This window comes from Paraburkholderia sp. EG287B, from assembly GCF_040965595.1.
Taxonomy (GTDB): Bacteria; Pseudomonadota; Gammaproteobacteria; order Burkholderiales; family Burkholderiaceae; genus Paraburkholderia.
This window is the reverse complement of record NZ_JBFRCG010000014.1, coordinates 115344-172144: the sequence shown is the minus strand read 5'-3', so window position 1 is coordinate 172144 and position 56801 is coordinate 115344. Positions and strand designations below refer to the sequence as shown.

Below are 56801 nucleotides of genomic sequence, written 5' to 3'. Positions count from 1 at the left end.
TCGCCGTCCTGCGCCGACCCCACGCCATGCCCCTGCCTCTTCTCGCCCTTGCCGTCGCCGCTTTTGGTATCGGTACCACCGAATTCGTCATCATGGGCCTGCTGCCCGACGTCGCGCGCGACCTGAGCGTCTCGATCCCGGCGGCGGGCATGCTCGTCTCGGCCTACGCGCTCGGCGTGACGATCGGCGCGCCCATCGTCGCCATCGCCATTGCCAATGTGCCGCGCAAGCAGGCGCTCATGCGCCTGATCGGCATCTTCATCGTCGGCAACCTGTTGTGTGCGCTCGCCCCGAACTACTCGATCCTGATGGCCGCGCGCATCGTCACCGCGTTCTGCCACGGCGCGTTCTTCGGCATCGGTTCGGTGGTCGCGGCCGGCCTCGTCGCGCCGAACCGCCGTGCCCAGGCCATCGCGCTGATGTTCACGGGCCTGACGCTCGCCAACGTGCTGGGCGTGCCGCTCGGCACGGCGCTCGGCCAGATCGCCGGCTGGCGCACGACGTTCTGGGCCGTGACGGCCATCGGCATCCTCGCGGCGGCGGCGCTGCAGGTGTGCCTGCCCGCGAAGATCGAAATGCAGAAGGCGAGCCTCGTGCATGAGTTCGGCGTGCTGAAGAACCCGCAGGTGCTGATGGTGCTCGGCATGAGCGTGCTGGCCTCGGCCAGCCTCTTTGCGGTGTTCACCTACATCACGCCGATTCTCGAAGACGTGACCGGTTTCTCGCCGCATGAAGTCACGTTCGTGCTGCTGCTGTTCGGCCTCGGGCTCACGGTAGGCAGCACGCTGGGCGGCAAGCTCGCCGACTGGAAGCTCATGCGCTCGCTGCTCACGTTCCTCGCCATGATTGCCGTGGTGCTCGCCGCGTTCTCGCTGACGATGCACGACCCGATCGCGGCGATGGCGACGATCTTCGTGTGGGGCATTCTCGCGTTCGCGATCGTGCCGCCGCTGCAGATACTGATCGTCAACCGCGCGAGCGACGCGCCGAACCTCGCCTCCACGCTCAACCAGGGCGCGTTCAATCTCGGCAATGCGGGCGGCGCGTGGATCGGGGGCGTGGCGATCAGCGCGGGCGCGCCGCTCACGGCGCTGCCGTGGGTGGGCGTGGTCACCGCGTTCGCGGCGCTCGCGCTCACGCTGGTTTCGGCGCAAATCGACCGGCGCGCGCGCCGTCGCGTAGCGGTTTCCGGGCCGACTTCCTGCGTTTGATGCTTTTCTCGCTGCGGGCATCATCGGGTACGTGTTGCACTGAGGCGCGCGCGCTCAACTGAGGCACGCCTGCGCCACGATTTTCACGCGCACGTAGTAGCATCTCGCCCGATGAAAACCGTCCTCACCCGCGACTTTCTCGCGCTGATCCTGAGCGTGGCCGTGGTCGGTCTCGGCTCCGGCGCGACGCTTCCGCTCACCGCCCTCGCCCTCACCGATGCCGGCTACGGCACCGCCATCGTCGGCCTGCTCACCGCCGCCCAGGCGCTGGGGGGCCTCGCCGTCGTGCCGTTCACGGCATGGATCTCGACACGCTTCGGCTCGCGCGAGGTGATCGTCGGCTCGGTGCTGACCGTGGCCGTCGCGACTGCGCTGATGCAGGCAAGCGCCAACCTGTGGCTCTGGGCGCTCCTGCGCATGCTCTGCGGCGCGGCGCTCATGCTGCTCTTCACCATCGGCGAAGCCTGGGTCAACGAACTCGCCGACGACTCGAACCGCGGCCGCGTGGTGGGCATCTACGCGACCACGTTCACGCTGTTCCAGATGTCGGGCCCGGTACTCGTGAGCCAGATCGCGGGCTATACGGCGTGGCGCTTCGCGATCTGCGGCGCGATCTTTCTCATCGCCCTGCCGATGCTCGCGGCGATCCGCTCGAATCCGCAGCAAACCGACATGCACGAGCCGCACGGAAGCTGGCGCCACGTGATGCCGAAGATGCCCGCGCTCATCGTCGCCACCGGGTTTTTCGCGCTGTTCGATACGCTCGCGCTCTCGCTGTTGCCGCTCTTCGCGATGGGTCACGGCATCGACACCGAGGTGGCCGTGCTGTTCGCCTCGGTCGTGCTGCTCGGCGACACGACCATGCAATTCCCCATCGGCTGGCTCGCCGACCGGCTCGGCCGCGAGCGCGTGCATGCGCTCATGGGCGTGATCGTCGCGCTGCTGCTGCCGCTGTTGCCCTTCGTCGTCGCTACGCCGTGGCTGCGCTGGCCGCTCCTCTTCGTGCTGGGCGCGGCGGCGGGCTCCATTTATACGCTCGCCATCGTGGCCTGCGGCGAGCGTTTCGAGGGCGTCGCGCTGGTTTCCGCGAGCGCGCTCGTGAGCGCGGCGTGGAGCGCGGCGAGCTTCGGCGGCCCGATCGTCACCGGGGCGCTGATGGAGCATGCGGGCCGCGATGCGATGCTGTGGGTGCTGTTTGCGGGGGCGCTGGTGTTTCTCGGTGCGCTGCGGTGGGAGCGCTTGCGCGGGCTGGCGGGGGTGCGTGCATAGGCGGGTGGGTTACTTGTTATCGTGTCGGTATGCCAGCGTTGCCCCTGTGCGGGGCGGCACCTACTTTTCTTTGCAGCGGAAAGAAAAGTAGGCAAAAGAAAGCCGCTCAAACCGCTAATGCCTGCCACAGTTCACATCTCGACGTACACGGTGAATGGCTCCGGAGCGTCTGTCGCCCCGCACCACCCAAGTGAGTGACAAGGCGCTCATACTTCCGGCGGCGCTACGCGCGCCGAAGGGCATAACCCAACACCGTTGAGGCGCGTGCACTATCGCGAAGCCTGAAATGCCTTTTGGTTTCCCATGCAGACCCAACCGCAGCGCGCGTAGCGAGCAGCGGGATGAATGACGGCCTTGTCACTAACCTGGGTGGTGCAAGGTGACAGACGCTCCGGAGCCATTCACCGTGTACGTCGAGATGTGAACTGTGGCAGGCGCTAGCGGTTTGAGCGGCTTTCTTTGCCTACTTTCTTTGCCGCCGCAAAGAAAGTAGGTGCCGCCCCGCACAGGGGCAACCCAGGCATACCGACGCGAAAACAAGGAAAGGCCAACGCCGCACGCAGCCCCAAAAAAATCACTTCAGCGCAGGCAAAATCTTGCCGACGCAGGCACCAAACCCCACACGATAACCATCGCCCTGGCACCAGCCCGCGAGCGTGAGTTCGTCGCCGTCTTCGATGAAGCCGCGCGTGCCGCCGCTCTTCAGTTCGAGCGGATTCTTCGCGTTCCATGTGAGTTCGAGCAGGCTGCCGAACGAGTCCGGCGTCGGGCCCGAGATGGTGCCCGAACCCATCAGGTCGCCCACACGCGTGTTGCACCCGGCCACGGTGTGATGTGCGAGCTGCTGCGCCATCGACCAGTACATGTGGCGGAAATTCGCGCGTGCGATGGTCGTCGCCTCGGCCGCGCCTTCGGGCTGCATCCGCACTTCGAGCGCAATGTCGAACGCGTGGTCGCCCTCGTGCCGCAGGTATTCGAGCGGCTGCGGCTCCTGCACCGGCTGCGCGACGCGGAACGGTTCCAGCGCGTCGAGCGTGACGATCCACGGCGAGATCGTGGAAGCGAAGGTCTTCGCGTTGAACGGCCCGAGCGGCACGTACTCCCATTGCTGGATGTCGCGCGCGCTCCAGTCGTTGAGCAGCACCATGCCGAAGATGTGGTCCTCGGCGTCCTCGCACGCAATCGGCTCGCCGAGCGCGTTGCCGCGCCCGACGATGAAGCCCGTTTCCAGCTCGATATCGAGCTTACGGCACGCGCCGAACACCGGACGCTCCTGATCGGGCAGCTTCAACTGGCCGTTCGGGCGGCGCACCGGCGTGCCGCTCACCACCACCGATGACGCGCGGCCGTTATAGCCGATCGGCATCTCGGACCAGTTCGGCAGCAGCGCATTCTTCGGATCGCGAAACATCGAGCCGACGTTCGTCGCGTGTTCCTTCGACGAGTAGAAGTCCGTGTAGCCCGGAATCTGCACGGGCAAATGCAGCTTCGCATCGGCGAGCTTCACGAAGGCGCGCTGGCGCAACGCCGCGTCGTCGCGCAGCGTGGCCGTGTCGCGCGCGAGCAGCGACGAGAGCTGCACACGCACGCTGCGCCACGTCTCGCGGCCAAGCGCGATGAAGTCGTTCAGCGCGGCACGCGCGAAGACGTCTTGCTGCGCATTCGCAGGCAGACGCAGCAGCCCGGCTTCGTGCAGCGCCGCCAGGTCGGCCACGAGGTCGCCGATCGCCACGCCCACGCGCGCCGTTGCGTTCTTGGCGTCGCTGAACACGCCGAACGGCAGGTTCTGGATCGGGAAATCGCACTGGGCGTCGTTCGCGCTCTCGACCCAGCTCTTGCGCCTCGCGTCGAGCGTCGCCTTGAGTTCGTCCGTCATGGTGCTGTTCATTGCTGCTCCGGATTGAAGTGTTTCGCGAGGCCTTGCCAGCACTCGTAGTAATGCGCCTGCAGCTGGCTCGTTTCGAGCGCGTAGCGCGTCGGGCGGATCAGCGTGCGGGTCTCGAACATGAAGGCCATCGTGTCGCCGACCTTGTGCGGTTTCGTCGTGTCGGAGTTCGATGCCTTCTCGAAGGTCTCGGCGTCGGGCCCGTGGCCCGACATGCAGTTGTGCAGGCTCGCGCCGCCCGGCACGAAGCCTTCGGCCTTGGCGTCGTACACGCCGTGCACGAGGCCCATGAACTCGCTCGCCACGTTGCGGTGATACCAGGGCGGACGGAACGTGTTCTCGGCCGCGAGCCAGCGCGGCGGGAAGATCACGAAGTCGATCGAGTCGACGCCCGGCGTGTCCGTGGGCGCATGCAGCACGAGGAAGATCGACGGATCGGGGTGGTCGTAGCTGATCGAGCCGATGGTGTTGAAGCGGCGCAGATCGTACTTGTAGGGTGCGTAGTTGCCGTGCCACGCCACCACGTCGAGCGGCGAGTGGCCGATATCGGCGCGCCAGAGCTGGCCGTTCAGCTTCGTGACGAGTTCGAACTCGCCTTCGCGGTCTTCATACGCAGCGACGGGCGTGAGGAAGTCGCGCGGATTCGCAAGGCCGTTCGAGCCGATCACGCCGAGATCCGGCAGACGCAGGAGCGCGCCGAAGTTCTCGCAGATATAGCCGCGGGCTTCGCCATCGGGCAGATCCACCGTGAAGCGCACCCCGCGCGGGATCACGACGATCTCGAACGGCTCGACGTCGAGCCGGCCCATCTCCGTACGGATCGCGAGACGCCCTTGCTGCGGGACGATCAGCAGTTCGCCGTCGGTGTTGTAGAAAAAGCGATCCATCATCGGCCGGTTCGCCGCGTACAGGTGGATCGCGCAGCCGCTCATCGAGGCCGCCGAGCCGTTGCCCGACATCGTCACCCAGCCGTCGATGAAATCGGTCGGCTCCGCAGGCATGGGCAGCGCGTCCCAGCGCAGCTGGTTGGGCGGCGTGGGCGGCACATCGCCGAAATCGGCGACGAGGCGCGGCGCGCCGTTCACATCGAGACGCGAGGCGACCGGCGCAAACGGCTGATGCACGGCGCCCGGGCGGATCCGGTAGAACCACGTGCGGCGGTTGTGCGAGCGCGGCGCGGTGAATGCGGTGCCCGAGAGCTGCTCGGCGTACAGCCCATAGGCGCAGCGCTGCGGCGAGTTCTGGCCCGCGGGCAGCGCGCCCGCCAGCGCCTCGGTCGCGAACTCGTTGGCAAAGCCGCTCATGTAGCCGTGCTGGACTTCGGTTGGGTGCCGCAAAGGTGCGTTCATTGCTGTCTCTCCACGTTCTCGGGTCATGACATGACGTCACGCGATTTACGGATGGTAAAACCAATTACGATTAGTGAAATTAGGCGTATACCCTGGCGAGCGGCCGGTCGCCTCCAGAACTGGCGCGAATGGTCGATAACGTTATGACCAAACAGTCCATCCGGCGCGGCTGCGGGCTGCTACCATCGGGTCATGCGACCCCGTGTGGGGCTCGCACTTTTCATCCGCTTCCCGCTACATCACCATGATCGCTCCCACCATTCCCGAGCTCGTTGCCCGCGCCGCCGACCATCCGTTTCTCGGCGAGCACCTGGCGATGGGCACTGGCGCGCACGCCAAAGAGGCCGTGGCGCGGCGGCGCGGCGTGGAGCTTTTGAGCGCCTACGAGCCGATTTACGACATCAGCGTGCACAGCGGGGCGCAGTCGCTCACCGCCGATCTCGCAATGGCCTCGCGTTTTGGCGACGAACTCGGCTACCAGGCGGTCACGCTGCGCGAGCAGGACGGCCAGCTCGCGCCCTGCGACGCGTTCAGCGACACGCTCGACGATCCCGACCTCGTCGCGGTCGATCGCATGGTGCGCGCGCTGCACGCCATCAATTTTCTGGGTGGCCAGCAGCACGGGCTACTCTTCCTGCGCGTGCACGAGCGGCTCCTGAAGAGCGTGAAGTACGACCATGGACGGCATTTCTCGAACGTGCTGGTGTCGTTCGGGCTCAATCCCGGACGCATCGTGATCGAGCTGCCGGCGGCGGCGGTCGCGCACCGCACATTCCTCGGCTATCTCACGAAGAGCTATCAGCGGTACGGGTTCAAGGTGGCGGGCAATCTGCCCAATGCCGGGCAGATTCTTTCGGTGTCGGACGTACCTCGGCCCGACTTCGTGAAGATGGATGCGGCGTCCGCGCTGCGCGATTCGATGGTGAAGCCGCTCGTGAGCTATGCGGCGCGGCTGCGCATTCCGCTGATTTTCAACCGCGTGACCGATGCGGCCCAGTTCGAGCAGTTGCAGCAGTACGACGTGCGGTTCGTGCAGGGGCCGGTGTTCGCGGCCCAGGACAAGGTGATTTGACGATGTGATGCAAGCGAGGCGCCGGGCGGCGCCTGAGCGGCCTTAGAGGCTGACGGGTTCCTGCTCCAGCTCCACGCCGAAGCGCGCTTGGACGTCACGCTGGATCGCCTGGGCGAGTTCGAGAATGTCCGCGCCGGTCGCCCCGCCGCGATTGACGAGCACGAGCGCCTGACGCTCATGCACTGCCGCCGCGCGCAGCGCACGGCCCTTCCAGCCGCACCGGTCGATCATCCAGCCCGCCGCGAGCTTCACGCGCCCGTCACCCTGGTGGTACGACACGATCTGCGGCTCGCGCACGACGAGCGTATCGAACTGCTGCGCGTCGATCACGGGATTCTTGAAGAAGCTGCCCGCATTGCCGAGTTCGAGCGGGTCGGGCAGCTTCGCGCGCCGCACCGCGACCACGGCGTCGAACACGGCGCGCGCATGCGGCGCGTCGCCGGCGTTGTGTTGCGCCAGCTCGCGCGCGAGGTCGGCATAGCCCGCGTTGGCTTGCCAGACCTTCGGCAGACGGAACGTGACCGAGGTAATGACGAAGCGATCGCGCCCTTCGCGCTTGAAGAAGCTGTCGCGATAGCCGAAGCGGCAGGCGGCTGCATCGAACTCCACGGCTTTGCCGGTCGCGATCTCGATAGCCCGCACCGCCACGCAGCGCTCGGCCATCTCGAGCCCGTAGGCGCCGATGTTCTGAATGGGCGCCGCGCCCACTGTGCCCGGAATCAGCGCCAGATTCTCGAGACCCGGCATGCCCGCTGCGAGCGTCCACGACACAAAATCGTGCCAGTTCTCGCCCGCAGCCGCTTCCACGTACCAGGCGTGGCCGTCTTCATACGCAACGCGCTTGCCGGTCAGCGCCATCAGCAGCACGAGGCCGTCGAAGTCGCGCGTGAGCACGACGTTGCTGCCGCCACCCAGCACGAGCGTGCGCAAGCCCTGGGCGCGCGGATCGCGCACCGCGGCGACGAGATCGGCCTCGCTTTCGACCCGGCACGCGTAGCGCGCGCGCACGTCGAAGCCGAACGTGTTGTGCGCGCGCAGCGCAAAGCCGGCAGCGAACCACGTAGTGACGGGCGTTTGGGTGACGGACATCGAGGAAGAACGGAACATGGACAGCAGACGAAAAATCGCCGGAAAGGCCGCCGGCGGGCACCTGCGCACCGTGGACTCGCCTCCGGGCGGCGGCAAGCCGCCTTGGGCAAACGCAACGGCGCCGGTAGAATGGCGTCGGTCCGTGATTATAGCGAGTGCGCGAACCGCTGCCTGAAAATGCGTCAGTGGACTGCGAAATACGGCTGCGACCCGCGGGCACCTGGCTTGCATAGCTTTTGCACCGCCGTTTGCGCACCTCGTACTTTTGGGAGAAAGCAATGCCATCGTTTGACGTCGTCAGCGAAGCCAACATGATCGAAGTAAAGAACGCAGTGGAGCAATCCAACAAGGAGATCTCCACACGCTTCGACTTCAAGGGCTCGGATTCGCGCGTCGAGCAGAAAGAGCGCGAGCTGACCGCGTTCGCCGACGACGACTTCAAGCTCGGCCAGGTGAAGGACGTGCTCGTGTCGAAAATGGCCAAGCGCAATGTGGACGTGCGCTTCCTCGACTACGGCAAGATCGAGAAGATCGGCGGCGACAAGGTCAAGCAGGTCATCACCGTGAAGAAGGGTGTGTCGGGCGACCTCGCGAAGAAGATCGTGAGGCTCGTGAAGGACAGCAAGATCAAGGTCCAGGCGAGCATCCAGGGCGACGCCGTGCGAGTGACGGGCGCCAAGCGCGACGACCTGCAAAGCGTGATCGCCATGCTGCGCAAGGACGTGACCGACACGCCGCTCGACTTCAACAACTTCCGCGATTAACGCGGCAAGTCCAGCGTATTGCGGGGCGGCTCAGGCCGCCCCGTTTCGTTTCACACGTCCCCGCGCGCGCTCGCTTTCTCGCGCTCAGTCCGCCGTCACCACGAGCGGCATGAGCACCTCGCCGGTTTCCAGCAGTGTCTTGAGATTCGAGAGGATGCGCGGCCAGCCGCCCGACACCTTCTCGATGAAGATCGATCCCGGCCGCGCCATGTGGTGCGTAATCGTGAGCTTGACCGCGTGCTCCACGGGTTCGATGTCGATCGTGCAGAGCGAATCGCCCTCCGCATGAAGTTCGGCCAGGAACATGTTGCGCCAGCGCAGCACGAGCCGGCGCGGGGGATCGGCTTCGACCACCGCGCCCGAGTCGGCGATGCGGCCGTCGGCGAAGCGCAGCGACCAGGACGAGCCCGTTTGCCAGTCGCATTCGTGATGCATGCCGAACCAGTAGCGCTCGGTGAACTCGCGGCTCGTGAGCGCCGTCCACAACGCTTCCGGCGCGGTGCGGATGAACGTGACGTAGACGAACGTCGAATTGCCGGGGGCGCTGCCTTGCGTGTGCTTGTCGCTACTCATGGCTGTCTCCTTCGAGTGATCGCTTGAGGTCGACGAGCGCGCCCACGCGCTCGTGCTCGAACTTGCCGATCCAGCGCGCGGCAATCTCGCCGATGGGCACCGGATTGATGAAATGGCGCTTCTCGCGCCCATGCCGCTGCGTCGCGACGAGATTCGCCTCTTCCAGCACCGTGAGATGCTTCGTGACCGCCTGGCGCGAGATGGCCAGCCCCTCGCATAAATCGGTCAGCGTCTGACCGTTTTTCGCATGGAGGCGGTCGAGCAGTTGACGGCGGCTCGCGTCCGCCAGCGCGCGGAATACGGCGTCGTCGTTCATGCATTGATTATGCAACCATACGGTTGCATGTCAAGGTGAAAAAACGGCACCGCAGCGCCGCCCTCTCACTTCAGCGTTACTGCGCCTCAATCGAGCCTGAACTGGCCGACCGCATCCGCGAGATTGGCCGCCTGGCCGCGCAGCGCCGCCGCGGCAGCCGTCGACTGCTCGACGAGCGCCGCGTTCTGCTGAACCATCTCGTCGAGCTGGCTGACCGCCCGGTTCACCTCCTGGATGCCGCGCGTCTGCTCACCGGCGGCATTAGTGACTTCGGAGATGATGGTCGTCACGTTCGCGACATTCGACACGATCTCATCCATCGTCGAGCCCGCGCGGCGCACGAGCTGCGAGCCCGACGTCACGCTGGATACGGTCGACTCGATCAGCGCCTTGATTTCGCGCGCGGCCTGCGCGCTGCGCTGGGCGAGGCTGCGCACCTCGCCCGCCACCACCGCGAAGCCGCGGCCCTGCTCCCCCGCGCGCGCCGCTTCCACGGCCGCGTTCAACGCCAGAATGTTGGTCTGGAACGCGATGCCGTCGATCACGCCGATGATGTCCGCGATCTTCACGGACGCCTTCTCGATGTCGCCCATCGTGTGCACGACGTCGCCGATCACCGAACCGCCGCGCGAGGCCGCCTGCGAAGCCGTCGCCGCCGTCACGTCGGCCTGCTGCGCCGCGTTCGCCGACTGCGCGACCGTCGCCGTGATCTCCTCCATCGAGGCCGCCGTCTCTTCGAGGCTCGCCGCCGCCGATTCGGTGCGGCCCGAAAGATCGACGTTGCCCGCTGCGATCTCGTCGCTCGCGGTACGCACCGATTCGCTCGCGTCGCGGATGTGGCGCATCACGTCGCGCAGCTTGTCCATGAACGCGTTGAACGAGCGCGCGATCTGCGCGACCTCATCGTTGCCCACGGCGGGCAGGCGCTTCGTCAGATCGCCCTCGCCGGCGCTGATCGCGTCCATCGCGTCGCGCACGCGCGAGAGGCGCTGGAACGACACGGCAGTCGCGGCAGCCACGATCGCCGCGGCCGCCACCGCGATCACCACGAGCGCAATGAGCGACGCCGTGAGCAGCGAACGCATCGCCGCCGTCGCATCGGCGCGGTCGAAAGCGACCACCACGCGCCAGTCGGTGCCCGGAATCGTTTGCGCACGCATGAGCTTGACGTCGCCCTTCACGTCCACCTTCAACGGCTCGCTCGCCGCGAACAGCGCGTTGAGGCGATCGCCGGCCAGCTCGGGCGCGAGTTCCGCGACGGGTTTGAGCGTGAGTTGCGCGTCGGGGTGCGCGACGATCGCCCCGCTCGCGTCGACGAGCATGCCGAAGCTCGCCGGCGTGGGGTGAATCGAGCGGACGTTGGCGATCACGCTGTCCATCGCCACGTCGCCGGAGATCACGCCCTTCACGGCGCCGTCGCGAATCACCGGCTCCGCGAACGCCACCACGAGCTTGCCCGTGCCCACGTCCACATAGGGCGGCGTGACGACCGCCTTGCCCGCCGCGACGGCCTGCTTGTACCAAGGGCGCCCGGTCGGGTCGTAGTCGGGCGGGATGCCGGTGGCGTCGGAGAACTTCGCCGTGCGGTCGGCATAACCCACGTAGACGTTCGTGAAGCCGCCCGCTGCCGCGATCTGCTTGAGCGCCGGCACGGGATCCGGCCCGAGCACGGCGTCCTGGAGCGAGTCGATCATCCGTACATGCGCCGCGACCCAGTCGCCAATGCCTTGGGCGTGGCTCTCTTCGAGCGCCGTGAGCGTGCTGTCGATCGAATCCTTGTTGTGCGAGTTGGCGACGAAATAATTGAGCGCCGTATTCGCGGCAAGCGCGCTCACGACGATGACGACGCATAGCGCGACGATGCGCGCGCGGATGGTGGAAAACATTGCGGGGAATGCCGTGTGGAAAATGAAGGAGCGAAGCCGTCAAACCTGGTCTGGAACTATCAGGGATTACGGCACGCCACACGGCGTTCTTGAGGGCGCACCCATAGAAGATGTGCCATGAATCGCTTACTTACCGGAAGATGACAGACGATAAGCGAAATTGTCAGACTATTCGAATGCAGTGGCGAAGCCCTTTTTGCGGCCTACTTGCCCGCGCCGGCCGCCTTCTTCTCGCCGATGCGGCTTTCCTTGCCCGCGATGAGCTTGGAGATGTTCGCGCGATGGCGCCAGAACAGCAGCACGCTCATGGCGAGGATGGCGAGCGCGACGACGCGCGGGCCGAACATGAACACGTAGTAGAGCGGCGCAAACACGGCGGCCGCCAGCGCCGCGAGCGACGAGTAGCGTGTGAAGAACGCGACGATGAGCCAGGTGGCGAGCGTGGCGACACCGAGAATCGGATTCACGGCAAGGAGGACGCCGGCCGCGGTCGCGACGCCCTTGCCGCCCTTGAAGCGGAAGAACACCGGATACAGGTGACCGAGGAACACGGCGATCGCGGCGAGCGCGACCGCGGCGTCGCCCAGACCGTAAAGCGGGCCGAAATGCGCGACGAGCCAGACTGCGAGCCAGCCCTTGAACGCGTCGCCGATCAGCGTGAGGATCGCGGCCTTCTTGTTGCCGCTGCGCAGCACATTGGTCGCGCCGGGATTGCCGGAGCCGTAGGAGCGCGGATCGTCGAGGCCCATGAAGGCGCTCACGATCACGGCGAACGAAACCGAGCCGATCAGATAGGCGAGAACGGCGACGAACAGGTTGTACATGCACGAAACCCGGAGGAAGTGGAACGATGCGCGCCGGGCGCTGGCGATGGCGATCGCCGCCCGGCAACGCGCGACGGCGCTCATTCTACCGAAGCGCGGGCGCGCCCTGCCCGCGCAGTCGGCACAAGCACGCACGAACCAGGGTAAATCAGGGAAGCAACGGGAACGGGCGGGACGCTTCGCTCAGCCGGGGGTCGCGCCTTGTTTGACCGTTACTCGACGCTCGCGCACTGCACCGGCTTCGCGTTCAGGAGCGTCGTGAGCACCGCGGGGGCGAGGCTCACGAGATAGCCGCGCCGGCCGCCGTTGAGCCAGATCTCGTCGAGTTCGAGTATGGTCGACTCGACGTAGACGGGCATGGCTTTCTTCGTGCCGAAGGGCGACGTGCCGCCCACCAGGTAGCCCGAATGACGGTTCGCGACCTCGGGCTTGCACGGCTCGATGCGCTTCGCGCCGATCTGCCGCGCGAGATTTTTCGTCGACACCTTGCGGTCGCCATGCATGAGGACGATGAGCGGCTTCGAGTGCTCGTCCTCCATCACGAGCGTCTTGACGACGCGATGCTCGTCCACACCGAGCTGGCGCGCGGACTCTTCCGTGCCGCCATGCTCGACGTACTCGTAGGGATGCTCGCCGAAGGCGACGCCCGCGCGGCGCAGCATCTGCGTGGCGGGCGTTTCGGACACGTGTTTCGTTTTGCTCATCGGCGCATTGTAATCGCACGGTCCGCAACGACTGCGTCAGACGCGTTGGCAGGCTCAGCCGCGCGGATGATGCTTCTCGTGCAACAGTCGCAGCCGCTCGCGCGCGACGTGCGTATAGATCTGCGTGGTGGAGATGTCGCTGTGGCCGAGCAGGAGCTGCACGACCCGCAGGTCCGCGCCGTGATTGAGCAGGTGCGTGGCGAACGCGTGGCGCATCGTGTGCGGCGAGAGCGGCGCATGCACACCGGCCGCCGCCGCGTGGCGCTTGATGATGTGCCAGAACTGCTGGCGCGTCATGCCTTCGGCGCGCGCGGTCACGAACAGCGCGTCGGTCGTGCGTGCGCCGAGCAGCGCCGGGCGCGACTCGCGCAGATAGCGCTCGATCCACGCGTGCGCCTCCTCGCCGAACGGAATGAGCCGCTCCTTCGAGCCCTTGCCGAGCACGCGCACGACGCCTTCGTTCAGGCCCACCTCGACGGTCTTGAGCGTGACGAGTTCGGTCACGCGCAGGCCGCTCGCGTACATCAGTTCCAGCATCGTGCGATCGCGCAGGCCGAGCGGCGTCTCGACATCGGGCGCGCCCAGCAGCGCCTCGACCTGCGCCTCGCTCAAGGTGGACGGAAAACGCGGCGCCTGCTTCGCCGAGCGGATGCGCACGGTCGGGTCCGAATGCACGCGCTGCTCGCGCAGCGCCCAGCCGTAATAGCGGCGAAACACCGAAAGGCGCCGGTTCGCCGAGGTGGATTTATCGTCCTTGCGGCGCGCGCTGTAGGCGAGCAAATCGTCTTCGTGGGTCGTGTCGAGTGCATTGGAGCGCTCGCACGCGAGCCATTGCGCAAAGAGGCGCAAATCGCGCCGGTAGGCGTCGAGCGTGTTGCGCGAGAGGCCGTGCTCGAGCCACATGGCGTCGCAGAACGTGTCGATGGCGGTCAGGCTCGACGCCAGCGCTTCGGCCGCGGCGGGGTCGAGCGCCTGCTGCGCCTCGTCGGCGGCTTCGCTTGCGGCAAGCGGCGGCGGATTCGTCGTCATCGTCATCGTGTCAGCGCAGTTGAAATCGGTTCGACGTGCATTCGTGGGCGAGCAGCCAGCGCTTCACGTCGCGAAAGAAGCCTTCGCCGCCGTGATGCGCGAAGCCGCCGAGGCCGCTCGCCGACACCACGCGATGACACGGAATCACGAGCGGAAAGGGATTGTCGCCGCACGCCTGGCCCACGGCGCGCGGGCTCACGCCGCCGATTCGCTTCGCGAGTTCGCCGTAGGTGAGGACTTCTCCCGCTTCGATTGCGCAGATGCCGTCCCACACGCGCCGCTGGAATTCGGTGCCGAGCGGTGCGAGCGGCAGGTCGAAGCCGGCGTCGGCGTCCTCGAAATACTGACCGATCTGCTCAGCCGCGCGCGCGGCGAGTTCGCAATCCGGCTCGACGCTCGCCGCCTGTCCCGGCAGATAGACGATCTCGCGCAGCGCGGGCCCGACGGTGCGGATGCCGACCTTGCCGAACGGCGCCTCGATCACTGCGTTGAACATCGTCGACTCCCTGGTGCGCGAACGTTGCACGCCATGGTGCCGCGTTGTGCGCGCGATTTCCAGTGCGCCGTCGTTCAGTTTCAGGTCCATGCCAGCCTCTACCGTGTTCATCCGCATCAAGCCGCTTCGAGCGCCCACAGCACGTGCTCGCGCACGACCGCCGACTCGTCGTGCTCGCGCTCGCGCAACGCCTGCACGATCGCGGCGCGCGCGGCGTTGCGAGCCTCATCCGCACCTTCACGCGTGGCGCGCAGCGCATTGCCCATCGCCACCGCGATATTGCGCGACCAGCTCTCGTAGCCGATGCGCCGTATTGCGCTGCCCTGCATGCGCTCGTCGAACTGCGCCGCGCTCCAGCCGAACAGGTCGACGAGACTCGCGCGATCGAGCCCATGACGCACGTCGAAATCCGCGACGGGCGCGGCCTTCGCGAACTTGTTCCAGGGGCAGACGAGCTGGCAGTCGTCGCAGCCATACACACGATTGCCGATCAGCTCGCGCAGTTCCAGGGGAATACTGCCCTTGAGTTCGATCGTGAGATAGGAGATGCAGCGGCGCGCATCCACGCGATACGGGCCGGTGATCGCCCCCGTCGGACACGCGTCGATGCAGCGCGTGCAGCTGCCGCAATGTGCGCCCGGCGTTTCGGGCGCGGCGCTGGCCGGCTCGTCGGCGTCAGTGGGCAGCGGCACGTCCACGTAGATCTCGCCGAGGAAGAAGAGCGAGCCCGCGTCGCGCTGCAGGAGCAGCGTGTGCTTGCCGCGCCAGCCCACGCCTGCCTTCTGCGCAAGCTCGACTTCGAGCACCGGCGCGGAGTCGGTGAACACGCGAAAGCCGAACCGGCCGATCTCGGCCTCGATACGCTCGGCAAGCTGCTGCAGCCGCGCGCGCAAGACCTTGTGATAGTCGCGGCCGCGCGCGTAAATCGACACGACGGCGGCATGCGGGTCGGCGAGACGCGCGTGCTCGCGCAGACGCCAGTCGGCGTGAACGCTCTCGTGGGCAACGTCCGTGCCAACGTCGGTGCCAGCGCGCTCACCGCGATCTGGGCTGCCTTGCGAAGCACTTTCGTGCGTCTTTCCCGCTGCATTCGGCGCGAGCGTATCAATGGGCAAATAGGCCATGCGTGCGGTAATCACGCGTCGCGTGCCGGCCACAAGCTCGGCGGGCCGCGCGCGTTTCATCCCATGTTTGGCCATATAATCCATCTCGCCGTGGCAGCCCGCTTCGAGCCACGCGGCGAGGCCCGCCTCGGCATGGGAAAGGTCGGTGTCACTGATACCGATCGCACCGAACCCCAGCTCGCGCCCCCACGTCCGGATGCGCGCCGCGAGCGCGGCGAGCGCCGCCTCATCGAGCCGCGTGGCCTGCTCGACGGACGGCGCAGACGAATCGCGCGGCGCGTTAGCTCGAGCCTGCGCTCGAGCACCCGCATGTGCGGACGTTGGGTCGAGCGCCTCCGAAGACGCGCGCGCATCCTGCGCGGGGTTGGAAGGGGAATGCGTGGGGTTCATTACGTCATTTTACGAGAATGCCCGACACGCCCGGTCACGACCACGCGCCGCTTTCGCTTGATCCATCCGCCGCCGTTCTCCTCGAGCGCCGTTTCGATCTCGCAGACGCCGACGCCACCGACGCCTTCGGCGCACGCTTTGCGCACGCGCTCGATTCGCTGCGCGAAAATGTTGCACAAAAGAGCGCGCAGCATCACGATGCACTGCCTTTTCACGGCCTGCACGTGCAGCTGCACGGCGACCTCGGCGCGGGCAAGACCTCGCTCGTGCGCGCCACGTTGCGCGCGCTCGGCCATACGGGCCGCGTGCGCAGCCCTACCTACACGCTCGTCGAACCGTACGCGGTTACAACGCCCTGTGGGGAACTCCAGCTTTATCACTTCGATCTGTACCGTTTCAGCGATCCGGCCGAATGGGCCGACTCGGGCTTTCGCGAATATTTCGCGCAAGATGCGGTATGCCTCGTCGAATGGCCGCAACGCGCGGGCGGCCTGCTTGGCATACCCGATCTCGTGTTCTCGCTGGAGCCGGATGCAAGCGGCGAAGGCCGCGTGCTCACCGCATACGCATACAGCGCATCAGGAAAGGCATGTCTAGAAAGATGTTAATCAAACCGTTCCGCTCGATCGAATCGGCCGCCACCGCCACGCACAACTGGCGTCGCCGGCAGATTCTGAAGGCGGGCGCCTCCACGCTCGTGCTCGGTCTTGCCGTGCCGCGCCTCGCGTGGGCCACTTCGGTCGTCGGCGTGCGGGTGTGGCCCGCGCGCGACTACACCCGCGTCACCATCGAATCGGACCAGCCGCTGCAGAACACCCAGCAATTGCTGCAGGGCCCCGATCGTCTCGTCGTCGATCTCACCGGACTCGATCTCGACGACGCGCTGAAGAACCTCGTCTCCAAGATCACGCCGAACGACCCGCAGATCCAGGCCGTGCGCGTGGGCCAGTACCAGCCGCACGTGGTGCGCATGGTGTTCGACCTCAAGGGCGGTGTGAAGCCCCAGGTGTTCACGCTCGCCCCGATCGGCTCGTACAAGTACCGGCTCGTGTTCGACCTCTATCCGGCGGTTGCGCCCGACCCGCTCATGGACCTGCTCGCGCAAACCGAGCACAAGCAGCAGCAGCTCGACGCGCACGAAGCGATGAAGGACAGTTCGCCGCCTTCTACGCCGCCCACGCTCGCGGGTCCGAACACGCCGCCCGCGCACGACAACAGCGACGCGTTCTTCGAGCGCTACGCGCAGAACGACGCGGGCGCCGCGCCGGGCACGCCGCGTCCGGCGCCCCCCGTGGTTGCGCCGCGTGCGCCGAAGCCTGCCGCGCCGAAGCCGCCCGTCGTCGCCCAGCGCAACAACGATGACGACAGCGCCAGCGCCGACGACAACTATGGCTTCACCACGCCGAAGTCCACCAGCGGCGGCACCACGCGCCTGCTGACGGTCGCGATCGATCCCGGCCACGGCGGCGAGGACCCGGGCGCGATCGGCAGCGCGGGCACCTACGAGAAGCACGTCGCGCTCGACATCGCGAAGAAGCTGCGCGCGAAGATCGACGCCCAGCCCAACATGCGCGCGATGATGACGCGCGACGCCGACTTCTTCGTGCCGCTGAACGTGCGCGTGCAGAAGGCGCGCCGCGTGGGCGCAGACCTGTTCGTCTCGATTCACGCCGATGCGTTCACCACGCCCGAGGCGCGCGGCTCGTCGGTGTTCGCGCTTTCCGAGCACGGCGCGACCAGCGCCGCGGCGCGCTGGATGGCGAACAAGGAGAACTCGTCGGACCAGATCGGCGGCATCAGCGTGCAGACGGCCGACGCCGCCGTGAACCGCGCGCTCTTCGACATGTCGACCACGGCGCAGATCCGCGACTCGCTGCGTTATGGCGGCTTCGTGCTCAACGAGGTCGGCGAGATCAACAAGCTGCACAAGGGCTCGGTCGAGCAGGCGGGCTTTGCGGTGCTCAAGGCACCCGACATTCCGTCGATCCTCGTGGAGACGGCCTTCATCAGCAATCCCGAGGAAGAGACCCGGCTCAACGACGACGCCTATCGCGAGAAGATGGCCAACGCGATTCTCAAGGGCATCAAGCGCTATTTCGCGGCCAATCCGCCGCTTGCGAAGAGCCGCATGACCTGAGCGCCACGTAAGGCATCCAGCGCCTTCAGGACCGCCGCGCAAGCCTTCGGGCTCGCGCGGCGTTTTGCATTCGGAGCAGGATAATTACGAGCGCACGGCCCCGCGGCGCTGTTTGACCCAGCCCCCGAACACGTTGACGGCGAGGCCGCCCATCACGAGCACGGCGCCGCCGATCTCGGTCGCGCTCAACTGTTCGCCGAGCAGCAGCGACGCCGAGGCGAGCCCGACGATCGGCACCAGCAGCGAGAACGGCGCCACCTGGCTGGCGGGATACTTCGAGAGCAGACGGCTCCAGAGGCTATAGCCGATGAGCGTCGCCACGAACGCGAGATAGACGATCGCGCCCACGGAAGTCATGCCGATGCCCGAGAGCGCGGCCATCATGTGCTGCGGACCTTCCATCCAGTACGAGAGCGCGAGAAACGGCAACGGCGGCACGAGGCTCGCCCACACCACGAGGCCGACGAGATCCACCTTGCCTACCTTCTTCGTGACGATATTGCCGAGCGCCCACATGCAGGCCGCACACAGCGTGAGCACGAAACCGGCGATGGTCATGCCTTGCGGATTGTTACCCGCAGCACCGCTGATCGACTGCACGCCGATCAGCGCGAGACCGCCCGCGGCGATCAGCAGGCCGATGACGTTCTGCGCGTGAAAGCGCTCACGCAGAAACACCGCCGCAAAGCCGAGCGTGAAGAACGCCTGCGCCTGCAGCACGACCGAAGCGAGGCCCGCGGGCATGCCCACGTACATGGCCGTGAAGAGGAACGCGAACTGGCCGAGCGAGATGGTCGCGCCGTAGGCCAGCAGCCAGCGCAGCGGCAATTGCGGGCGCTTCACGAACAGCACCGCGGGAAACGCCGCCAGCATGAAGCGCAGCGCGCCGAGCAGGAGCGGCGGCACGCCATGCAGCCCCACCTTGATCACGACGAAATTCACGCCCCACGCGAGCACCACCACCAGCGCGAGCAACAAGTCCTTCGGCGACATCCCCTTTCTCCCCTTTTTTGCGTCATACCTGTTCTTCGAAGCGGCGATCTTACCGCCTCGCGCCGCGGCTCGCCGTGCCGCCCACGCCGGGCCGTTGCCTTGGCCGCACGCCGGGAAAGCCGGCGTTAGAATGAGCGCCAGCCTCGCGCACGGCGTGCCCGCGCGCCGGTTTCGACGATAACCCGCGCCGTACGACTCATCCAGGAAGCATCATGTCCTCATCGATCAAAGCGGTTCTCAAGCCTCATCAACGCGACATCGGCAATCTCTATGTGCGGCGCGTGCTGCCCGCGCTCGCCGCCCGCCTCGTCGGCCCGTTCATCTTCTTCGACCACATGGGCCCCGCCACGCTCGCCCCGGGCTCGGGCGTGGACGTGCGTCCGCACCCGCATATCGGGCTCGCGACGGTCACCTATCTCTTCGACGGCGCGCTGATGCATCGCGACAGCATCGGTTCCAGCCAGAAGATCGTGCCCGGCGACGTGAACTGGATGACGGCCGGGCGCGGCATCGTCCACTCCGAGCGCACGCCCGACGAGGACCGCGCCACCGGCCTCACCATGCACGGCATCCAGACCTGGGTGGCGCTGCCGCTCGATCACGAGGATGCGGAGCCGTCGTTCTTCCATCACGCCGCCGCCACGCTGCCCGAAATCGAGCGCAACGGCGTCACCATGCGCGTGATCGCGGGCACGGCGTTCGGCGCCACCTCGCCGGTCGAGACCTTTTCCGCCACGCTCTACGTCGCCGCAGATTTTGCGCCGGGCAGCGCGTTCGCGCTCGACACGGAGCACGAAGAGCGCGGCGTCTATCTCGTGGAAGGCGACCTCGCGATCGACGGCACACCGCTCGAACAGCACACCATGGCCGTGCTGGTGCCGGGCGAAACCGCCACGCTCTCGAGCACGAACGGGGCACGCGTGATGCTGCTCGGCGGGGAAAAACTCGAAGGCGAGCGCTTCATCGAATGGAACTTCGTGGCCAGCTCGCGCGAGAAGATCGAGGCCGCGAAGGAGGCCTGGACGCGCCAGGAAATGGGGCATGTTCCCGGCGAAACGGAATGGATTCCGCTGCCGGAAAAGAAGCCGCGCTAAAGGCTCGCTAAAGGCTCACTACCGGCTCGCCGCTTTCCGCGGGATGATTGAAACCTGGGCGTTTCGTCCCCAACTAGCGACATAACGGTTATCTCAACGAGGACGCAATGGACACCACTCTCGCCACTTTCGAAAAAGACGTGATCGAGGCGTCGGCGCTCGCGCCGGTGCTGGTCGACTTCTGGGCGCCCTGGTGCGGCCCTTGCAAGAGCCTCGGCCCGATGCTCGAAAAGCTCGAGGCCGACTATGCGGGCAAATGGAAGCTCGTGAAGGTGAACGTCGACGAGAACCAGGAGCTCGCCGCGCACTTCGGCGTGCGCAGCATTCCCCACGTCGTGGCGTTCGCGGACCGTCAGGCGGTCGATCAGTTCGTGGGCGTGCTGCCCGAAGGCCAGTTGCGCCAGTTCCTCGACGGCCTGATCCCCGACGGCGCGGACGCCGCGCGCCAGGCCGCGCAGGAAGCGCTGGCCGAAGGCCGCCGCGACGAAGCCTATGAGGCGCTGCAGGCCGCGCTCGCGTTCGATCCGGGCAACGACGAAGTGCGCATGGACCTGATCGAGATGCTGCTCGCCGACAACCGCGCCGACGACGCGCAGAAGGAAGTCGAGCTGCTCTCGCCGAAGACCACGCAGGGCATCGATGCGCGCTTCAACGCGCTCAAGACCCGTCTCGACGCGCTCGACGCTGCCGCCGACCTGCCGCCCACCGACGCGCTCGAAGCCCAGGTCGCCGCCAACCCCGGCGACCTCGAAGCACGCTTCGATCTGGCGAACGCGCTGATCGCGCGCCGCAAGTACGCGGGCGCGCTCGAGCATCTGCTGGAGATCGTGAAGCGCGACCGCGCCTTCCGCGACGATGTGGGCCGCAAGACCATGCTTTCCGTGTTCGATCTCGCGGCGCATCAGCCGCAGCTCGTGAGCGAGTGGCGGCGCAAGCTCAGTGCAACGCTGAACTGATATCGAACGGCCGAGGACGCCGCGTGCGTCCTCGCCGTGCGTTCAGTTGGCTACGCCTGCTGAACCCGACCGTACTGGTCGTCGAAGCGCACGATGTCGTCTTCGCCGAGATAACAGCCCGACTGCACCTCGATGATCTCGAGCGCCGTCTTGCCCGGATTCTCGAGCCGGTGCGTCATGCCGAGCGGGATATAGGTCGATTCGTTTTCGGAAAGCAGGAGCACCTCGTCGCCACGCGTGACGCGCGCCGTGCCGCGCACCACGGTCCAGTGCTCCGCGCGATGGTGATGCATCTGCAACGAAAGCCGGCCACCCGGCTTTACGACGATGCGCTTGACCTGAAAGCGCTCGCCCTGATCGACCGAGTCGTACCAGCCCCACGGGCGCTCCACGCGCCGGTGCTGCCGTGCCACCTCACTGTGCTGCGCCTTGAGCCTCGTGACCACCGCCTTGACGTCCTGAACGCGCTCCTTCGCGACGACGAGCACGGCGTCCGCAGTCTCCACCACCACCATGCCCCGCACGCCCACGCAGGCAACGAGCCGGCCGTCCGAATGCACGAAGGTATCCGTCGCATCCTCGAACAGCACGCGCCCGCGCGCGACGTTGCCCTTCTCGTCCTTCTCCGAGACCTGCCACAGGGCATCCCAAGCCCCGACGTCCGACCAGCCCGAACGAAGCGGTACGACCACACCCGCGAGCCGCGCGTTCACGCCGACCGACTCCATCACCGCGTAGTCGATCGAATCGGACGGACAGGCGGCGAGCGCATCGCGGTTCAAGTGGACGGTGCCGTCAGCGTCGACGGCGGCATTTTCGAAGGCCGCCGCGCACTGCGCCGCGATGAGCGGCCGGCTGTGCGCGATCGCCGAGAGCCAGACCGATGCGCGCACAACGAAAATCCCGCTGTTCCAAAGATAGTTCCCCGAAGCAACATAGCTTGCAGCGCGCTCGGCATCGGGCTTCTCCACAAACTGCTCGATGCTGCGCGCGCCGCTGCGGCCAAGCGGCAAACCCGCGCCGATGTAGCCGTAGCCCGTTTCGGCACGCTGCGGCGGCACGCCAAGTGTGACGATGGCGCCGCGCGCCGCGTGCGCCACGGCTTCTTCGAGCGCAGCAGCAAACGCGGCGCCATCGGCGATCAGATGGTCCGCGGGCATGGCAACGAGCACCGGATCGCCATCGCCGATTGCGGCAAGCGCCACCGCCGTCAGCGCGGGCGCCGTGTTGCGCGCGAGCGGTTCAAGCACGAAGCGAGCGGCCATGCCGCTGCGGCCAAGACGGTCGGCGGTCAGATGGCGCAAGTCCTCGCTGCTCACGACGAATGGCGCAGCCTTGCGAACCGCTCGGTGCGCTTCTGGCAGCGAGGCGCCGGCGTGCTGAAACACGCCATCGAGGCGCCGTACAGTCGCCTCGAGCAGCGACTCGCCATCGAGCAGATCGATCAGCTGCTTGGGACAGTGTTCGCGCGAAAGCGGCCATAGCCGCGTGCCGGAACCACCCGCCAGCACAACGGGCTGAACGACGAGTTCGGCGTCACCTTCGCTGATCGCGGCTATCAGGCCGGCAGATGTCACATCGTTGTTCATTCGCGTCACTCCCCCCGAAGTCATGCACCGAGTCTCGTTATTGATTGGCGTACCGGTGACATTTGAACAAGACGTATCGCGCGAATCTGTACGCGCAGCCACATTGAACGCACGGCGCGCCAGGAAATTTGGCCTTGCGGCGCAGGCCTCGTCATCGCGCGGTCATCGTTATGTGCGGCAGCGCACGAAGCGCGAAGTTGGCCGCGCAAGGTGATGTTTCACATCCGAACGTTTTTGCGACAGTGTCGGCAGCCCCCCAACAGAAGCGAATCAAAACCGCAGCGCACCAAAGGCAGCCGCACAACGCGTTCAAGGCGATGGCCCGACGATGTTTCAGCGAGGACTCATTTCCGCGCATCCGTCTGATGAGCGAAAGTAGCTATATAAATCAAGGCGTTGGCGGCATCAAACTCTAGCGACTTCGCAAACGGCGCCGCGCTGGCGCTGTACAAAACTGAAACAATAATGCGACTTTGCGTCGCCCCGGAAACAGCTCGCGCAGCGCCGAGCCGCAAGCGTTCTCGCTTTTGCGGCTGCTGGCACAGCCCCTGCTAAGTAGAGTTCGCCACACAAGCGTAAATGCCGACAAACGAGATCGCAAAACGCTAATGGGGCTTATGGGGCCGGCGCAACGAACGTATAGCCGAACGGGTAACGGCGACAACAAAAAATTCGGCAGCCGGAAGCAGAAAAAACAGGAGGCGGCATACGCCGCTTTACGCGAGGACCGATCATGTTGACCCTTCAATCCGATCTGCACGGCAATCATCTGCTGGGCGCACTTCCGTCAACCGAGTGGCAGGCGTTGGCGCCGCATCTCGAACTCGTTCAACTGCGCACTGAACAGTTGCTCTGCGATTGCGGCCAGCGTATTCATCACGTGTACTTTCCGACGACCGCCGTCATCTCGATGCTCACGACAATGGAAGACGGCAGTTCCGTCGAAATTGCCGCAGTGGGCCGGGAAGGCATGACCGGCGTGCCTGTGCTGACCGGTGGCGAAACGATGCCTAACCGTGTGCAGGTGCAAAGTTCGGGCTTCGCGTACCGCATCAGCGCACAGGCGCTCAAGCAGCAGTTTGCGCGCTCGGACCTCCTGCGTCGCGTTACGCTGCTTTACATGCACGCACTGCTCACGCAGATCGCGCAGACGGCCGCCTGCAACCGCCACCACTCGCTGAGCAAGCAGCTGTGCCGGTGGCTGCTGATCGAAGTGGATCGCGTCGACTCCAACGATCTGAGCGTGACGCAGCAACTGATCGCCGACATGCTCGGCGTGCGCCGCGAAGGCGTCACGGAAGCCGCCGGCAAGCTGCATGACGAAGGTCTGATCCATCACAGCCGCGGCAAGATCCGCGTACTCGACCGCAAACGCCTCGAAGCGCGCGCATGCGAGTGCTACGGTCTCGTGCGCCGCGAGTTCGATCGCCTGCTGCCGCGCCTGCACGAAGCGGAAGCGGTCGAATAAGGCGACCGACGCACGGTTCGCTCGATTTCCAGCGCGATACGAAAGCGTGCCTTGTCAGGCACGCTTTCTTGCGTTCGCAGCGCTCGGCTTCAACGCCCGCTGGCTTGATGCGCCAACGCGCGCAGCACATACGAAGCCGCCGCGAAACCAAAGCTCGCCGTCACGCACACGCTCGAACCAAAGCCCGCGCAGTTCAGCCCCACCGGACCGTGATGCCCCGGCGACGTGGTGACATGCTCGGCCTCGGCGTCGATATCGCACACAGCGGATTCGGGATAGATCAGCGGCTCGTCCGAATACACCGCGCTCACCTTGAATTTGGCCTTCGGCCCGCGCGGAAAGCCGTGCTGCTTGCGCAACTGGCCGCGCACCTTGGAGAGCAGCGGGTCCTGGATCGTGAGCGCGAGGTCGTCGATGCGAATCCGCGTAGGGTCGAGCTGCCCGCCCGCGCCACCCACCGTGATGAGCGGCACGCGATGCTCCACGCACCAGGCGATCAGCGCGGTCTTGGTGCGCACGCTGTCGATGGCGTCGATCACGTAGTCGAAGCCGCCGCCCAGCAACGCATCGAAGTTCGACGGCTCGACGAAATCCTCGACGAGGTGCACATCGCAGGCCGGGTCGATGAGCTTGATGCGCTCGGCCATGGCCTCGACCTTGGGCTTGCCGTAGTTGCCGTCGAGCGCGTGGATCTGGCGGTTGGTGTTGCTCTCGGCCACGTTGTCGAGGTCGATCAGCGTGAGCTTGCCGATCGCGCTGCGCGCGAGCGCCTCGGCGGCCCACGAGCCCACGCCGCCAATGCCGATCACGGCGACGTGGGCGCGCTCGAACGCGTCGAGCGCGGGTGCGCCATAAAGCCGCGCGATTCCGCCGAATCGGCGGGCGCGGTCGGCAACATCGTCGGCAGGGCTCGGGGTAAGATCGACGGAGCCGGCGGCAGGGGAAATCGGGGTACTGGACATGACGGTAGGCAATCGTAAGCGGACCGGTCGCATACTGCCGTCGCGGTCCTCACAAGACCCGTATTTTGCCTGAACGCGCCGAACGAGGCCGGGCGCCCCAAGTCGGGCGCCCCAAGTTTGCCCGCCGGTTCGATATACTAGTCCGCATTGAAGCGTCTGCCTAAAAGATGACCTCCCTCGCCGATCTCCGCAAGACCTACTCGCTCGGCTCGCTCGACGCCGCCGACGTCGATCCCGATCCGATCCGCCAGTTCCAGACCTGGTTCGCCCAGGCGCTCGACGCGAAGCTGCCCGAGCCCAACGCCATGACGGTCGCCACGGTCGACGCACAAGGCCGCCCCGCCGCGCGCATCCTGCTCATCAAGGGCGTGGACGAGCGCGGCTTCGTGTTCTTCACGAACTACGAGAGCCGCAAGGGCCGCGAGCTGAGCGCGAATCCGAATGCGGCGCTGCTCTTTCACTGGATCGAGCTGGAGCGTCAGGTCCGCATCGAGGGCAAGGTCGAACTCACAAGCGCCGAGGAAAGCGACGCCTACTTCAACTCGCGCCCGCTCGGCTCGCGCATTGGCGCGTGGGCCTCGGAGCAAAGCACGGTGATCGCGAACCGCGAGACGCTCGAAGCCCGCGAGCGCGAAATCGCCGCGCAGTATGGCGAAACGCCGCCGCGCCCGCCGCACTGGGGCGGCTACCGGCTCGTGCCGGAGGCCATCGAGTTCTGGCAGGGCCGCCCGTCGCGCCTGCACGACCGTATCCGCTACACGCGTGAGAGCGCGAATGCGGCCTGGCGCATCGAGCGTCTCGCGCCCTGAGCGCATGCGCGCGGCATAACGCACGTTACCGCACTTGCGCCGCGCCCAGCGGGTTTTCGTCTCACCGCTTTCGTTGTCTGTCGTTGAGTACCTCGCTGTTGCCGTAACGCTGTTGCCAAAAAACCTGCATCGCAATTCGCTTTTGTCATTGGGCTTCAATCGTTCATCTGACACGGAGAGAAACGCATGTTCTGGGAGAAAAAACTCGCACAGTGGGCAGAAGAAGTGCGCAGCAAAGCCGACTTGCCCGCCCGCCTCGTGCTCTGGAGCGGCCAGCAATACGACTTCGGCCACTTCGCCGCGCCTCGGGTCACGCTCAAGGTCAACAGCGCGTCGGCGCTGCCGCTCCTGCTCACGCCGAGCCTCGACAATCTCGGCGAGGCCTACGTGAAGGGCAAGATCGACATCGAAGGCAAGCTCGCCGACATCATCAACATCAGCTATTCGCTCGCGCGCAACACCGTCACGAGCGCCAGCAAGCTCGCGCGCGTGCGCCGCTATTTCACGCATTCGAAGTCCACGGACAGGCAGGCCATCCAGTACCACTACGACGTCTCGAACGCGTTCTACCAGCTCTGGCTCGACGAGAACATGGTCTATTCGTGCGCGTACTTCGAAAACGGCGACGAAGACCTCGCCACCGCCCAGCTCAAGAAAATCGACCATATCCTCACGAAGATCCAGGTGAAGGAAGGTCACACATTGCTCGACATCGGCTGCGGCTGGGGCGCGCTCGTGCTGCGCGCGGCGCAGAAGTTCGGCGCGCGCTGCGTGGGCGTGACGCTCTCGCAGAACCAGTTCGATCTCGCCACTGCACGCGTGAAGGCGGCGGGCCTCGAAGACCGCATCGAGATCCGCCTGCAGGACTATCGCGACATACAAGGCCAGTTCGACCGCATCACGAGCGTGGGGATGTTCGAGCACGTCGGGCGCAAGAATCTGCCCGGCTATTTCCGCAAGGTGCACGACCTGCTCGCCGACGACGGCGTCGCCATGAATCACGGCATCACCTCGTCGGACGCCGAATCGGGCGAAACGGCGCTGGGCGGCGGCGAGTTCATCGACCGCTACGTGTTCCCCGACGGCGAGCTGCCGCACATCGGCCTCGCGCTCCAGGCGGCGCAGCACGGCGGCCTCGAAGCGGTTGACGTGGAAAGCCTGCGCCGTCACTATGCGCACACGCTCGATTTGTGGGCGGAGAATTTCGAGGCGCGTGCCGAGGAAGCGAAACGGCTCGTCGACGACGAGAAGTTCCGCATCTGGCGCGTTTATCTGGCGGGTTGCGCGTACGCGTTCGAGCACGACGACGTGTCGATCTTCCAGATCGTCTGCCGCAAGGCCGGCCGCAGCGCCACAACGCTGCCGTGGTCGCGCCGGTATATGTACGAGAAGCCGCTCTGACGCAGGCGGCGGCGCGGTTCGCCGCGCCGCCAGCGAGTCGACTGTTTGCGCAGTTGCGCCCGGCCCAGGCGGCTTCGCCCCACGACCGCCATCACGACGCCATTGCGCGACGCCACTGCATGAACGAACGCGACGACGGCCACGACCTGTTTGGCGATAGCACACGCGGGCCTGCCAACGACTCCGGCCCGGATGCGGCCCGCCCCGCCGCGCACCAGTCCACCCGACCGGCTGCGCGCCGCAACGCGCCGAAAACCGAAGCCCGCGTCGAGCCGCAGCCTGATTTGTTCGGCTTCGCGGCGCCGGCGAGCACACCTGCGACGAAGCCCGCCACCCAGCGCCCTGTCCGCGCCAAGCGCGACGACGACACGGAAATCGAAGCGCGCGAAGACGGCGAGCCGCGCGCAAAACCGCCAAAACCCGCGCCCAACCCCGGCGCCCCGAAGCGCCGCGGCCGCGGCGTGCTGCCCGCCGTAGCCACGCAAGACACGCTCGACGTCGCCGCGGCGCTGCCCTCGGGCGTGCGCCTTGGCACCTCGTCGTGGTCGTTTCCGGGCTGGCGCGGCATCGTCTACGGCGAGGACTACAGCCAGTCGAAGCTCGCCCGCGACGGCCTCTCGGCCTACGGCGCGCATCCGCTGCTGCGCTCGGTGAGCATCGACCGCTCGTTCTACGCGCCGCTCACCGTCACCGATTACCTGCGCTACGCGCAGCAGGTGCCGGACCACTTCCGCTTCATCGTGAAGGCGCCGGCGCTCGTCACCGACGCCAGTGTGCGCGGCGAGCGTGGCGAGCCCGTTTCCGCGAACCCGTGCTTTCTCAACGCGGAGCTGGCCGCGCGCGAATTCGTCGAGCCGTGCCTTGCGGGCCTCGGCAGCAAGGCCGGCGCGCTCGTGTTCCAGTTCCCGCCGCTGCCCGATCAGCTGCTGGCCGACCCGGCGGCATTCGTCGAGCGGCTGACCGCCTTCCTCGCCGCGCTGCCGCCGCTGCCCCAACCGCCCGACCCCGCCGCGGCCGGCGACGGCCCCTGCTACGCCGTCGAGATCCGCGACGCGATCCTGCTCACGCCGCGCTTCGTACGCACGCTGCGCGCCGCGGGCGTGCGCTACTGCGTCGGCCTGCACGCGCGCATGCCGGACCCGCTGCGCCAGGCCGCCGCGCTCGCGCTGATGGACGGCGAAGCCCCGGCCGGCCCGCTGATCGTGCGCTGGAGCCTGCATAGCGGCTTCAAGTACGAGCAGGCGAAGGCGCGCTACGAGCCGTTCGACAAGCTGGTGGACGAAGACCCGCATACGCGCGTCACGCTCGCGGAACTGGCCGCGCGCTACGCGATGGCAGGCCAGCCGGTGCTGATCACGACCAACAACAAGGCGGAGGGATCGGCGCCGCTCACCTGCGCGAAGCTCGCGCGGGCAATTGCGGACGAGATGGAGCGCTTGCGCGGGGAAATGGCGCTGGACGCCGCGCGCGACGCGACGCCGGGCGAAACGCCGCCCGGCGCGCAAGCAGAAGAGGAAAAGGAAGACTGAGGCGCGAAACGGCATCGAAACCGGGCATCGAAACCGGGTACCGAAACCCGACATCGAAACCGCCCGCGCGCCTCCTGGCGCTTATTCGGCCTTGAGCCGGTGCGCGAACTTCTGGCGGAACTTCGCGACCTTCGGCGCCACCACGAACGAGCAATAGCCCTGGTTCGGGTGCTGCGCGAAGTAGTTCTGGTGATACGCCTCGGCGGGGAAGTAGTTGCCGTCGAGCGGCAGCACCTGGGTGACGATCTTGCCGTCGTACACGCCTTCTGCGGCCAGCTCGCGAATCGCCTGCTCCGCCGTCTCGCGCTGCGCCTCGGAGTGCGTGAAGATCGCCGAGCGGTACTGCGTGCCCACGTCGTTCCCCTGACGGTTCAGCTGCGTGGGATCGTGAATCGCGAAGAAGATGTCGAGAATCTCACGATACGTGATCTTCGCGGGATCGAACTCCACCTTCACGACCTCGGCGTGGCCGGTGTCGCCGTCGCAGACCTGCTCGTAGCTCGGGTTCGCCACGTGGCCGCCCGCGTAGCCCGACTCCACCGCGTTCACGCCCTCAACGCGCAGGTACACCGCCTCCAGGCACCAGAAGCATCCGCCGCCCAGGGTGGCCGTTTCGACTATCTGACTCATGCTGTTCGCTCCTTTGATCGTGACTGCGGACGCCATCGCGGACCTCACTGCGGACACCACTGCGCGGTGCCTCGCGCGACCCGCCATCCGCCGCTTCCGCTAAAATTGTGACAATTCGCCGATTTTCCACATGACGTTGATCCCGATTTCCGCTCCCGCCGCCGTGCGCGCGGCCCGTGAAGGCCTGCACCGATGACCCGCCGCGCCAGCCCGCCCAACTTCGACGACGGCGCATTCCGCCGCGCGCTTGGCCAGTTCGCCACCGGCGTGACCGTGATCACGACGCGCGCGCCCGACGGCACGCTCATCGGCATCACGGCCAGCTCGTTCAACTCGGTCTCGCTCAATCCGCCGCTCGTGCTGTGGAGCCTCGCCACGCGCTCGGCGTCCATGCCCGTGTTCCGCTCGAACAGCCATTATGTGATCAATGTGCTCGCCGCGTCGCAGCTCGACCTGTGCAAGCGCTTTGCGACCGTGAAGGGCGACCGTTTCGAAGGCGTCTCGCACGCGGCCGGCGACACCGGCATGCCCGTCCTGGACGGCGCGATCGCGTGGTTCGAGTGCCACAACCGCAGCCGCTACGACGAAGGCGACCACGTGATTTTCGTCGGGGAAGTGGAACGCTGCGGCGTGCGCGAGGACGGCACCGACGCTTCGCCGCTCGTCTTCCACGGCGGCGCGTTCCACCAGCTCCAGTCGCTCTGACACGGCGGGGCGCTCGCCCCGTCGTCCTCGTTTATGCCGGCGCGCTCTTCGGCTCGCGCTGCGCGATCAGGTCCACCGGCACGCCCACTTCCACCTTGAGCGTCGTGAGCACGATGTTCGAGCGGATGTCCATCACGCCCGGCGCCTTGTACAGCTTGTTGAGCACGAAGTCCGAGTAGTGCTTGAGGTTGTGCGCGAGCACGCGCAGCAGGTAGTGCGTCTCGCCCGTCACGACGTACGCCCCCACCACCTCCGGCCAGTCGCGCAGCGCCGTGACGAAGCGCTCGTGCCAGCTCTCCTGGTCGTTGCGCATCGACACCTGCACGAACGCCTCCATCTCGAAGCCGAGAATCTCCCGGTTCAAGCTCGCGCGGTAGCGCTCGACCACCCCCTGCTCCTCGAGCAGCCGCAAACGGCGCAGGCACGCCGATGGCGAAAGCGAAATACGCTCCGCCAGATCGAGATTGCTGATCCGCCCCTCGTTCTGCAGCACGGCGAGAATACGGCAATCGGTAGCATCAAGCGAGATTGCGTTCATATTTGGTCTCCATTCCCGTCTTAAGACAAATTATGTGCCAACAACCGAAGTTTGCGGCGTTTTTTTCGCAAGCACATTTCGCGCAGGGTTGCCTATCATTCGAAGCATCAGGAGACGAGACAACTTTGAGATGAGACAGATCAAAGACATTTCCCCGCCGATTCACCCCGCAACGCCCGTCTGGCCCGGCGATACGCCCGTTGGCGTCGAGCGCGTGTGGCGCATGGAGGCGGGCTCGCCGGTCAACGTCGCGCGCGTGACGCTGTCGCCGCACACCGGCGCGCACACCGACGCTCCGCTGCACTACGACGCCCAAGGCGCGCCGATCGGCGAGGTGCCGCTCGACACGTATATCGGCGCGTGCCGCGTGATTCATTGCGTGGGCGCCGCGCCGCTCGTGCTGCCCGAACACGTGGAAGGCGCGTTGCCCGGCATCCCGCCGCGCGTGCTGCTGCGCACCTACGCGCACGCGCCGCAGGACCGCTGGGACAGCAAGTTCTGCGCCGTCGCGCCGGCAACGATCGATCTGCTCGCCGCGCACGGCGTGCGTCTCATCGGCATCGACACGCCCTCGCTCGACCCGCAGGAATCGAAGACGATGGACGCGCATCACCGCATCCGCGCCCATGGCATGGCGATCCTCGAAGGCATCGTGCTCGACGACGTAGCGCCCGGCGACTACGAACTCATCGCCCTGCCGCTGAAGTTCGCGACGCTCGATGCGAGCCCCGTGCGCGCCGTGCTGCGCGAGTTGCCGCCTGCCGCCGCCAACTGAATCCCCTCAAATTAGCCAAACAACGATACGTAGACATGAACGACCGCAACGAAGCCCTGGCAGCCGATCGCGCAGATCCGCTCGCCGCCCTGCGCGAGCAATTCACGCTCGCGGCCGGCACCATCTATCTCGACGGCAACTCGCTCGGCGTGCCGCCTTCGGCGTCGGCGGCGCGCGCGCAGGCCGTGATCGGCGGCGAATGGGGCGAAGGCCTGATCCGCAGTTGGAACACGGCGGGCTGGTTCGCCATGCCCAAACGTCTGGGCAACAAGCTCGCGAAGCTGATCGGCGCGGCCGACGACGAAGTCGTCGTCACCGACACCATCTCGATCAACCTCTTCAAGGCGCTCTCCGCCGCGCTGCGCGTGCAGAACGCCCGCGACCCGGAGCGTCGCGTGATCGTTTCCGAGCGCTCGAACTTTCCGAGCGACCTGTATATCGCGCAAGGCCTCATCGAGCAGCTCGACCGCGGCTATGAACTGCGCCTCGTCGACGATCCCTCCGAGTTGCGTGCCGCGATCCGCGAAGACGTGGCCGTCGCGATGATCACGCACGTGAACTACCGCACGGGCGAGATGCACGACATGCGCGCGCTCACCGAGCATATTCACGCGCAGGGCGCGCTTGCGCTGTGGGATCTCGCGCATTCGGCAGGCGCTGTGCCCGTGGACCTGAACGGCGCGAACGCCGACTACGCCGTGGGCTGCACGTACAAGTACCTGAATGGCGGCCCCGGTTCGCCCGGTTTCGTGTGGGTGCCCAAGCGCCATCAGGATGCGTTCTCGCAGCCGCTTTCGGGGTGGTGGGGCCACAAGTCGCCGTTCGAGATGAACCCTGTCTATCGTCCGGACAACGGCATCGGCCGCTATCTGTGCGGCACGCAGCCGATCGTCTCGATGGCGCTCGTCGAATGCGGTCTCGACGTGTTCCTGCAAACCGACATGCAGGCGATCCGCCGCAAGTCGCTCGCGCTCACCGATCTCTTCATCGAACTGGTCGAGACGCGCTGCAAGGAATACGGCCTCACGCTCGTCACGCCGCGCGCTCACGCGGAGCGCGGCTCGCACGTGAGCTTCGAGCATCCGCACGGCTATGAGGTGATGCAGGCGTTGATCGCGCGCGGCGTGATCGGCGACTATCGCGAACCACGCGTGCTGCGCTTCGGCTTCACGCCACTGTATCTGCGCTACGTCGACGTGTGGGACGCCGTGGAGACGCTGCGCGACGTGCTCGCCACCAAGTCCTGGCGCAAGCCCGAATTCGCCGAGCGCGGCGCGGTGACCTGAGGAGCGGCAGATGAACGATCACATGCAAGTCCCGGGCATGCCCGACGCGGGTGAAACCGCGAGTGAGACCCAAGGCGCCGCACGTGGCGGCTGCCCGTTCGGACACGGCGCCGCCGCGCCCGCTCCCGCTGCCCAAGCGCCTGAGGCACAAGGCGAAGGCGAAGGCTGGCACGACGCGCAGCTCGACTTCTCGAAGTCGATGAGCTACGGCGACTACCTCGCGCTCGATGCCGTGCTGGGCGCGCAGCATCCGCTCTCGCCTGACCACAACGAGATGCTGTTCATCGTGCAGCATCAAACGAGCGAGCTGTGGATGAAGCTCGCGCTCTACGAACTGCGTGCGGCGCTCGCCAACGTGCACCGCGACGCGCTGCCGCCCGCGTTCAAGCAGCTCGCGCGCGTCTCGCGCATCATGGAGCAGCTCGTGCAGGCGTGGAGCGTCCTCTCGACGCTCACGCCCTCCGAGTACACGGCCATGCGGCCGTATCTGGGCGCGTCGTCAGGATTCCAGTCGTACCAATACCGGCAGATCGAGTTCCTGCTCGGCAACAAGAACGTGCAGATGCTCAAGCCGCACGAGCATCGAGGCGAGATTTTCGAGCAGGTGAAGGCGACGCTCGAAGCGCCCTCGTTCTACGACGAAGTCATTCGCCTGCTCGCGCGGCGCGGCTTTGCGATCGCGCCCGAGCGCCTGAACCGCGACTGGACCCTGCCGACCGAACACGACGCCACGGTCGAGGCGGCCTGGCTGGAGGTGTACCGCAATCCTTCGGAGTACTGGGATTTGTACGAGATGGCCGAAGAGCTCGTCGATCTCGAAGATGCGTTCCGTCAGTGGCGTTTCCGCCACGTGACGACGGTCGAGCGCATCATCGGCTTCAAGCAGGGCACGGGCGGCACGAGCGGCGCGCCGTATCTGCGCAAGATGCTCGATGTCGTGCTGTTTCCCGAGCTGTGGCACGTGCGCACGGTGCTGTAACGCCAGTCGCGGCGCCCAAAAGCAAAAATGCCCGCCAATCGATGGCGGGCATTTTTTGCGCGAGAACGCGTGAGGCTTAGACCACCACGGTCTGCGCTTCGCCTTCCTTGCTTGCGCGCACCACGCCGATCTTCCACACCTGCTCGCCCGCGGCGGCCAGCAGCGACGCAGCGGCGTCGGCTTGATCCGCCGCCACGACCACGGCCATGCCGATGCCGCAGTTGAACACGCGGTGCATTTCCGCATCGGCCACGCCGCCGTGCTTTTGCAGCCACGTGAAGAGCGGCGGCAGCGGCCATGCCGCGTGGTTCAGTTCGGCCGTGAGGCCTTCGCGCAGCACGCGCGGAATGTTCTCGACGAGGCCGCCGCCGGTGATGTGCGCCATGCCCTTCACCGTGATGGTTTCCATCAGCTTGAGCAGCGGCTTCACGTAGATGCGCGTGGGCGCCATCAGTGCGTCGGCGAGCGAGCGGCCGTCGAAGTCGGCGGCGAGGTCCGGCTGCGCGCGCTCGATGATCTTGCGCACGAGCGAAAAGCCGTTCGAGTGGATGCCGCTCGAGGCGAGACCGAGCACCACGTCGCCCGCGGCGATCGTGCTGCCGTCGATGATCTTGCTCTTTTCGACCGCGCCCACCGCGAAGCCGGCGAGATCGTATTCACCGTCGGGGTACATGCCCGGCATTTCGGCCGTTTCACCGCCGATCAGGGCGCAGCCCGACAGCTCGCAGCCTTGCGCGATGCCCTTCACGACCGTGGCCGCCGTATCGACGTCGAGCTTGCCGCAGGCGAAGTAGTCGAGGAAGAACAGCGGCTCGGCGCCCTGCACGAGGATGTCGTTCACGCTCATCGCGACGAGATCCTGGCCGACCGTGTCGTGTTTGTTCAGATGAAACGCGAGGCGCAGCTTGGTGCCCACGCCGTCGGTGCCCGAGACGAGCACGGGCTCCTTGTACTTCTTCGGCACTTCGAAAAGCGCGCCGAATCCGCCGATGCCGCCCATCACGCCTTCGCGCAGGGTCTTCTTCGCAAACGGCTTGATGCGATCGACGAGCGCGTCGCCCGCGACCATGTCGACGCCAGCGTCGGCGTAGGAGAGGCCTTGGTCCTGCGACTGTGCCTGATTAGCGGGGCCGGATTTCGGTTGATTCATGGGGAAGCGCCAGAAGGTCGGTAAAATGCGATTTTAACCGATTGACGGCGCCCCGCCGCCGCGGGTGGAGCGAGATTTGGAACGCGCCTCGCTTGGCGCCCCCACAACCGGAAACCGAGTTTTGCCGCACAACACACCGTATTACGCACCGTACCAGCGTCGGGCCGTTATCTGGACCGGGATCGCGCTCGCCCTCGGCATCGTGCTGCGGCGGCCGCGGCCCAGTGATCTCCGCGGTTCTCACGAGAGCACGCTTTACTAGAACCGATTCCGTCCAGACACACCGTGCAGCGACAGTTAACGCTCGATCTCGGCACCCCGCCGCCATCGACCTTCGACAACTTCCATATCGGCGCCAACGCCGAGCTGGTCGCGCGCCTGCGCGGTCTGGACGCGGCGCTCATGGCGGGCCCGATCGCCGATCGCACGTTCTATGTGTGGGGCGAGCCCGGCAACGGGCGCAGCCATCTGCTGCACGCACTCGCCGACGAAGCGCCGGCGGGCCACGTACGCTATCTGGGGCCGCAAAGCGCGCTGGCGGCGTTCACGTTCGATCCGCGCGTGACGATCTACGCGGTGGACGACTGCGATTCGCTCTCGGGCGCGCAGCAGATCGCGCTCTTCAACCTGTTCAACGAGGTGCGCTCGTACCCCGCCTGCGCGCTCGTCGCGACGGGCAACGCGCCGCCCATGGGTCTCGCCGTGCGCGAGGACCTGCGCACGCGCCTCGGCTGGGGCCTCGTGTTCCACCTCGCGCCGCTCTCCGACGAAGGCAAGGCGGCCATCCTCAAGCTCGCGGCGCGCGAGCGCGGCATTGCGCTCGCCGACGACGTGCCCGCCTACCTGCTCACGCATTTCCGGCGCGACATGCCGAGCCTGATGGGCCTGCTCGACGCGCTCGACCGCTTCTCGCTCGAACAGAAGCGCGCGGTGACGCTGCCGCTGTTGCGCGCGATGCTCGCGAAGGGCGTGGGCGATCTGGTGAGCGTCGCGAGCGCGTTGCCGACGGACGAGGAGCTGTCCGCCGAAGAGCCCGCAGAAACCGACGACGCGAGCGACGCGCACGAAGATGAGGCCAGCGCCGACGCGGCGGCTCATACGCCACCCGCGCAAGCCGACGAGCCGCCCGCACCGCCGACGCTCTTCTCCAGCGAGCCGGAAGCCCCCGCCGCCGGGACCGACGACGCCCAGCCCTACGAGGCGCCGAAGGCACCGGCCTTGCAGGCGCGCCCGCCGGCGAGCGTGCCCTTCGACAAGCCGACCGACAACGTCGAAGGCGAATTGGGGGCCAAATATCGTCACGTCGTCCACAAGGAGCTGGGCACCGAACTCAAGGGCGAAGTCGAAGCCGACGTCAGCAACGAGATGAGCGGCGAGCTGCGCGGCGATCTCGATCCGGCGGCCGGCACCGCCGCACCGGAGCCGCAGACAGGCGAGACGCCCGAACAGCCACCGTCAACGCCCGATACGCCGGATACCTCGGATACGCCGCAATCGCAAGAGAACAAGGCGCCCGCCCAGAACGACGCGCCTGCAGGCCCCGAATCCCCCGCGGACCCCGCCGCGCCGCCGCCGCCCGCCGGCGGCGGCAACGGCGTCTCCCGCTTCAAGTAAAATGAGCGCCCATGGCTAACCTTGCACTTTTTGATCTCGATCACACCCTGATCCCCACCGACAGCGACCACGAATGGGGCCGCTTCATGGTGAAGCTCGGCATTGTCGACGGCGAGCGCTTCGCGGAGCAAAACGACCGCTTCTACGCCGACTACAAGGCCGGCAAGCTCGACATCCATGCGTACCTCGTCGCCATGCTCACGCCGCTCGCGAAATATTCGCGCGCGCAACTTAAGGAGTGGCACGACCAGTACATGCATGAGGTGATCAAGCCGACCATCCTGCCGAGCGCGGTCGAGCTCGTGAAAAAGCACAAGGAAGCGGGCGACCTCTGCTGCGTGGTCACGGCGACCAACGAATTCATCACGGCGCCCATCGCCGAGGCGTTCGGCGTGGACAAGCTGATCGCGTGCGAGGTCGAAACCGTGGACGGCCATCCGGCCTCGGCCTTCACCGGCCGCCCGACGGGCACGCCGAGCTACCGCGAAGGCAAGATCGTGCGCGTCGAGCAATGGCTCGCCTCGCTCGGCAAGCGCTTTTCGGACTTCGAGCACAGCTACTTCTACAGCGACTCGCACAACGACATTCCGCTGCTCGAAAAAGTCACCGACCCGATCGCCACCAACCCCGACGACACCCTGCGCGCTCACGCGCAACAAGCGGGCTGGCGCATTCTCGATTTGTTCCAAGCCCAGTGATCAAGAAACTCATCCGCAAGCTGTTCGGCCAGGACGACGCCGAAGCGGCGCAAGACACCGAAGCCCCCGCCGCCGATCCGGACACGGCCTCGCAGGAAGGCGCGGCCGCCGTTGCCGGCAGCACCCGCGCGCGCCGCAAGCCGGCCAGCGCGCAGAAGGCCTCGAAGCCGCGCGCCGGCAAGGGCGCGCCCGACCCGGCTACGCCCATCATCCTGTCCGCCGACGTCCACGGGATCAATCCCGCGCTGATCTCGCGCAACGCCGTACGCGTGACCGAAGGCCTGCAGCAGGCGGGCTTCCGCGCGTTCATCGTGGGCGGCGCGGTGCGCGACCTGCTGCTCGGCGTCGCGCCCAAGGACTTCGACGTCGCCACCGACGCCACGCCCGACCAGGTGCAGAAGCTGTTCCGCCGCGCGCGCATCATCGGCCGGCGCTTCCAGATCGTGCACGTGCAGTTCGGCCAGGAAATCATCGAGGTCTCGACGTTCCGCGCGCTCGTGGATGCGCCGCCTGCCGACGCCGAAGCACCCGCTCCGGCGCCCGCGAAGCGCATGCGCCGCGACGAACTCGACCGCAAGACGCACCACGTGGATGCGAGCGGCCGCGTGCTGCGCGACAACGTCTGGGGCGAGCAGCACGAAGACGCCACGCGCCGCGACTTCACGATCAACGCGATGTACTACGATCCGGCCACGCAAACCGTGCTGGATTACCACAACGGCATGGCCGACATGCGCGCGCGCCTGCTGCGCATGATCGGCGACCCGGCCACGCGTTATCGCGAAGACCCGGTGCGCATGCTGCGCGTGGTGCGTTTCGCGGCGAAGCTCGGCTTCGAGATCGAGGAGCACACGCGCGACCCCATCGTGAAGCTCGCGGACCTCATCAACAACGTACCGGCCGCGCGTCTTTTCGACGAAATGCTCAAGCTGCTGCTCTCGGGCCACGCGCTCGAGTGCCTCAAGTGGTTGCGCAAGGAAGGACTGCATCACGGGCTGCTGCCGCTGCTCGACGTCGTGCTCGAACAGCCGCAAGGCGAGCGCTTCATCACGCTCGCGCTGTCGAACACCGACGCGCGCGTGCGCGCAGGCAAACCCGTGTCGCCGGGCTTCCTGTTCGCCACGCTGCTGTGGCACGACGTGCAGCAACGCTGGCAGCAATACACGGCCGAAGGCGAATTGCCCGTGCCGGCGCTGCATCGCGCGATGGACGACGTGATCGACGCGCAAACGGAAAAACTGGCGATTCACCGTCGTTTTTCGTCGGATATGCGCGAGATCTGGGGCCTGCAGCTGCGCCTCGAAAAACGTGGCCGCGGCGCGATCAAGCTGCTGGAACACCAAAGATTTAGAGCGGGGTATGATTTCCTCCTGCTGCGCTGCGAATCGGGCGAGCTGGACGCCGAAGTCGGCCAATGGTGGACGGACTTCATTTCCGGCGACAACGCCGAGCGCGAGACGCTTCTCGCGCAGGGCGGCAAGGAACGCTCGCCGCGCAAACGCCGCCGCCGCGGCGGCGCGAAGAGCCGCAGAACGGGCGAAGGTGCTGTATCGGAAGCCGGCGCAGCCGGTGACGTGCATGAAGCCAGCAGTGCGGACTATGACGGCCACGCCGGTCCGCACGAGGACTGACGCCGTGCGGCGTCGCGGCTTGCCGCGGCGCACAGGCGTCGAACCGCAACACAAGTCGCAGGAAGTGAAGCCATGACGGTTGCCTGGCTGGGAATTGGCGCGAATCTGGGGGATGCGCGCCAGACTCTCAAAGACGCGGTGGTGTGCCTCGCACAACAGCACACCCTCACCGTCGTCGCCAAATCGAGTCTGTACCGCACCGCGCCCATCGACGCGGGCGGCGACGACTATTACAACTGCGTCGTGAAGATCGAGACGAGTCTCGACGTTCACGCGCTGCTCGCCCTGTGCCAGCGCGTGGAGCATCACTTCGGCCGGGAGCGTCCCTTTCGCAACGCGCCGCGCACGCTCGACATCGACATCCTGCTTTACGGCGACGCCATCATCGACGAAACCGACCTCGTCGTGCCGCATCCGCGCATGACGGGCCGCGCGTTCGCGCTCGTGCCGCTCGTCGAGATCGATCCCGAACTCGTGATTCCGGGCAACGGGCCCGCCAGCGCCTTCCTCGCCGCCGTGGCCGACCAGCGCATCGAGAAGGTCAAGCCGTTGTGCCAGTGCATGGGCACGCCCCCCGCGCCGGACACGCCGCCCTCCGGCAACTGCCGATGAGCACGACACCCCTGCCCGTCGTCAGCGCGCGCGCCACGCGGCCAGCCGCGCTCCAGTACATCGTGATCGAAGGGCCGATCGGCGCGGGCAAGACCACGCTCGCGACGCGTCTGGCCGAACGCTGGTCGATGCAGACGCTGTTCGAATCGAACGCCGAGAATCCGTTTCTCGAGCGCGTGTATCGCGACAGCGCGCCCTCGTCGCATGCGCTCGCCGCGCAGCTGCATATCGCCTTGCAGCGCGAGCAGCTTTCGCGCGACGTGGCCGCGCGCCGCGAAGCGGGCGTGCCGCTCGTGACGAATTTCCTTGCCGAGCGCAACGATCTGTTCGCGCGCCTCACACTCGCGGAAGACGAACTGCCGCTCTACCGCGCGCTCGCCTCGCGCATCACGTCATCCGCGCCCGCGCCCGACCTCGTCGTCTATCTGCAGGCGAGCCCGGAGGCGCTGTACGCGCGCATCCAGAAGCGGGCGTTGCCGCGCGAGCTGGCTATTTCGAGCGCATTCCTGCGTGCGCTCTGCGACAGCTACAACGATTTTTTCTATCATTACGATCATGCGCCGGTGCTCACCGTCGGCGCGGAGCATCTGGATCTGCCAGGTTCCGATGCGGACCTCGCGCTCGTCGCCGAACGTATCGAGACGATGCGCGGCCGCAAGGAATCCTTCGTCAAGGGCACGTCGCTATAACCGCCTCAACGGCGCGATCGAGCGGCGCAGCCCCTCCCCGTTTTCCCTTTCCCAACGGATTTCCCCATGACTTACCTGCAGGAAACGAGCCGCAGCGCGGTCACCGTGCCCAAACTCCAGGCCATGCGCGACGCAGGCGAGCGCATCGCCATGCTGACGTGCTATGACGCGAGCTTCTCGGCGCTGTGCGACCGCGCGGGCGTCGATACGGTGCTGATCGGCGACTCGCTCGGCAACGTGCTCCAGGGGCACACCACGACGCTGCCCGTCACCATCGACGACATCGCCTATCACACGGCCTGCGTGGCGCGTGCGCAAACCAGGGCGCTGATCGTCGCCGACCTGCCGTTCGGCAGCTTCGGCACGCCCGAAGACGCGTTTGCGAACTCGGTGAAGCTCATGCGCGCCGGTGCGCAGATGGTGAAGATCGAGGGCGGCGAATGGCTCGCGCCCACGGTGAAGATGATGGTGGAGCGCGCCGTGCCCGTGTGCGCGCACATCGGCCTCACGCCGCAGTCGGTGCACGCTTTCGGCGGCTTCAAGGTGCAGGGCAAGAGCGATGCGGCCGCCACGCAGATGATTCGCGACGGCTTGGCGCTGCAGGAGGCAGGCGCGCAGCTCGTGGTGATCGAGGCCGTGCCCGCGGCGCTCGGCGCGGAAGTCACGAAGCAGTTGCGCATTCCGACCATCGGCATTGGCGCGGGCGTGGACTGCTCGGGCCAGGTGCTCGTGCTGCACGACATGCTCGGCATTTTCCCCGGCAAGCGGCCCCGCTTCGTGAAGGACTTCATGACGGGCCAGCCCGATATCGAATCGGCCGTGCGCGCGTATGTGCAGGCCGTGAAGGAAGGCACGTTCCCGGGGCCCGAGCACGTGTTCTGATCCGGCGGCTTTGCTTCGCAGAATGAAACAAGCGCGCTCCGTCTGGGGCGCGCTTTGTTTTTGTGGTGCGTTACGGCCGTGATCTCATCGAATCAAGCGCGCCGGCACTGCACCGCGCAGCGCGTTCGTGAGCATCAGGGCTTCGGCGTCAAGCACGTCGTCGCGCGTGAGCACACGCTCCTGTGCATCGAACGCTTCTTCGTCGAGCAGCACGCCGCGCATCACGCCCGGCAGCACGCCGGAGGCGAGCGGCGGCGTGAACCACTTGCCGTCGAGCTTCACGAACACGTTCGAGCGGCCGCCTTCGGTCAGCTCGCCGCGCTCGTTGAAGAACAGCATGTCGAAGCCGCCCTGGGCTTCGGCCTCGCGCCAGGCGCGATCGAATTCGGCGCGGCGCGTGGTCTTGCGCAACAACAGCGCGTCGGCGGATTCGACCGGCGCAAAGCCGTGATCCGGCGCGAGCAGCACGCCCACGGTGTCGTGCGCGAGCGCAGCAAGCGGCGCGCTGGTGAGCGTCGCTGTTCCGCTCTTGCCGAGCGCGAGGCGCACCCGGTGCGGCGCGTTCTCGTCTGCAAACGTGGCGCAGGTTTCGTCGATGCGCGTTCGCAACGCTTGAACGTTGCACGGGAAACCGAGCCACGCCGCACTCGCCGCGAGCCGCGCGAGGTGACGTTCCACGTGACGCACGCCGTCAGCGCGCGTCGCGTACATCGTTTCGAAGCATTCGATGCCCGGGTCGGCGTCGGTCAGAAAGCGGGCTTTCAAGCGGCACTCCTCGTATTCGTCGGCGGCCACGCTGTCGAGCACGATGCCCGCACCGACGCCCATTTCGCCGCGCCGCGCGGCGCCCGTGCCCTTCGAGGGCGCATCGAGCGTCAACGTGCGGATCACGACCGAGAGACAAAAGTCGCCGCAAGCCTCGCCTGCCGAGGGCGCTTCGAGCCACCCTATCGTGCCGGTGTAAAGCCCGCGCGGCGCATGTTCGAGCGCTTCGATCAGCTCCATCGTGCGGTGCTTGGGCGCGCCCGTGATCGAGCCGCACGGAAAGAGCGCGCGCATGGCGGCGGCGAATGTCGTGCCTTCACGCAGCGTCGCCTCCACGGTCGAGGTCATCTGCCAGACGGAAGCGTAGGGCTCCACGCTGAAGAGCGCCGGGACGCGCACCGAGCCGGTCTGCGCGACGCGCGAGAGGTCGTTGCGCAGCAAGTCGACGATCATCACGTTTTCGGCGCGATTCTTCGGATCGTTGGCGAGAAAGCGCGCGGCGGCGGCGTCCTGCTCGGCATCGGTGCTGCGCGCGGCCGTGCCCTTCATCGGTTTCGCGCGCAACGTTTTGCCGTGCTTCTCCACGAACAGTTCCGGCGAGCACGAGAGCACCCAGCGGTCGCCCGGCAGCGCGATCAGCGCACCGTAACGCACGCGCTGACGCTCGCGCAAACGCCTGTAAAGCGCGAGCGGCGAACCGTATGCCTCGAAGCCGAGCCGGTAGGTGTAGTTGATCTGATACGAGTCGCCCGCGCGCAAGGCGTCCTGCACGGCGGCGATGTCCTGCTCGAAGCGCTCGCGATCGACACCGATCGTCACGCCCGCCACGCCGGCTGGCCCGGGCGCTTCACCGCCCTCCTGCGCCGCGAGCCACGCATCGGTTTGCTCGCGCGAGAGCCTTTCGCAGCGTTCGAACAATAAAAAACGCAGCGCGGCTTGGCCGTGCTGCGTTTCGATGGATGCGCTCGTGTCACGCTTTGCGAATTCGAGCGTGCGCCCGAACTCGTAGTCGCCGATCACGAGGGCGTGAAGTCCCTTGCCCAGTTCGGCATTCGCTTGCGCGCACACCGCGTCGAGGTCCGCCGCACGCTCGCATGCAAGCTCGCGCACGAACCCCGTATAAAGGCGGCTCGAACGGCTAACCGCCGTCGAGTCGCCGTCGTCGAGCAGCGCGAAAGTTGCAACACTCGTCGCATCTCCCGCCGCGCCGCCAGAATTGACTGCCATTACGCTAACTACCTGCAATTGACCTGCCGCTGCAAGGTGACGCCGGAAAAGCGCATCAGTCGAAGAAGCTCTTCACGCGGTCGAACCAGCTCTTGCTTTGCGGGCTGTGGCGCGAACCGCCTTCCACGAGCGACTTCTCGAACTGCTGCAGCATCTCGCGCTGGTGATCGGTGAGCTTGACCGGCGTTTCCACCTGGACGTGCACATACAGATCGCCGGCGATGCTCGAACGCAGGCCCTTGATGCCCTTGCCGCGCAGACGGAACGTCTTGCCCGACTGCGTGCCTTCGGGCACCGTGAACGATGCGCGGCCCGCGAGCGTCGGCACTTCGATCTCGCCGCCGAGCGCCGCCGTGGTGAACGGAATCGGCATCTGGCAGTGCAGGTCGTCGCCGTCGCGCTCGAACACCGCGTGCTGCTTGATGTGGATCTCGACGTACAGATCGCCCGACGGCCCGCCGTTGATGCCAGGCTCGCCGTTGCCGGCCGAGCGGATGCGCATGCCGTCGTCGATGCCCGCCGGAATCTTCACTTCGAGCGTCTTGGTTTCCTTCACCTTGCCTGCGCCGTGGCAGTTCGTGCAGGGTTCGGGAATGTACGAGCCCGTGCCGTGGCACTTGGGGCAGGTCTGCTGGATGCTGAAGAAGCCCTGCGACATGCGCACCGAACCCGAACCGTGGCAGGTCGGACAGGTTTCGGGCTTCGTACCGGGCTTCGCGCCCGAGCCGTGACAGACTTCACAACCGCTCCAGCCCGGCACGCGGATTTGCGTCTCGTAGCCGTGCGCCGCCTGCTCCAGCGTGATTTCCATGCTGTAGCGCAGGTCCGCGCCGCGATACACCTGCGGACCGCCGCGCTGGCCGCCACGGCCGCCCGCTGCCTGGCCGAAGATATCGCCGAAGATGTCGCCGAAAGCGTCCGCGAATCCGCCGAAGCCCTGCGCACCCGCGCCGCCCATGTTCGGATCGACGCCGGCGTGGCCGTACTGGTCGTAAGCGGCGCGCTTTTGCGAGTCCGACAGCATTTCGTAGGCCTCTTTGGCCTCCTTGAAATGCTCTTCCGCATCCTTGTTGTCCGGATTGCGGTCGGGGTGGTACTTCATCGCGAGCTTGCGATACGCCTTCTTGATTTCGTCGTCGCCCGCGTTCTTCGCGACGCCCAGAACCTCGTAGTAATCCCGTTTCGCCATATCGGTTCAACGCCGGCCTCGCGCTTCACGGCGCGCGCCGGCTCCTCTTGAATGCTGGATCTCGTGACCCGTTTGCCGTTCCCCTGAACATCCGCACAGGCGCTTCTCACGCCGCGGCGGCCCCTGAAAGAGAACGGCCTCCATAAAACAAATGTGCCCGGAGAGCCAGTTGGCTCGCCAGGCGCTGCAATGCTGACACGCATCGTAACCGATGCGGCCGCTTTCGTAGCCGCTTTCATCGGATCACGACCGTTCGCTGATCAGGCAGAACGGTCATGACCGCCACGAACCGGCTTAGTCCTTCTTGACTTCCTTGAACTCGGCGTCGACCACGTCGTCGGCGTCGTTCTGCGCGCCTTGCTCGGCAGCACCGGCACCTGCGGCACCCGCGCCGGCGGCACCGGCCGCGCCTGCCTGCTGCGCCTGCATGTCGGCGTACATCTTTTCGCCGAGCTTCTGCGACGCTGCCGACAGCGCCTCGACCTTCGCCTCGATCGTCGCCTTGTCGGCCGACGAGCTCTTCAGCGTTTCTTCGAGGTCCTTCAGTGCGGCTTCGATCTTTTCCGTTTCGGAGGCCTCGATCTTGTCGCCGTACTCGGCCACGGCCTTCTTCGTGCTGTGAACCAGTGCGTCGCCCTGGTTACGCGCGTCGGCCAGCTCACGCAGACGGTGATCTTCTTCCGCGTTCGCTTCGGCGTCCTTCACCATCTTCTCGATCTCGGCTTCCGACAGACCCGAGTTCGCCTTGATGGTGATCTTGTTTTCCTTGCCGGTGGCCTTGTCCTTCGCGCCCACGTGCAGAATGCCGTTCGCGTCGATGTCGAAGGTCACTTCGATCTGCGGCACGCCGCGCGGTGCGGGCGGAATGCCTTCGAGGTTGAACTCGCCCAGCAGCTTGTTGCCCGCTGCCATTTCGCGTTCGCCCTGGAACACCTTGATCGTCACGGCCGACTGGCTGTCGTCCGCCGTCGAGTAGACCTGTGCGTGCTTGGTCGGGATCGTGGTGTTCTTGTTGATCATCTTCGTCATCACGCCGCCGAGCGTCTCGATACCGAGCGACAGCGGGGTCACGTCGAGGAGCAGCACGTCCTTGCGGTCGCCCGACAGAACCTGGCCCTGGATCGCGGCGCCAACGGCCACGGCTTCGTCCGGGTTCACGTCACGGCGCGGGTCCTTGCCGAAGAACTCCTTGACCTTCTCCTGCACCTTCGGCATACGCGTCTGGCCGCCGACGAGAATCACGTCGTCGATGTCGCCAACCTTCACGCCTGCGTCCTTGATCGCCACGCGGCACGGCTCGATGGTGCGCTCGATCAGTTCCTCGACCAGCGCTTCCAGCTTGGCGCGCGTGAACTTGAGGTTCAGGTGCTTCGGACCCGACGCGTCCGCCGTGATGTACGGCAGGTTGATGTCGGTCTGCTGGCCCGACGACAGTTCGATCTTGGCCTTTTCAGCGGCTTCCTTCAGGCGCTGCAGCGCGAGCACGTCCTTCGAGAGGTCGACGCCCTGCTCTTTCTTGAACTCGCCGATGATGTAATCGATGATGCGCTGGTCGAAGTCTTCGCCGCCGAGGAACGTGTCGCCGTTGGTCGAGAGCACTTCGAACTGCATTTCGCCGTCGACATCCGCGATTTCGATGATCGAGATGTCGAACGTGCCGCCGCCCAGGTCGAACACGGCGATCTTGCGGTCGCCCTTTTCGGCCTTGTCCAGACCGAACGCGAGTGCGGCTGCCGTCGGCTCGTTGATGATGCGCTTGACTTCCAGGCCGGCGATGCGGCCGGCGTCCTTGGTAGCCTGACGCTGGCTGTCGTTGAAGTACGCGGGAACCGTGATCACGGCTTCGGTGACCGGCTCGCCGAGGTAGTCTTCAGCGGTCTTCTTCATCTTGCGCAGCACTTCGGCCGAAACCTGCGAAGGCGCGAGCTTCGAGCCATGCGCTTCGACCCAGGCGTCGCCGTTGTCGTGCTTGACGATCTTGTAGGGCATCAGGCCGATGTCCTTCTGCACTTCCTTCTCTTCGAAGCGGCGGCCGATCAGGCGCTTGACTGCGTACAGCGTGTTCTTCGGGTTGGTGACCGACTGGCGCTTGGCCGGTGCGCCGACCAGCACTTCGTTGTCGTCCATGTAGGCGATGATCGACGGCGTCGTACGGGCGCCTTCCGAGTTCTCGATCACCTTGACCTGATTGCCTTCCATCAGCGCCACGCACGAGTTGGTGGTGCCGAGGTCGATACCAATGATTTTGCCCATTTTTGTCAAATCTCCAGAATTTGGTCGCTGTGCGGACGCCGCTTTCGCGCTGCGCAGGTAACTGCATGCTCGAGCCGCGTTTTCCCTTGTGCGCGGCTGGCGTCCACTTCAATACGGAACTGCTGCCCAAATAAGTGCCGTTACGGCGATTTCAAGGGGTTCGGGCTATGCGTTCCATCATTTTTTTCAATCGCGGGGCCCTTTGGGTACCGTTGGGTGCCTTCAGGCCGCCGCACTGCTTACGTTTTCCTTACTTCGGTGCCGAAACGGTCACGAGCGCCGGACGCAGCACGCGGTCGGCGATCACATAGCCCTTTTGCAGCACGCTGACCACCGTGTTCGCGTCCTGCTCGGACGGCACCATCGAGATAGCTTGATGACGGTGCGGGTCGAACTTCTCGCCCACGGGGTTGATGGCAAGGACCTTGCCCTTCTCCAGCGCGCCGGTGAGCTGCTTGAGCGTGAGCTCGACGCCTTCGTTGACCTTGGCGAGGTCGTCCGAGTTATGGGCGAGTGCGGCTTCGAGGCTGTCCATCACCGGCAGCAGATGCTCGGCGAAGTTTTCGATCGCGAACTTGTGCGCCTTGGCGACGTCTTCCTGCGCGCGGCGGCGCACGTTCTCGGTCTCGGCCTTGGCGCGGACGAAGGCGTCCTGCAATTCGGCGACCTTCGCCTGGGCTTCGGCCAGTGCGGCCTCGGCAAGCGCCGCAGCGTTCTGGTCCACGCCGCCTTGGGCTGCCTGCTCGGCCGCTTCAGCCGCCTGGGGCTGGGCTGCCTGCGACGCCTCGTCCGCGGGCGTGGGGTTCTGGCTCGTCGGGTTCTCTTGCGTGTTTTCCATGTCGCTGAACGTCGTTGAATAGTGAAAAAGGGAACAAAGCTTCGGGCGCCATGACGCGGCCCGCTCTACTGCGCCTACGGCCGTTGCGCCAACGCGACAGAAGCTTCGGACATTGCCACAGCACATGGGTGCCGGATCGCTTGTTTCAAGAGGCTCTGGCGGCTTTTTTATACAGAAAATCAAGCCGCGAAATTGCCCGTAACAACCATTACTGCAGCGCCGCAAAAATGAAATTGAGTAAGGGACATCCCTGACCTACACTCAGGAACAGGTGCTGCTCACGACGCGTTTACCCTGAGCCTGGCACCGCACCGAATGGGCCCACGGACAGCACCTTTTTTAGCGGCATCACCGCACATAAAAACGCTATCCGGCCTCGAAACTGGCTGTTTTGCTGCGATCCCAAGGGGAGTACCGTGAAACTGACCTTTGCCATATCGGTGGTCGCTCTGGTACTCATCGCCGGAACTACGACCATCTGCATGTCGGGCGCCGTGAACGAAAACACGACGGAATACGGGGGTGTGCACGCGACGATGGAAGCGCTCTTCAACCCTCACGCGAAAATTTGTCGATAGTGCGGCGGTCGCGCTTGGTCGGCCTGCCCTGCAACACGGCAGCCGGTTCACGAAAGAGCCGGCGCCGGTCCTGCTCCGCCGCGCGCCTCTCGCGCCCGGCTTCGGTTTCCGCATAAAGCGTCTGCGCGATGCTGGCGGGACCGCGCATCTCGCAAATCCCCAGCACCTGCACTTCCCAGACCACGTGATCGATCTCGATTTCGACGAGGTCGCCCACGCGCACGTCCTTTGACGCCTTCACGGCGTCGCCGCCGATGCGCACGCGCCCCTTGGCCACGGCGTCGGAGGCGAGCGAGCGCGTCTTGAAGAAGCGCGCCGCCCATAACCATTTGTCGATGCGCAGGCGCGCGCCAGGTTCGGTCGAAATCTTGTAGTTCATCAGAAGCTTTCCGGATGCGCTGCTCAGTTCACGCTCGACTCGCCCGGTCAGGCCACCGCGCCTGCCGGCGCCGCGGCCTGGACGGGCCAGCCCTGCAGGTGCTGCGCAACAATCTCGCCTAGCGCCGCGATCCACGCCGGCGAGGTATTCAGGCACGCAATGCGGTGAAACTCCTTGCCGCCGCCGTGCAGGAATTCGTCGCGCACTTCCATGCCGATTTCCTCGATGGTTTCCAGGCAGTCCGCCGTGAAACCGGGGCAGAACACGTCCGCCCGCCGCACGCCGCCGGCGCCCAGTTCCCGCAGTGTGGGCGCCGTGTACGGCTGGAGCCACTGCGCCCGCCCAAAGCGCGACTGGAATGTCACCCGGCATTCGACCGGCGTCAGCTCCAGCGCGTGCATGAGGAGCGCGGCCGTTTGCTGGCACTGGTCGTGGTACGGGTCGCCCAGATCGAGCGTGCGGCTCGGCACGCCGTGAAAACTCAGCACGAGCCGGTCGCCCGCCGCGAAATTGGGTTTGCCGTGCGCGTGCCAGTACTGGTGCACCTGCGCCGCGAGCGCCGCGATATACGCCGGATGGTCGTGATAGCCGCGCACCGTGCGGATTTCCGGCTGGTTGCGCATGCGGCGCAGCGCGACGAAGGCCGCATCGAACGCCGTGGCCGTGGTCGACGCCGAGTACTGCGGGTACATCGGCATGAGCAGGATGCGTTCCGCACCCGCCAGCTTGAGCTGGTTCAGCATCGCCGGGATGTCGGGCGTGCCGTAGCGCATCGCGTAATCGACGAGGACCGTGTAGTCGTTGATCTGCAGCAGATGGCGCAGCCCGTCGGCCTGTTTCTGAGTGTGCACGCGTAGCGGCGAGCCTTCGGGCGTCCAGACCGCCGCGTACTTCTTCGCCGACGAGCGGCCGCGAAACGGCAGGATCAGCGTGCGCAGGATGACCTGCCAGATCGGCGCCGGAATCTCGACCACGCGCGGATCGGACAGAAACTGCGCGAGATAGCGGCGCACGGCGCGCGGCGTGGGCGCGTCCGGCGTGCCCAGGTTGATGAGCAGCACGGCGACGCGATGCGCCGCGGCGGACTGCGAAGGCCGCTCCAGGTCGAAACGCATAGGCGATCAGTGGCGCCGCGCGAATGCGCAGCAACGGTTGCATGAAACAAGCATTATAGCGGGCGGTCCTGGCGGGCCAAACCGCAGCCGCGACGCAGCGACTCGCCGCACGTTGGCCATTCGGCCGATGGCGCGCGCCGCGCCTTTCAGGGATGATCGTCGGAAAGGCGAGGGGTGCCCGATGCCCGCTGCGCCCGATGCGGCGCTCAGTTCTGGCTCAGCGTGAGCGAGAGCAGGCGCGCGGTGATGTCGACGATCGGAATCACCCGGTTGTACGCCATGCGCGTCGGCCCGATCACGCCGAGGGTGCCGACGATCTTGCCGTTCACCTCGTAGGGAGCCGTCACCACGCTCATTTCCTCGATCGGCACGAGTTGCGACTCGCCGCCAATGAAAATCTGCACGCCCTGCGCGTGGCTCGAGACGTCGAGCAGCTGCAGGAGACTGGTTTTCTGGTCGAACACGTCGAAGAGCTTGCGCAGGCGCGCCATGTCCGAGGAAAGGTCGGCCACTTCGAGCAGGTTGCGCTCGCCGGAAATGAGCAGGGTATCGCCGCTTTCGGGCTCTTCGGTGCTCGCGGTCACGGCCGCGTGCATGAGCGTGGTCATGTCGCCGCGCAGCGCGTCGATTTCCTCGCGCAGGCGGCGGCGCACCTCGTCGAACGACAGGCCCGCGAAGTGCGCGTTGATGTAATTAGAGGCTTCGATGAGCTCGGAAGGCGTGAAGTCGCGCTGCGTCGCCATGATGCGGTTCTGCACGTCGCCTTCGGGCGTCACGATGATGAGCAGGATGCGCTTGTCGGACAGGCGCATGAACTCGATCTGCTTGAACACGTGGCTGCGCCGGGGCGTCAGCACCACCCCGGCGAACTGCGAGAGGTTCGACAGCACGCTGGCGGCCGCCGCCACCACCTTCTGCGGCTCGCCGGGGCGCAGCGTGGTCTTCACCGCGCGCGTGAGCGCGTCGTCGTCGGAGCTGGGCTCGACGGTGAGCATGGTGTCGACGAACAGGCGGTAGCCGCGCGGCGTGGGCACACGCCCGGCCGAGGTATGCGGGCTGGACACGAGACCCAGCTCCTCGAGGTCCGACATGACGTTGCGGATCGTCGCCGGGCTAAGTTCCAGGCCGGAATAGCGCGACAGCGTGCGCGAGCCGACCGGCTGACCTTCGGCGATGTAGCGCTCGATCAGCGTCTTGAGGAGGGTTTGTGCGCGGGGATCTAGCATGACTCAAAATTTTAGCCTAATGGCGCTTTGGCCGCGAGTACGCCGCCATGCCGGGCCCGGCAGGCACGCCTGCAGCGCGGGGCGGGCCGGTTTCGGCCGCCGTCGCCGGGCGGATTGCACCACACATCGCCCGGTACCCGGCGCGTTGTCATCGCCGTGTCACCGGCTTCGGGCTGGAGAGCGCGGCGCGCAAGGCCCGGCGGGCCGCACCCGGCGTGGCGCCAGGTTCTTTTCGTGACCTGACTATGGTGTAATGCCGGCATGCAGATCCAGAAGATCCAGAGCCAGTTCAAGACGGTTGCGCTCGTTGGGCGCAGCAATACGCCAGGCATTGCCGAGCCGCTGACGGCGCTCGCCCAGACCATTTCGAAGCGCGGCTTCGAGGTCGTGTTCGAAGCGCAGACCGCAGAGGAAATCGGCGCGCAGGGCTATCCCGCGCTGCAGCCGGCCGAAATCGGCGCGCGCGCGGACGTGGCCGTGGTGCTCGGCGGCGACGGCACGATGCTCGGCATCGGCCGCCAGCTCGCGCCCTACCGCACGCCGCTCATCGGCATCAACCACGGGCGGCTCGGCTTCATCACCGACATCGCGTTCTCCGAGATGCAGGAAGTCGTGCCGCAACTGCTCGCGGGCTCGTTCGAGCGCGAGGAGCGCTCGCTGCTGGAGTCGCGCATCACGCGCGACGGCGACCCGATCTACCACGCGCTCGCCTTCAACGACGTGGTCGTGAACCGTAGCGGCTTTTCGGGCATGGCCGAACTGCGCGTGAACGTGGATGGCCGCTTCATGTACAACCAGCGCTCCGACGGTCTGATCGTCGCGACGCCCACGGGCTCGACCGCCTACGCGCTCTCGTCGCAGGGACCGATCCTGCATCCGCAGCTGCAAGGCATCGTGCTCGTGCCGATCGCGCCGCACGCGCTCTCGAACCGCCCGATCGTGCTGCCCGACGACTGCAAGGTGAGCATCCAGATCGTGGCGGGCCGCGACGTCAACGTGAACTTCGACATGCAGTCGTTCACGGCGCTGGAGCTGAACGACGTGATCGAGGTGCGCCGCTCGCGCCACACCGTGCCCTTCCTGCACCCGGTCGGCTACAGCTACTACCGCACGCTGCGCAAGAAGCTGCACTGGAACGAGCATCCCTCGCTGCAGGGCGATCCGGAGGACTAACCCGCGTCTTCGCGTGAAGCGCGCGCGGCCGTTGCCATGCAGCCAGCAGTCCCACGGTAATCAAAGCCAACCCAGAAAAAGCAGAACCAGACGCCATGCTTCGCCATCTCTCGATTCGCGACTTCGTGATCGTCGCCGCGCTCGACCTCGAATTCGACAGCGGCTTCACTGTGTTTTCCGGCGAAACGGGCGCGGGCAAGTCGATCCTGATCGACGCCCTCGCCCTCACGCTCGGCACACGCGCCGACGCGAGCGTGGTGCGCACGGGCGAGGCCCGCGCCGACATCACCGCCGAGTTCGATGTGCCCGCGCATGCCGCGCTTTGGCTCGACGAGCAGGCGCTCACGAACGGCGACGGCGAGCACACGGTCATGATGCGCCGCGTGGTGGACAGCGGCGGGCGCTCGCGTGCCTTCATCAACGGCACGCCGGCCACGCTCGCGCAACTGCGCGAGCTGGGCGAAATGCTCGTCGATATCCACGGCCAGCATGCGCACCAGCTACTCATGCGGCCCGACGCGCAGCGCGAACTGTTCGACACGCACGCCGGCCTCACGGATCTCGCCGCCACCGTCACGCGCGCGTGGCGCGAGGCGCGCGACGCGCGTCTCGCCCTGCAAAGCGCCATGTCGCGCGACCGCGAGCTGCAGCTCGAGCGCGAGCGCCTCGCGTGGCAGCTCGCCGAGCTCGACAAGCTCGCGCCGCAGCCGGGCGAATGGGAAGAAGTGAACGCGGAGCACGTGCGGCTTTCGAACTCGGCCAACCTGATCGAAGGCGTGCAAGGCGCGCTCGCGGCGTTATCCGAATCCGACGAGGCGATGCTCTCGCAGCTGAACTCGATCGTCTCGAAGCTGCGCTCTCTCGCCGAGGTCGACGCCGAGCTGAACGACGCGCTCGCCGCGCTCGAACCGGCCGCGATCCAGATCCAGGAAGCGGCGTACTCGCTCTCGCACTACGCGCAGCGTCTCGATCTCGATCCGCAACATCTCGCGCAGGTCGAACGGCGCCTCGACGCGCTGCATTCGACGGCGCGCAAGTTCCGCCTGCCGGCCGAAACGCTACCTGAGGAACACGCGTCGCGCCGCCAGCAGCTCGCGGCACTCGACGCCGCATCCGATCTCGACGGCCTGCGCGCCGCCGAGCAGAAGGCGCAGGAAGCCTATCTCGCGCAGGCACGCCAGCTCTCGAAGGCGCGCGCCAAGGCGGCGAAGGCGCTCGGCTCGGCGGTCACGCAAGGCATGCAGGAACTGTCGATGGCCGGCGGCAGCTTCGAAGTCGCGCTCGTGGCGCTCGGCAGCAGCTCGACCGGCGAGCCGATCGGCGGCGCGCACGGTCTGGAGCAGATCGAATTCCGCGTGGCGGGCCATGCCGGCGTGCCGCTGCGCCCGCTCGCGAAGATCGCTTCGGGCGGCGAACTCGCACGTATCAGTCTCGCGCTCGCCGTGATCGCGAGCGCGGCGAGCCCCACGCCCACGCTGATCTTCGACGAAGTGGATACGGGCATTGGCGGCGGGGTCGCCGAAGTGGTGGGACGTTTGCTGCACCAGCTCGGTCGCGCGCGCCAGGTGCTGTGCGTGACGCACTTGCCGCAGGTCGCGGCGCGCGGCGATCATCACTTCCAGGTGGCGAAGTCCGGCGACGGCAACGGCGGCACGGTCTCGGCCGTCACGCCGCTCGACAAGGGCGGCCGGGTGGAAGAAGTCGCGCGCATGCTGGGCGGGCTGGAGATTACCGCGACGACCAGGCGGCATGCGAAGGAGATGCTGGCCGCTTGAGCGGGACTGCGCCTCACGTGTGCGGCGCACCCGCCATCGACGCGTAGCGCACGCGCTACGCCTCCCCCCGCTCCCCGAACACGCGCTTCCACAACGCCAGTACGGCCTCGCGCTCGCGCTCCACACGCGCCGGATCGACACGCGCCTTCTCCATGCCGTCGAGCCGCAACTGGTGCTGCAGCTTGCGATACAGCCGGTACGCCGAGCCTATCGTCTCGGCCTCCTCCTCGCTCATGAGCCCGAAACGCGACACCTCGCGCAGCAGCGCGATATTGCCCGTGTTGCGGATCAGCTCGGGGTCCTGCGCCGCGTGCAGCAGCACCCAGTACTGGACGAGAAACTCGATGTCCACCATGCCGCCGCGGTCGTGCTTCAGGTCGAAGAGTTCGGTGCGGTTCGGGTGGCCGTCTTCCACGCGCTGGCGCATCGCCACGATCTCGCTGGCGAGCGGCGCGGCGTCGCGCGGCGTGGTCAGCACCTGCACGCGGATCGCCTCGAAGGCGCTGCCGATGGCCGCGTCCCCGGCTGAAAAGCGCGCGCGCGTGAGCGCCTGGTGTTCCCAGACCCATGCCGTGTTCGCCGCGTCCCCTTCGCGCAACTGGTAGCGGCGGAACGCGTCGAGGTCGGTCACGAGCAGGCCCGACTCGCCGTTCGGCCGCAGGCGCAGATCGACGTCGAACAGCGTGCCCGCGCCGGTGGCCGTGGTGAGCCACGTGATGAGGCGGCGCGCGAAGGTCGCGTAGATCTCCGAGGCGCGCTCGTCCTCGTCTTCGTACAGGAAGATGATGTCGAGGTCCGACGCGTAGCCCAGCTCCTTGCCGCCCAGCTTGCCGTAAGCGATCGCCGCGAAGCGCGGCACCTCGCGATGGCGTTTGGCGAACTGCTTCCAGACGGTCTCGATGGTCACGTCGAGCACGGCGTCGGCAAGTTCGGAGAGCCGGTCGCTCACGTGCTCCACCGAGAGCCGCCCCGCGAGGTCGTTGAGCAGGATGCGGAACACCTCGGCCTGGTGCGCGTGACGCAGCAGGTCCATCTGCTGCTCGACGTCGGCGGCGGCCGCGAGCCGTGCGCGCAGCAGGCGCGAGAACTCGGGCCAGTCGAACGGCGACGCGACCGCCTCGTCGTCGAGCAGTTCGTCGAGCAGTTGCGGATGGCGGATCAGATAGCCCGCCGCCCAGCGCGAGCCGCCCAGCACCTTGAGCACACGGCTGAGCGCATCCGGATATTCGCAGAGCAGCGCGAGATACGCGCCGCGCCGGATCACGGCTTCGAGCAGGTCGAACATGCGCGCGAGCGTGTCGCCGCGGCGCTCGCGCGGCTCGAGCGTACGCGCGGCTTCGAGCGCGCGCTGCGCGACGCTGTCGAAGCGCTCGCGGCTCTTCTCGGGCAACCCCGCGTAACGCGACGACTGCCAGAGCCCGCGCAGGCGCGCGAGCAGCGGCGCGGGATCGTCGATGCCCAGTTCCGCGAGACGTTCGAGCAACGAGTCTTCGGCGCCCTCTTCCATCAGCGCCCCGCTCCAGACCCATGCCGCCGCGCCGTCTTCGGACGCGCCGCAGCCGCCCTCGCCGCCCATCTTGTCGGAGAAGATCTGCACGAACTGGCGCTCGACGTTGTCGCGGTGGCCATCGAGCGTCGTCATCAGCGCGGCGTAATCGGCGAAGCCCATCGACTTCGCGAGCGCCGCGCGCTCTTCGGCGTCGACGGGCATGGCGTGCGTTTGCGCATCGTCGCGATACTGCAGGCGATGCTCGAGGTCGCGCAGGAAGTTGTAGGCGCGCGTGAGCTCGCCGCACACCTCCGGCGCGATCAGTCCGCGCGCGGCGGCGTAGCCGAGCACGGCCAGTGTGGGGCGTACGCGAAAACCCGCATCCTGGCCGCCACGGATGAGCTGGAACACCTGGGCGCTGAACTCGATCTCGCGTATCCCGCCGCGCCCGAGCTTGATGTCGTCGGCTTTGTCGGGGCGCATCATCGCGCGCCGCTGCGCTTCCTGGCGAATCTGCAAGTGCAGCGAGCGAATCGCGCTGATCACGCCGAAGTCCAGATAGCGCCGGTAAACGAAGGGCTTCACGAGCGAATCGAGCTGGCGTGCCAGACGCAGCGCGCTGTCGGTCTCGTCCTCGGAAACGAGCCGCCCCTTGATCCACGCATAGCGCTCCCACTCGCGGCCCTGCACGTAGAAGTACTCTTCGAGCATGCCGAGGCTGCACACGAGCGGCCCGGAGTCGCCGTTCGGGCGCAGGCGCATGTCCACGCGAAACACGAAGCCATCGGCCGTCACGTCGCTCAGCGCGGCGATCAGGCGCTTGCCCACGCGCGTGAAGTAGTCCTGCGTGGCGATGGGCGAGCGCTGGCCGCCCGTGGTTTCGCCGTCGTCCTCGTAGACGAAGATCAGGTCGATGTCGGACGAAACGTTCAGCTCGCGCCCGCCCAGCTTGCCCATGCCCACCACGCCGAGCGTGAGGCGCTCGCCGCCCGGGCCGCGCGGCTCGCCGAAGAGCGTCTCGAGGTCGGCACTCACGCACGCGAGCGCGCGCTGGATCGTGACTTCGGCGAGATCGGTCATGCTGCCGGTCACTTCTGCGACGTCGGCCACGCCGCCGAGATCGCGCTCCATCACCGCGCAGATCACTTCCACGCGCAGCTGGCGCAGGACCGTCTTCAGTTGCTCGTCGTTGAGCGGCGCGCCAGGTGCGGCGTTTGCTGCCGTGAGCAGTTGCTCACTCAACGCGTCGAGCCGCGCGACGATGCGTTCGCGCGAGAGCGGCGCGGCGGCCAGCGCCTCGACCTGCGCCGCGAGGCCAGGGCGCGCGGCGTAGGCACGTGCTGCATAGCGGGAGTAGCTGGAACTCAGAAGAGGGATGTCAGTCATGAAGTGCTGCTTGCCGGGAAGGCCCGCTGTTCGACGTTGTTACGTTGCGCGCGCCTGGGTTGATGACGTTGCCAGTGTGACGATGCCGATGACGATACCGATGGCTCGACCACGAGGGTTCGCCCTGTGCCACGCACACACCGCCCGCCTGGTCTCGCGGCCCGCCTCGCCGATGCATCGGGCATAGCCGCCACTGCAGTGCAAAAAATCATGCGTGTCTCGCGCCGCGCGGCCATCCCGGCTTCCCCGGATGGGCCTTCTGACGGCCCTCTGTGATACATTTCGTCGTTAGAACGCAAC

General features: G+C 66.5%; 48 protein-coding genes and 1 pseudogene. 24 read left to right on the top strand and 25 right to left on the bottom strand.

What is annotated here, in order from left to right; genetic code table 11:
- Positions 1–26: 26 nt before the first annotated feature.
- Together AB4Y40_RS26170 and AB4Y40_RS26165 are read left to right on the top strand one after the other, a co-directional pair.
- Positions 27–1211 carry an MFS transporter gene (locus AB4Y40_RS26170; protein WP_368690274.1) on the top strand — a complete coding sequence of 395 codons (1185 nt, stop codon included), beginning with the start codon at positions 27–29 and terminating at the stop codon, positions 1209–1211.
- Positions 1212–1322: 111 nt separating this feature from the next.
- On the top strand, positions 1323–2480 hold the full coding sequence (locus AB4Y40_RS26165) for an MFS transporter (RefSeq protein WP_368690273.1): 1158 nt from the start codon (positions 1323–1325) through the stop codon (positions 2478–2480).
- A gap of 574 nt (positions 2481–3054) precedes the next feature.
- Here AB4Y40_RS26165 and fahA read toward each other — a convergent pair.
- Positions 3055–4368: a fumarylacetoacetase gene (gene fahA, locus AB4Y40_RS26160; RefSeq protein ID WP_368690272.1), complete on the bottom strand. Its 1314-nt coding sequence runs from the start codon at positions 4366–4368 to the stop codon at positions 3055–3057.
- Positions 4365–5714 (bottom strand): homogentisate 1,2-dioxygenase, encoded by a 1350-nt coding sequence (hmgA, locus tag AB4Y40_RS26155; RefSeq protein WP_368690271.1) that lies wholly within the window; start codon positions 5712–5714, stop codon positions 4365–4367. Before hmgA ends, fahA begins: the two co-directional genes overlap by 4 nt.
- Positions 5715–5958: 244 nt before the next feature.
- Here hmgA and AB4Y40_RS26150 point away from each other — a divergent pair, with 244 nt between their 5' ends.
- Positions 5959–6786, top strand: coding sequence for an EAL domain-containing protein (locus tag AB4Y40_RS26150; protein WP_342919268.1), 828 nt, complete (start codon positions 5959–5961; stop codon positions 6784–6786).
- A 42-nt stretch (positions 6787–6828) separates the two neighbouring features.
- Here the strand turns inward: AB4Y40_RS26150 and murB are convergent, their stop codons facing one another.
- Positions 6829–7875, bottom strand: a complete 1047-nt coding sequence (gene murB, locus AB4Y40_RS26145; RefSeq protein WP_368690270.1) for a UDP-N-acetylmuramate dehydrogenase — start codon at positions 7873–7875, stop codon at positions 6829–6831.
- A 278-nt stretch (positions 7876–8153) separates the two neighbouring features.
- On the opposite strand from murB, the gene AB4Y40_RS26140 reads away from it, so the two are divergent.
- Positions 8154–8639 (top strand): YajQ family cyclic di-GMP-binding protein, encoded by a 486-nt coding sequence (locus AB4Y40_RS26140; protein WP_028209548.1) that lies wholly within the window; start codon positions 8154–8156, stop codon positions 8637–8639.
- Between the two features lie 84 nt (positions 8640–8723).
- Here the strand turns inward: AB4Y40_RS26140 and AB4Y40_RS26135 are convergent, their stop codons facing one another.
- The 8 genes from AB4Y40_RS26135 to queG form a co-directional block, all read right to left on the bottom strand.
- Positions 8724–9212: an SRPBCC family protein gene (locus tag AB4Y40_RS26135; RefSeq protein WP_368690269.1), complete on the bottom strand. Its 489-nt coding sequence runs from the start codon at positions 9210–9212 to the stop codon at positions 8724–8726.
- The gene (locus AB4Y40_RS26130; protein ID WP_368616805.1) at positions 9205–9528 is read right to left on the bottom strand and encodes an ArsR/SmtB family transcription factor; all 324 of its coding nucleotides are present in this window, start codon (positions 9526–9528) and stop codon (positions 9205–9207) included. Before AB4Y40_RS26130 ends, AB4Y40_RS26135 begins: the two co-directional genes overlap by 8 nt.
- Before the next feature lie 86 nt (positions 9529–9614).
- Positions 9615–11414 (bottom strand): methyl-accepting chemotaxis protein, encoded by a 1800-nt coding sequence (locus tag AB4Y40_RS26125; protein ID WP_368690268.1) that lies wholly within the window; start codon positions 11412–11414, stop codon positions 9615–9617.
- Positions 11415–11617: 203 nt separating this feature from the next.
- On the bottom strand, positions 11618–12238 hold the full coding sequence (plsY, locus tag AB4Y40_RS26120) for a glycerol-3-phosphate 1-O-acyltransferase PlsY (RefSeq protein ID WP_368690373.1): 621 nt from the start codon (positions 12236–12238) through the stop codon (positions 11618–11620).
- A 212-nt stretch (positions 12239–12450) separates the two neighbouring features.
- Entirely contained in the window at positions 12451–12942 is a 492-nt protein-coding gene (gene ybaK, locus AB4Y40_RS26115) for a Cys-tRNA(Pro) deacylase (protein WP_368690267.1), read from the bottom strand.
- 54 nt (positions 12943–12996) lie between these two features.
- A complete protein-coding gene (gene xerD / locus AB4Y40_RS26110; protein ID WP_368690266.1) occupies positions 12997–13971 on the bottom strand; it encodes a site-specific tyrosine recombinase XerD in 975 nt (324 codons plus the stop codon).
- Positions 13972–13981: 10 nt separating this feature from the next.
- Positions 13982–14467, bottom strand: coding sequence for a methylated-DNA--[protein]-cysteine S-methyltransferase (locus AB4Y40_RS26105; protein ID WP_368690372.1), 486 nt, complete (start codon positions 14465–14467; stop codon positions 13982–13984).
- 116 nt (positions 14468–14583) lie between these two features.
- Entirely contained in the window at positions 14584–15981 is a 1398-nt protein-coding gene (queG, locus tag AB4Y40_RS26100) for a tRNA epoxyqueuosine(34) reductase QueG (RefSeq protein ID WP_368690265.1), read from the bottom strand.
- Positions 15982–15998: 17 nt separating this feature from the next.
- Between queG and tsaE the strand changes: the two genes are divergently transcribed.
- Positions 15999–16589: a tRNA (adenosine(37)-N6)-threonylcarbamoyltransferase complex ATPase subunit type 1 TsaE gene (tsaE, locus tag AB4Y40_RS26095; protein ID WP_368690264.1), complete on the top strand. Its 591-nt coding sequence runs from the start codon at positions 15999–16001 to the stop codon at positions 16587–16589.
- Positions 16571–18118, top strand: coding sequence for an N-acetylmuramoyl-L-alanine amidase (locus AB4Y40_RS26090; protein WP_368690263.1), 1548 nt, complete (start codon positions 16571–16573; stop codon positions 18116–18118). Before tsaE ends, AB4Y40_RS26090 begins: the two co-directional genes overlap by 19 nt.
- Before the next feature lie 84 nt (positions 18119–18202).
- On the opposite strand, the gene AB4Y40_RS26085 is transcribed toward AB4Y40_RS26090, so the two are convergent.
- A complete protein-coding gene (locus AB4Y40_RS26085) occupies positions 18203–19111 on the bottom strand; it encodes an EamA family transporter (protein WP_368690262.1) in 909 nt (302 codons plus the stop codon).
- Positions 19112–19323: 212 nt separating this feature from the next.
- Here AB4Y40_RS26085 and AB4Y40_RS26080 point away from each other — a divergent pair, with 212 nt between their 5' ends.
- Both AB4Y40_RS26080 and trxA read left to right on the top strand, forming a co-directional pair.
- The gene (locus AB4Y40_RS26080; protein ID WP_368690261.1) at positions 19324–20205 is read left to right on the top strand and encodes a pirin family protein; all 882 of its coding nucleotides are present in this window, start codon (positions 19324–19326) and stop codon (positions 20203–20205) included.
- A gap of 107 nt (positions 20206–20312) precedes the next feature.
- The gene (trxA, locus tag AB4Y40_RS26075; protein ID WP_368690260.1) at positions 20313–21161 is read left to right on the top strand and encodes a thioredoxin; all 849 of its coding nucleotides are present in this window, start codon (positions 20313–20315) and stop codon (positions 21159–21161) included.
- A gap of 50 nt (positions 21162–21211) precedes the next feature.
- Here trxA and AB4Y40_RS26070 read toward each other — a convergent pair whose 3' ends face one another.
- Entirely contained in the window at positions 21212–22750 is a 1539-nt protein-coding gene (locus AB4Y40_RS26070) for a mannose-1-phosphate guanylyltransferase/mannose-6-phosphate isomerase (RefSeq protein ID WP_368690259.1), read from the bottom strand.
- Positions 22751–23483: 733 nt separating this feature from the next.
- Between AB4Y40_RS26070 and AB4Y40_RS26065 the strand changes: the two genes are divergently transcribed.
- Positions 23484–24218 carry a Crp/Fnr family transcriptional regulator gene (locus AB4Y40_RS26065; RefSeq protein ID WP_368690258.1) on the top strand — a complete coding sequence of 245 codons (735 nt, stop codon included), beginning with the start codon at positions 23484–23486 and terminating at the stop codon, positions 24216–24218.
- An 89-nt stretch (positions 24219–24307) separates the two neighbouring features.
- Here the strand turns inward: AB4Y40_RS26065 and tcdA are convergent, their stop codons facing one another.
- The gene (tcdA, locus tag AB4Y40_RS26060; protein WP_368690257.1) at positions 24308–25180 is read right to left on the bottom strand and encodes a tRNA cyclic N6-threonylcarbamoyladenosine(37) synthase TcdA; all 873 of its coding nucleotides are present in this window, start codon (positions 25178–25180) and stop codon (positions 24308–24310) included.
- Between the two features lie 167 nt (positions 25181–25347).
- On the opposite strand from tcdA, the gene pdxH reads away from it, so the two are divergent.
- From pdxH to AB4Y40_RS26045, 3 genes are all read left to right on the top strand, one after another.
- On the top strand, positions 25348–25989 hold the full coding sequence (gene pdxH, locus AB4Y40_RS26055) for a pyridoxamine 5'-phosphate oxidase (protein WP_368690256.1): 642 nt from the start codon (positions 25348–25350) through the stop codon (positions 25987–25989).
- Positions 25990–26175: 186 nt separating this feature from the next.
- Entirely contained in the window at positions 26176–27390 is a 1215-nt protein-coding gene (locus AB4Y40_RS26050; protein WP_368690255.1) for a class I SAM-dependent methyltransferase, read from the top strand.
- Positions 27391–27509: 119 nt separating this feature from the next.
- Positions 27510–28919 (top strand): DUF72 domain-containing protein, encoded by a 1410-nt coding sequence (locus AB4Y40_RS26045; RefSeq protein ID WP_368690254.1) that lies wholly within the window; start codon positions 27510–27512, stop codon positions 28917–28919.
- Between the two features lie 81 nt (positions 28920–29000).
- Here the strand turns inward: AB4Y40_RS26045 and msrA are convergent, their stop codons facing one another.
- The gene (gene msrA, locus AB4Y40_RS26040; RefSeq protein ID WP_368690253.1) at positions 29001–29549 is read right to left on the bottom strand and encodes a peptide-methionine (S)-S-oxide reductase MsrA; all 549 of its coding nucleotides are present in this window, start codon (positions 29547–29549) and stop codon (positions 29001–29003) included.
- Positions 29550–29741: 192 nt separating this feature from the next.
- Between msrA and AB4Y40_RS26035 the strand changes: the two genes are divergently transcribed.
- Positions 29742–30254: a flavin reductase family protein gene (locus AB4Y40_RS26035; protein ID WP_069267771.1), complete on the top strand. Its 513-nt coding sequence runs from the start codon at positions 29742–29744 to the stop codon at positions 30252–30254.
- A 31-nt stretch (positions 30255–30285) separates the two neighbouring features.
- Here the strand turns inward: AB4Y40_RS26035 and AB4Y40_RS26030 are convergent, their stop codons facing one another.
- Entirely contained in the window at positions 30286–30792 is a 507-nt protein-coding gene (locus tag AB4Y40_RS26030; protein ID WP_028202039.1) for an Lrp/AsnC family transcriptional regulator, read from the bottom strand.
- A 130-nt stretch (positions 30793–30922) separates the two neighbouring features.
- Here AB4Y40_RS26030 and kynB point away from each other — a divergent pair, with 130 nt between their 5' ends.
- Genes kynB through kynA form a run of 3 tightly spaced genes read left to right on the top strand, consistent with a single transcriptional unit; the run spans position 30923 to position 33832 of the window.
- Positions 30923–31567 (top strand): arylformamidase, encoded by a 645-nt coding sequence (gene kynB / locus AB4Y40_RS26025; RefSeq protein WP_368690252.1) that lies wholly within the window; start codon positions 30923–30925, stop codon positions 31565–31567.
- Positions 31568–31602: 35 nt separating this feature from the next.
- A complete protein-coding gene (gene kynU / locus AB4Y40_RS26020) occupies positions 31603–32853 on the top strand; it encodes a kynureninase (RefSeq protein WP_368690251.1) in 1251 nt (416 codons plus the stop codon).
- A 10-nt stretch (positions 32854–32863) separates the two neighbouring features.
- Positions 32864–33832, top strand: a complete 969-nt coding sequence (kynA, locus tag AB4Y40_RS26015; protein ID WP_368690250.1) for a tryptophan 2,3-dioxygenase — start codon at positions 32864–32866, stop codon at positions 33830–33832.
- Between the two features lie 76 nt (positions 33833–33908).
- Here the strand turns inward: kynA and purM are convergent, their stop codons facing one another.
- The gene (gene purM, locus AB4Y40_RS26010) at positions 33909–34982 is read right to left on the bottom strand and encodes a phosphoribosylformylglycinamidine cyclo-ligase (protein WP_368690249.1); all 1074 of its coding nucleotides are present in this window, start codon (positions 34980–34982) and stop codon (positions 33909–33911) included.
- A gap of 285 nt (positions 34983–35267) precedes the next feature.
- Between purM and hda the strand changes: the two are divergent.
- The 6 genes and pseudogenes from hda to panB all read left to right on the top strand — a co-directional run.
- Positions 35268–35945, top strand: a pseudogene (gene hda, locus AB4Y40_RS26005) (DnaA regulatory inactivator Hda); the annotation flags it as partial.
- Positions 35946–36607: 662 nt separating this feature from the next.
- Positions 36608–37294 carry an HAD family hydrolase gene (locus tag AB4Y40_RS26000; protein ID WP_368690248.1) on the top strand — a complete coding sequence of 229 codons (687 nt, stop codon included), beginning with the start codon at positions 36608–36610 and terminating at the stop codon, positions 37292–37294.
- Positions 37291–38925 carry a polynucleotide adenylyltransferase PcnB gene (pcnB, locus tag AB4Y40_RS25995; RefSeq protein WP_368690247.1) on the top strand — a complete coding sequence of 545 codons (1635 nt, stop codon included), beginning with the start codon at positions 37291–37293 and terminating at the stop codon, positions 38923–38925. The genes AB4Y40_RS26000 and pcnB overlap by 4 nt, the downstream gene beginning before the upstream one ends.
- A gap of 72 nt (positions 38926–38997) precedes the next feature.
- Positions 38998–39537, top strand: a complete 540-nt coding sequence (folK, locus tag AB4Y40_RS25990) for a 2-amino-4-hydroxy-6-hydroxymethyldihydropteridine diphosphokinase (RefSeq protein WP_368690246.1) — start codon at positions 38998–39000, stop codon at positions 39535–39537.
- A complete protein-coding gene (locus AB4Y40_RS25985) occupies positions 39534–40226 on the top strand; it encodes a deoxynucleoside kinase (protein ID WP_368690245.1) in 693 nt (230 codons plus the stop codon). Before folK ends, AB4Y40_RS25985 begins: the two co-directional genes overlap by 4 nt.
- Positions 40227–40292: 66 nt before the next feature.
- On the top strand, positions 40293–41108 hold the full coding sequence (gene panB / locus AB4Y40_RS25980; protein WP_368690244.1) for a 3-methyl-2-oxobutanoate hydroxymethyltransferase: 816 nt from the start codon (positions 40293–40295) through the stop codon (positions 41106–41108).
- An 84-nt stretch (positions 41109–41192) separates the two neighbouring features.
- Here panB and pabB read toward each other — a convergent pair whose 3' ends face one another.
- From pabB to hrcA, 7 genes are all read right to left on the bottom strand, one after another.
- On the bottom strand, positions 41193–43100 hold the full coding sequence (pabB, locus tag AB4Y40_RS25975; protein ID WP_368690243.1) for an aminodeoxychorismate synthase component I: 1908 nt from the start codon (positions 43098–43100) through the stop codon (positions 41193–41195).
- A gap of 55 nt (positions 43101–43155) precedes the next feature.
- Complete coding sequence (gene dnaJ / locus AB4Y40_RS25970; protein WP_342919295.1) at positions 43156–44289, bottom strand: molecular chaperone DnaJ; 1134 nt, start codon at positions 44287–44289, stop codon at positions 43156–43158.
- 294 nt (positions 44290–44583) lie between these two features.
- Positions 44584–46542 carry a molecular chaperone DnaK gene (gene dnaK / locus AB4Y40_RS25965; RefSeq protein ID WP_368690242.1) on the bottom strand — a complete coding sequence of 653 codons (1959 nt, stop codon included), beginning with the start codon at positions 46540–46542 and terminating at the stop codon, positions 44584–44586.
- 250 nt (positions 46543–46792) lie between these two features.
- Positions 46793–47380, bottom strand: a complete 588-nt coding sequence (gene grpE, locus AB4Y40_RS25960; RefSeq protein WP_342947694.1) for a nucleotide exchange factor GrpE — start codon at positions 47378–47380, stop codon at positions 46793–46795.
- A 549-nt stretch (positions 47381–47929) separates the two neighbouring features.
- The gene (locus AB4Y40_RS25955; protein ID WP_368690241.1) at positions 47930–48337 is read right to left on the bottom strand and encodes an RNA-binding S4 domain-containing protein; all 408 of its coding nucleotides are present in this window, start codon (positions 48335–48337) and stop codon (positions 47930–47932) included.
- Between the two features lie 47 nt (positions 48338–48384).
- Entirely contained in the window at positions 48385–49452 is a 1068-nt protein-coding gene (hemH, locus tag AB4Y40_RS25950; protein ID WP_368690240.1) for a ferrochelatase, read from the bottom strand.
- 206 nt (positions 49453–49658) lie between these two features.
- Complete coding sequence (gene hrcA, locus AB4Y40_RS25945) at positions 49659–50678, bottom strand: heat-inducible transcriptional repressor HrcA (RefSeq protein WP_028202023.1); 1020 nt, start codon at positions 50676–50678, stop codon at positions 49659–49661.
- A 261-nt stretch (positions 50679–50939) separates the two neighbouring features.
- Between hrcA and AB4Y40_RS25940 the strand changes: the two genes are divergently transcribed.
- Both AB4Y40_RS25940 and recN read left to right on the top strand, forming a co-directional pair.
- Positions 50940–51851 carry an NAD kinase gene (locus AB4Y40_RS25940; protein WP_028202022.1) on the top strand — a complete coding sequence of 304 codons (912 nt, stop codon included), beginning with the start codon at positions 50940–50942 and terminating at the stop codon, positions 51849–51851.
- A 95-nt stretch (positions 51852–51946) separates the two neighbouring features.
- Positions 51947–53626, top strand: coding sequence for a DNA repair protein RecN (gene recN / locus AB4Y40_RS25935; RefSeq protein WP_368690239.1), 1680 nt, complete (start codon positions 51947–51949; stop codon positions 53624–53626).
- Positions 53627–53681: 55 nt separating this feature from the next.
- On the opposite strand, the gene glnE is transcribed toward recN, so the two are convergent.
- Positions 53682–56501: a bifunctional [glutamate--ammonia ligase]-adenylyl-L-tyrosine phosphorylase/[glutamate--ammonia-ligase] adenylyltransferase gene (gene glnE, locus AB4Y40_RS25930; protein ID WP_368690238.1), complete on the bottom strand. Its 2820-nt coding sequence runs from the start codon at positions 56499–56501 to the stop codon at positions 53682–53684.
- Positions 56502–56801: the final 300 nt, after the last annotated feature.

Bases quoted from the DNA above. Each gene is read 5' to 3' on its own strand.
- AB4Y40_RS26170 (WP_368690274.1), top strand. From the start codon at position 27: ATGCCCCTGCCTCTTCTCGCCCTTGCCGTCGCCGCTTTTGGTATCGGT.
- AB4Y40_RS26165 (WP_368690273.1), top strand. From the start codon at position 1,323: ATGAAAACCGTCCTCACCCGCGACTTTCTCGCGCTGATCCTGAGCGTG.
- fahA (WP_368690272.1), bottom strand. From the start codon at position 4,368: ATGAACAGCACCATGACGGACGAACTCAAGGCGACGCTCGACGCGAGG.
- hmgA (WP_368690271.1), bottom strand. From the start codon at position 5,714: ATGAACGCACCTTTGCGGCACCCAACCGAAGTCCAGCACGGCTACATG.
- AB4Y40_RS26150 (WP_342919268.1), top strand. From the start codon at position 5,959: ATGATCGCTCCCACCATTCCCGAGCTCGTTGCCCGCGCCGCCGACCAT.
- murB (WP_368690270.1), bottom strand. From the start codon at position 7,875: ATGTCCGTCACCCAAACGCCCGTCACTACGTGGTTCGCTGCCGGCTTT.
- AB4Y40_RS26140 (WP_028209548.1), top strand. From the start codon at position 8,154: ATGCCATCGTTTGACGTCGTCAGCGAAGCCAACATGATCGAAGTAAAG.
- AB4Y40_RS26135 (WP_368690269.1), bottom strand. From the start codon at position 9,212: ATGAGTAGCGACAAGCACACGCAAGGCAGCGCCCCCGGCAATTCGACG.
- AB4Y40_RS26130 (WP_368616805.1), bottom strand. From the start codon at position 9,528: ATGAACGACGACGCCGTATTCCGCGCGCTGGCGGACGCGAGCCGCCGT.
- AB4Y40_RS26125 (WP_368690268.1), bottom strand. From the start codon at position 11,414: ATGTTTTCCACCATCCGCGCGCGCATCGTCGCGCTATGCGTCGTCATC.
- plsY (WP_368690373.1), bottom strand. From the start codon at position 12,238: ATGTACAACCTGTTCGTCGCCGTTCTCGCCTATCTGATCGGCTCGGTT.
- ybaK (WP_368690267.1), bottom strand. From the start codon at position 12,942: ATGAGCAAAACGAAACACGTGTCCGAAACGCCCGCCACGCAGATGCTG.
- xerD (WP_368690266.1), bottom strand. From the start codon at position 13,971: ATGACGACGAATCCGCCGCCGCTTGCCGCAAGCGAAGCCGCCGACGAG.
- AB4Y40_RS26105 (WP_368690372.1), bottom strand. From the start codon at position 14,467: ATGTTCAACGCAGTGATCGAGGCGCCGTTCGGCAAGGTCGGCATCCGC.
- queG (WP_368690265.1), bottom strand. From the start codon at position 15,981: ATGAACCCCACGCATTCCCCTTCCAACCCCGCGCAGGATGCGCGCGCG.
- tsaE (WP_368690264.1), top strand. From the start codon at position 15,999: ATGCCCGACACGCCCGGTCACGACCACGCGCCGCTTTCGCTTGATCCA.
- AB4Y40_RS26090 (WP_368690263.1), top strand. From the start codon at position 16,571: ATGTCTAGAAAGATGTTAATCAAACCGTTCCGCTCGATCGAATCGGCC.
- AB4Y40_RS26085 (WP_368690262.1), bottom strand. From the start codon at position 19,111: ATGTCGCCGAAGGACTTGTTGCTCGCGCTGGTGGTGGTGCTCGCGTGG.
- AB4Y40_RS26080 (WP_368690261.1), top strand. From the start codon at position 19,324: ATGTCCTCATCGATCAAAGCGGTTCTCAAGCCTCATCAACGCGACATC.
- trxA (WP_368690260.1), top strand. From the start codon at position 20,313: ATGGACACCACTCTCGCCACTTTCGAAAAAGACGTGATCGAGGCGTCG.
- AB4Y40_RS26070 (WP_368690259.1), bottom strand. From the start codon at position 22,750: ATGAACAACGATGTGACATCTGCCGGCCTGATAGCCGCGATCAGCGAA.
- AB4Y40_RS26065 (WP_368690258.1), top strand. From the start codon at position 23,484: ATGTTGACCCTTCAATCCGATCTGCACGGCAATCATCTGCTGGGCGCA.
- tcdA (WP_368690257.1), bottom strand. From the start codon at position 25,180: ATGTCCAGTACCCCGATTTCCCCTGCCGCCGGCTCCGTCGATCTTACC.
- pdxH (WP_368690256.1), top strand. From the start codon at position 25,348: ATGACCTCCCTCGCCGATCTCCGCAAGACCTACTCGCTCGGCTCGCTC.
- AB4Y40_RS26050 (WP_368690255.1), top strand. From the start codon at position 26,176: ATGTTCTGGGAGAAAAAACTCGCACAGTGGGCAGAAGAAGTGCGCAGC.
- AB4Y40_RS26045 (WP_368690254.1), top strand. From the start codon at position 27,510: ATGAACGAACGCGACGACGGCCACGACCTGTTTGGCGATAGCACACGC.
- msrA (WP_368690253.1), bottom strand. From the start codon at position 29,549: ATGAGTCAGATAGTCGAAACGGCCACCCTGGGCGGCGGATGCTTCTGG.
- AB4Y40_RS26035 (WP_069267771.1), top strand. From the start codon at position 29,742: ATGACCCGCCGCGCCAGCCCGCCCAACTTCGACGACGGCGCATTCCGC.
- AB4Y40_RS26030 (WP_028202039.1), bottom strand. From the start codon at position 30,792: ATGAACGCAATCTCGCTTGATGCTACCGATTGCCGTATTCTCGCCGTG.
- kynB (WP_368690252.1), top strand. From the start codon at position 30,923: ATGAGACAGATCAAAGACATTTCCCCGCCGATTCACCCCGCAACGCCC.
- kynU (WP_368690251.1), top strand. From the start codon at position 31,603: ATGAACGACCGCAACGAAGCCCTGGCAGCCGATCGCGCAGATCCGCTC.
- kynA (WP_368690250.1), top strand. From the start codon at position 32,864: ATGAACGATCACATGCAAGTCCCGGGCATGCCCGACGCGGGTGAAACC.
- purM (WP_368690249.1), bottom strand. From the start codon at position 34,982: ATGAATCAACCGAAATCCGGCCCCGCTAATCAGGCACAGTCGCAGGAC.
- AB4Y40_RS26000 (WP_368690248.1), top strand. From the start codon at position 36,608: ATGGCTAACCTTGCACTTTTTGATCTCGATCACACCCTGATCCCCACC.
- folK (WP_368690246.1), top strand. From the start codon at position 38,998: ATGACGGTTGCCTGGCTGGGAATTGGCGCGAATCTGGGGGATGCGCGC.
- AB4Y40_RS25985 (WP_368690245.1), top strand. From the start codon at position 39,534: ATGAGCACGACACCCCTGCCCGTCGTCAGCGCGCGCGCCACGCGGCCA.
- panB (WP_368690244.1), top strand. From the start codon at position 40,293: ATGACTTACCTGCAGGAAACGAGCCGCAGCGCGGTCACCGTGCCCAAA.
- pabB (WP_368690243.1), bottom strand. From the start codon at position 43,100: ATGGCAGTCAATTCTGGCGGCGCGGCGGGAGATGCGACGAGTGTTGCA.
- dnaJ (WP_342919295.1), bottom strand. From the start codon at position 44,289: ATGGCGAAACGGGATTACTACGAGGTTCTGGGCGTCGCGAAGAACGCG.
- dnaK (WP_368690242.1), bottom strand. From the start codon at position 46,542: ATGGGCAAAATCATTGGTATCGACCTCGGCACCACCAACTCGTGCGTG.
- grpE (WP_342947694.1), bottom strand. From the start codon at position 47,380: ATGGAAAACACGCAAGAGAACCCGACGAGCCAGAACCCCACGCCCGCG.
- AB4Y40_RS25955 (WP_368690241.1), bottom strand. From the start codon at position 48,337: ATGAACTACAAGATTTCGACCGAACCTGGCGCGCGCCTGCGCATCGAC.
- hemH (WP_368690240.1), bottom strand. From the start codon at position 49,452: ATGCGTTTCGACCTGGAGCGGCCTTCGCAGTCCGCCGCGGCGCATCGC.
- hrcA (WP_028202023.1), bottom strand. From the start codon at position 50,678: ATGCTAGATCCCCGCGCACAAACCCTCCTCAAGACGCTGATCGAGCGC.
- AB4Y40_RS25940 (WP_028202022.1), top strand. From the start codon at position 50,940: ATGCAGATCCAGAAGATCCAGAGCCAGTTCAAGACGGTTGCGCTCGTT.
- recN (WP_368690239.1), top strand. From the start codon at position 51,947: ATGCTTCGCCATCTCTCGATTCGCGACTTCGTGATCGTCGCCGCGCTC.
- glnE (WP_368690238.1), bottom strand. From the start codon at position 56,501: ATGACTGACATCCCTCTTCTGAGTTCCAGCTACTCCCGCTATGCAGCA.